We start from the raw sequence: 46,288 nt of genomic DNA, 5'->3' as shown, positions 1-46,288 counted from the left end.
AAACGCCCGGTTACATTCCGAACCCGGAAGCTAAGCTCTACAGCGCCGATGGTACTGCAGGGGGGACCCTGTGGGAGAGTAGGACGCCGCCGAACGATTATTCAGCTCCGGCTCCCAGGCTTACAGCCCGGGAGCCGGAGCTTTTTCGCGTTGAGGTAAGGTCGGGGAGCATCGTTGGCTCGTTTCCCACAGGAGGCTCCCGGGTGGAGGTCCAGGAGACCCGTGTTCAGACCGACCGGGTCCTCACCATCCCCAACATCCTCAGCATGGCACGTCTCGTCGGCGTCCCCCTGTTCCTCTGGCTGATCCTCAGGCCAGAGTTCGGAGGGCCGAAAAGTGATGGCTGGGCGCTGTTGGTACTGGCCCTGAGCGGAATCAGCGACTACCTGGACGGCAAGCTCGCCCGGCGGTGGAACCAGATCAGCAGCCTCGGCCGACTGCTCGACCCGGCGGCCGACCGGCTCTACATCTTGTCCACCCTGATCGGCCTCACCTGGCGCGAGATTCTGCCTCTCTGGCTGACGGCCGTACTCCTCGCCAGGGAGCTGGTGCTGCTCGTGATGGTGGGCATCCTCCGCCGGCACGGCTACCCGCCGCCGCAGGTGAACTTCCTGGGGAAGGCCGCGACGTTCAACTTGATGTACGCCTTCCCCTTGCTCCTGCTCAGTGACGGAACTGGATGGATCTCGTCACTCGCTGCTATTTTCGGATGGGCGTTCGCCGGATGGGGTACAACGCTGTATTGGTGGGCAGGAGTCCTCTATATGGTCCAAGTCCGCCGCCTGGTTCGTGCGGACGCCCCGGCCGATTGAACTCACTGATTGGCGCGGCCACAGCCGCGCGATGGCCCCTGACCGAAAAGTGCGGGACAATCATGGTGGGTGAAGTCGGCTAGACCGTCGTCTGTTAGAGGAGGACGCTTCCGACATGAAGGCCGTCGTGATGGCCGGAGGCGAAGGCACCCGCCTTCGTCCCATGACCTCGAGTATGCCCAAGCCGCTCCTGCCCGTGGCGAACCGCCCGATCATGGAGCACGTGCTGCGGCTGCTCAAAAGGCATGGGCTCAATGAAACCGTCGTAACAGTCCAGTTCCTGGCCTCCATGGTCAAGAACTACTTCGGTGACGGCGAAGAGCTCGGAATGGAGCTCACCTATGCCAACGAGGAGAAGCCACTCGGTACCGCCGGAAGCGTCAAGAACGCCGAAGAGGCGTTGAAGGACGATGCCTTCCTCGTCATCTCCGGTGATGCCCTGACCGACTTCGACCTCACCGAGCTGATCAATTTCCACAAGGAGAAGGGCGCCCTGGTCACCGTGTGTCTGACACGGGTGCCCAACCCCCTGGAATTCGGCATCACCATCGTCGACGAGGAGGGCAAGGTCGAGCGCTTCCTGGAGAAGCCGACCTGGGGCCAGGTCTTCTCGGACACCGTGAACACCGGCATCTACGTCATGGAGCCCGAGGTCTTCGACTACGTCGAGCCCGATGTGCCCGTCGACTGGTCCGGCGACGTCTTCCCTCAGCTGATGAAGGAAGGCAAGCCGGTCTACGGCTATGTGGCCGAGGGCTACTGGGAGGACGTCGGCACCCACGAGAGCTACGTCAAGGCCCAGGCCGACGTCCTCGAGGGCAAGGTCGACGTCGACATCGACGGCTTCGAGATCTCTCCCGGAGTGTGGGTCGCCGAGGGCGCCGAGGTCCACCCCGACGCCGTGCTGCGCGGACCGCTGTACATCGGGGACTACGCCAAGGTGGAAGCCGGCGCAGAGATCCGTGAGGACACCGTCGTCGGCTCCAACGTAGTCGTCAAGAGCGGCGCCTTCCTGCACAAGGCCGTCGTCCACGACAACGTGTACGTCGGGCCGCACAGCAACCTGCGGGGCTGCGTCGTCGGCAAGAACACCGACATCATGCGCGCCGCGCGGATCGAGGACGGCGCCGTCATCGGCGACGAGTGCCTGATCGGCGAAGAATCGATCGTGCAGGGCAATGTGCGGGTCTACCCGTTCAAGACGATCGAGGCCGGCGCCTTCGTCAACACCTCGGTCATCTGGGAGTCGAGAGGCCAGGCACACCTCTTCGGTGCCCGCGGCGTCTCCGGCATCCTCAACGTGGAGATCACCCCGGAGCTCGCCGTGCGTATCGCCGGCGCCTACGCCACGACCCTCAAGAAGGGCTCCACGGTGACCACGGCCCGCGACCACTCCCGCGGCGCGCGGGCGCTGAAGCGGGCGGTCATCTCGGCGCTCCAGGCCAGCGCCATCGACGTACGCGACCTGGAGAACGTACCGCTGCCCGTGGCGCGGCAGCAGACCGCCCGGGGCAGCGCCGGCGGCATCATGATCCGTACCACGCCCGGTGTGCCGGACTCCGTGGACATCATGTTCTTCGACGGGCAGGGCGCCGACCTGTCGCAGGGCAGTCAGCGCAAGCTGGACCGGGTCTTCGCGCGGCAGGAGTACCGGCGTGCCTTCCCCGGCGAGATCGGCGACCTGCACTTCCCGGCCAGTGTGTTCGACTCGTACACCGGTTCGCTGCTGCGGAACGTCGACACGACCGGGATCGCCGAGTCGGGGCTCAAGGTCGTGGTGGACGCGTCCAACGGCAGTGCGGGTCTCGTGCTGCCCAGCCTGCTCGGCAAGCTCGGTGTCGACTCGCTGACCATCAATCCCGGTCTCGACGAGTCCAGGCCGACGGAGACCGCCGACATGCGGCGGTCCGGACTGGTCCGCCTCGGTGAGATCGTGGCCTCCTCGGGCGCCGCGTTCGGCGTGCGGTTCGACCCGGTCGGCGAGCGGATCTCGCTCGTCGACGAGAAGGGCCGCATCATCGAGGACGACCGGGCGCTGCTGGTCATGCTGGACCTGGTGGCCGCCGAGCGGCGCAGCGGCCGGGTGGCGTTGCCCGTGACCACGACCAGGATCGCCGAGCAGGTCGCGGCCTACCACGGGACCCAGGTCGAGTGGACGACCACCTCTCCGGACGACCTGACGCGGGTCGGCGGCGAGGAGGGGACCATCTTCGGCGGCGACGGCAAGGGCGGATTCATCGTCCCCGAGTTCAGCAGCGTCTACGACGGCACGGCGGCCTTCGTACGCCTGATCGGGCTGGTGGCCCGGACCCAGCTCACGCTCAGCCAGATCGACGCGCGCATCCCGCGTGCGCACGTCCTCAAGCGGGACCTGGCGACCCCGTGGGCCGTCAAGGGGCTCGTGATGCGGCGGGTCGTCGAGGCGGCGGGAGACCGCTTCGTGGACACCACCGACGGCGTGCGCGTGGTGGAGTCGGACGGGCGCTGGGTGATGGTGCTGCCCGACCCCGCCGAGGCCGTCACCCACCTGTGGGCCGAGGGTCCCGACGACGCCTCCGCGCAGGCCCTGCTCGACGAGTGGTCCGCGGTCGTGGACAGCGCGGGCCGGTAAAAAACCCTGCACGCGTGCGTGCCGGACAAGTGTCCCCAAGGGGGCCTGTCCGGCACGCCGGTGGGGCCGTTCACGGGCAGCGGCCCCGACGTGCGACGATGTGCGGCATGCCGCAGCAACCCCCCGTTCGGAGCAGTCCCACGCGGCCCGCGCGCCCGGACGCGTCCATGTCGTTGCTCACCAATGTCATGGACCACAGCCTCGACGACGGATACGCCGAGGCCGCCGCGCGACGGCAGGCCGACGGCACCGGCGGCATGCCCAAGACGCTCCGGGCCAGGCTCGGCCTGGCCGCCGGGCTGGTGCTCGCCGCTCTCGTCGTGACCGTGGGAGCGGCGCAGGCGCGGGTCGCGGCGCCCGTCGTCGCCAAGGAGCGCGAAGAGCTCATCGACCGGATCGACCGGGAGACCGAGGCGGCGGACAAGCTGGAGGACAGCGTCGACGAACTGCGCGACGACGTGAGCGCGCGGCAGCGGCAGGCGCTGGAGCAGAGCGGTGGGGGCGGCGAGCCGCATCTGGTGGGGGTTCTCGCGGGCGCGGTGGAGGTGCACGGTCCCGGGGTGAAGCTCGTCGTGAACGACGCCGAGGACGCCGGTACCGGCGGTGACGGCGAGGCCCGTGGGACGTCCGGGTTCTCCGATACCGGCCGGGTGCGCGACCGGGACATGCAGCGGGTGGTCAACGGGCTGTGGGCGTCGGGCGCCGAGGCGATCGCCGTCAACGGACAGCGGCTGACCGCCCTGTCCGCGATCAGGGCCGCGGGGGACGCGATACTGGTCGACAACAAGCCGCTGGTGCCGCCGTACACGGTGCTGGCGGTGGGGGACGGCAAGCGGCTGAGCACGCGGTTCCAGGACAGTCTCGACGGGCTGTATCTCCATGCCCTCCAGGAGAACTACGGGATCCGGACCGCGATCTCGGTGGAGGACGGACTCCGGATCCCCGCCGCACCGAGTGTGATCGTGCGTACGGCACAGCCGCACCTGGAGAAAACCGAAGAAACAGAGCAATCCGAGAAGGGCACATCGTGATCGCCGTACTGGGCCTCGTCCTGGGAGTCGTGGCGGGCCTGCTGGTCCGGCCCGAGGTTCCGGCGGCCGTCGAGCCTTATCTGCCGATCGCCGTCGTGGCGGCGCTCGACGCCGTGTTCGGCGGACTGCGGGCCATGCTCGACGGCATCTTCGACGACAAGGTCTTCGTGGTGTCGTTCCTGTCGAACGTGGTCGTGGCCGCGCTGATCGTGTTCCTGGGCGACAAGCTGGGCGTGGGGGCGCAGTTGTCCACCGGTGTCGTGGTGGTCCTCGGCATCCGCATCTTCTCCAACGCCGCGGCGATCCGCCGGCACGTGTTCCGGGCGTGAGGGCGATGAGCGAACACCAGGAGCGCGAGGGCGCCGGGAAACCCGGGCCCGGGCTGCGCAGGGAACTGCCCGAGGAGGTGCCCGCGGCGGTTCCTTCGCCCAGGGAGGGCCGCGAGGAGGAGCAGCCCCGGCTGACCGGCCGGCAGCGGCTGGTCAAGGGGCTGTGGCCGCCGCGCCTCACGCGGGCTCAACTCATCGTCGCCCTGCTGCTGTTCGGGCTTGGTTTCGGGCTGGCGGTCCAGGTGGCGTCCAACAGCGACGGCGACAGCGCTCTGCGGGGCGCGCGTCAGGAGGATCTCGTTCGCATCCTCGATGAACTGGACGACCGTACGCAGCGTCTTGAGGACGAGAAGCAAGGGCTCGAGAAGCAGCGGGACGAGCTGGAGAACAGTTCCGACCAGGCCGAGGAGGCCCGCAGGCAGACGATCGAGAAGGAACGGCAACTCGGCATTCTGGCGGGCACGGTGGCCGCGCAGGGCCCCGGCATCACGATGACCATCGAGGACACGAAGGGAACGGTCGAGGCGGACATGCTGCTCGACGCGATCCAGGAGCTGCGGGCCGCGGGGGCGGAGGCGATCCAGGTGAACGGCGTACGGGTCGTCGCCGGAACGTACCTGACGGATTCGGGAAACGGCGTGAGCGTCGACGGGAACAAGATCAACGCGCCGTATCGTTTCAAGGTCATCGGCAAGCCGCAGGATCTGGAGCCGGCCCTCAACATCCCAGGAGGTGTGGTGCAGACTCTGGAGAAGGAACAGGCCACCGTTACCGTTGAGCGGTCGAGCAAGATCGTCGTGGACGCCTTGCGAGCGGCGAAGCGGCCTGACTACGCTCGGTCGTCCTCCCAGTGAACCGGGGGTGCATGGGGGTCATCCGGCAAGGGCATGAGGTTGCGGGGGGTCGGCGCACCGAATGGGTGGTGCGTGGTGGAAACTGTCTGGTGGAGACGGACGTTGTGAGGATGTCCGGTTCGGCCAGTACGTTCAGTCAGGGTTCGTCCTGCCCCACGGGCGGGTCTGTTTCGGTCAAGGGGAATCGCCCGTGAAGTTGTTTGCGAAGTTGTTCGGCAAGAGTGCGCGAGAGGGCCGCGACAGCAACGCGACCGCGCGTCATCGCGCACAGCCCGGTGCGGAGGGCCAGCGTCCGCTGTTCCGGGACCAGGTGGCTGGTCCGGGCGGTGACATTTCCGGTGGTCAGGGCGCGCCGTCTGTTGACCCTGCGCAGTCCGGCGGCATAGGTTTCGGGCAACCGTCAACCTCAGGTACGGGTGCAGGGTTTGCCCCCGGTCCGTACGCGTCCAACGCCCCGGGGCAGCCGCGGCAGGAGGATCCTTCCATGTCGGCCCTGGTGTGTACGAGGTGCGGTAACCGCAACGCGGAGAGCAGCCGCTTCTGCTCGCACTGCGGCGCGCCGCTGCGGCCGGGGGTGGCGGCGGAGCGTTCGTCGGAGACGACGTCCACGATCTCGATCTCCGGTCTGGAGGCCTACGACGCCGAGGCCACGGGGCAGACGCAGATGCCGGCGCTGTCTCCCGAGGCCCAGGCGGCCGTCGACGCGCTGCCGCTGGGCTCCGCGCTCCTCGTGGTGCGCCGCGGGCCGAACTCGGGCAGCCGCTTCCTCCTGGACGGTGAGCTGACCACGGCCGGGCGTCACCCGCAGAGCGACATCTTCCTGGACGACGTGACGGTCTCCCGCCGCCACGTGGAGTTCCGCCGCGGTCAGGACGGCACGTTCACGGTGGCCGATGTGGGCAGCCTGAACGGCACGTACGTGAACCGGGAGCGGATCGACCAGGTCGCTCTGTCGAACGGGGACGAGGTCCAGATCGGCAAGTACCGGCTGGTCTTCTACACGAGCCAGCGGGGCTATTGACCCCCCGGAGTCCGTCCGGGGATCCCCAGGGAAGGTCCATGCTTCAAACACCGAGCGGCGGTGCCGGTCACGGCACCGCCGCCACGGACGGCGAGCTGATGAGCATCGGCACGGTGCTGAACCTGCTGCGTGACGAGTTTCCCGACATCACGATCTCCAAGATCCGTTTCCTGGAGTCGGAGGGGCTCGTCGAACCGCAGCGGACCCCCGCGGGCTACCGCAAGTTCAGCGCGAGCGACGTCGAGCGTCTCGGCCATGTCCTGAGGATGCAGCGGGACCACTATCTGCCGCTCAAGGTGATCCGGGAGCACCTGGACGCCATGGAGCGCGGTGAGGCCCTGCCCCTGCCCAAACTGGGCCGGCAGCGTGAGGGGGAGGCGCCGCCGGAGCGGCCCGAGGGGCCCGCGACGGCCCGGATCGGACGGGCCGAGCTGCTCGCCGCGGCGGGGATCGAGGAACAGGAGCTCGCGGAGTGGGAGTCGTACGGGCTCCTCGCTCCGCTGCCCGACGGCGCGTATGACGCCGAGGCGGCCACGGTGGCCTCCCTCGTCGTCGAATTGGGGAGGTTCGGGATCGAGCCACGGCATCTGCGGGTGATGAAGGCGGCCGCGGACCGGGAGGCCGGGCTGGTGGACCAGGTGGTGGCGCCGCTCAGACGGCACCGGAACCCGCAGACCAGGGCCCATGCCGAGGCGCGCACCAAGGAGCTCGCGGGGCTCACGGTGCGCTTGCACGCCGCGCTCGTGCAGACCGCGCTCGGGGTGCGCCTCCCCTGAAGGGGGTGTATGGGCGGGCCCGGATCGGCCACGCGTTCCCTGCCCGACTACCCAAACGTCCCGGGCACGGCCTAGGGTTGCTGTGTGAACGAGCTCGATGTCGTAGGTGTCCGGGTCGAAATGCCCTCCAACCAACCGATCGTGCTGCTGCGTGAAGTGGGAGGCGACCGCTACCTCCCGATCTGGATCGGACCGGGAGAGGCGACGGCGATCGCCTTCGCCCAGCAGGGCATGGCTCCGGCGCGGCCGCTGACCCATGACCTGTTCAAGGACGTGCTGGAAGCCGTCGGCCAGGAGCTCACCGAGGTACGCATCACGGACCTGCGTGAGGGGGTCTTCTACGCGGAGCTGGTCTTCGCCAGCGGAGTCGAGGTGAGTGCCCGGCCGTCCGATGCCATAGCACTGGCACTGCGCACCGGAACGCCGATCTACGGCAGTGACACGGTGCTGGACGACGCAGGCATCGCGATCCCGGATGAGCAGGAGGACGAGGTGGAGAAGTTCCGCGAGTTCCTCGACCAGATCTCGCCGGAGGACTTCGGCTCCAGCAGCCAGTGAGGCACGCGGCGGTCCACGGCCGCCCGGTGGGCGGGTGGCGGGCCCGCGCGCGGGCGACGGCCGGCGGCCGGGCGTGTGACGGCGGGAAGCCGGGCAGATGCCGGCGGCCGGTGCGGGCGTCGCGCGGCCCCTCGGGGCACATTCGGCTAGCCTTTCCCCGTGGTGGGGCACGGGAAACCACTCGTAGGGTGATTATCACTCGGCGTGCCGAGTGTGGCGATCGTTGACGCACCCTTGGTGACTGCCTACCGTCGGGAAGGCAGGTCAAGGACGGAGGTCGGCGTGAGAATCAGCGGCGACGGTACGGCTGGGGGTGCCCCCGGACGCACTCTCGGGGCGAGCGGTCCGTACCCGCTTCAGAGTGCGGCCGATCGCGCTCCGCAGCGACCGGCGGCCGTGCCGAGCAGCGGAGGGGCGACGTCCATGGCGTCCGAGCAGATCGGCTATCGCGGCCCCACGGCCTGTGCGGCCGCCGGGATCACCTATCGCCAGCTGGACTACTGGGCCCGCACCGGGCTCGTCGAGCCGAGCGTGCGGCCCGCCCACGGGTCCGGGACACAGCGTCTGTACAGCTTCCGCGACGTCGTCGTGCTGAAGATCGTCAAGCGGTTCCTCGACACCGGGGTGTCGCTCCAGAACATCCGCACGGCCGTGCAGCACCTCAGGGAGCGCGGTTTTCGCGATCTGGAGCGCATGACGCTGATGAGCGACGGTGCCACCGTCTACGAGTGCACCTCGCCCGATGAGGTCCACGCGCTGCTCCAGGGCGGCCAGGGCATCTTCGGCATCGCCGTGGGGGTGGTGTGGCGGGACGTGGAGAGCGCGCTGTCGCAGCTGCACGGGGAGCGGGTCGACACCGGTGAGACGCTGATCGGTCACAATCCCGCGGACGAGCTGGCGCGGCGGCGCAACCGCGCCGTCTGAGCGAGGCGCGGGCGGGCCGCAACCGCGCCGTCTGAGCGAGGCGCGGCGGACCCGGACGGGGCCGCTGGGAGCGCTACCACTTTCCCGGCGGGCGCAGGGGGCCGTTGTCAGTGGCGTAGGGCAGCATCGGAGATGTGAGAAGCGCGCCCACCATCCTGCATCTCGACATGGATGCCTTCTACGCGTCCGTGGAGCAGGCGTCCAAACCGAGCCTGCGCGGGAAGGCCGTCGTCGTGGGCGGGCTCGGGCCCAGGGGCGTGGTCGCCACCGCGTCGTACGAGGCGCGGGTCTTCGGGGTCCGTTCGGCGATGCCCATGGCGCAGGCGCGGCGGCTCGCGCCCCATGCCGCGTACCTCGTCCCGCGCTTCGCGCTCTACCGCTCGGTCAGCGAGCAGGTGATGGGGCTGCTGCGGGCGTTGTCGCCGCTCGTGGAGCCGCTGAGCCTGGACGAGGCGTTCGTGGACCTGGAGGCCGGGGGCACGGCGCGGGACGCGGAGTCGGCGCGCCGGGTGGGGGCCGGACTGCGCGCGGACATCCGGGCCGTCACCGGACTCACCGGCTCGGTCGGGCTCGCCGCCTCGAAGATGCTCGCCAAGATCGCCTCCGAGCAGGCCAAACCCGACGGGCTGGTGCTGATCGAGCCGGGCACCGAGCGGGCCCTGCTGGGGCCGCTGTCGGTGCGGACGCTGCCCGGGGTGGGCCCGGCGACCGGTGACCACCTGCGGCGGGCCGGGATCACCACGGTCGAGGAGCTCGCCGAGGCGGGCGAGGACGAACTCGTCCGGCTCCTCGGCAAGGCCCACGGGCACGCCCTGTACGCGATGGCGCTGGCGCGGGACGACCGGCCGGTGGTGGCCGAGCGGGAGGCCAAGTCGGTGTCGGTGGAGGACACCTACGACGTGGACATCCACGACCGGGTGCGGGTGGGCCTGGAGGTGCAGCGGCTGGCCGACCGGTGTGTGCGGCGGTTGCGCGCGGCCGGGCTGTCGGGGCGGACCATCGTGCTGAAGGTGCGGCGGTACGACTTCTCCACGCTGACCCGCTCCGAGACACTGCGCGGGCCCACCGACGATTTGGCGGTGGTGCGGGAGGCGGCGGCGCGGCTGCTGGACTCGGTGGACACCACGGGCGGCGTCCGGCTGCTCGGGGTGGGTGTCAGCGGCCTCGCCGACTACACGCAGGAGGACCTGTTCGCGCAGGCGGCAGGGGAGCGGGCGGAGCCGCCGGCCGAGGAGCCCGAGCGGGAGGAGCCGGCCGAGGAGCGGCAGGGGCCCGCCGAGCGCCGCTGGCCCGCCGGGCACGACGTGCGGCACGCGGCGTACGGGCACGGATGGGTGCAGGGCAGCGGGCTCGGGCGGGTCACCGTGCGGTTCGAGACGCCCGGTTCCGGGCCCGGGCGGGTGCGGACCTTCCGGGTCGACGACCCGGACCTGGAGCCGGCGGATCCGCTGCCGCTGGTGCCGCTGCCGCCGTCGGCACCGCGAAGACCCCGGGCCGCCGACCGGGGTGCCGCGGGCTGAGACGGGCCGGCCGTCAGGTCTCAGGTCTCCTCCGAGCCGGCCAGCCTGCCGGTGCCGTGGCCGGGGAGCGCGGGCGGTGCGGCGACGTCGAGACCGTAGTGGTGGTAGAGCTGGAGTTCCTGGTCCGGTGAGAGGTGGCGGCCGACACCGAAGTCGGGGGCCTCCCTGATCAGGGCCCGGTCGAAGGGCACGCGGAGGGTGCCGTCGACCAGTTCGCTCGGCTCCAGGGGCACGAAGGCGTCCCTGCTGAACAGGCCGGTGCGTACGGCCGCCCATTCGGGCAGCCCGGTGGCGTCGTCGAGGTAGACCTCGTCGATGGTGCCGATCTTGTTGCCGTCCCGGTCGAACGCCTTGCGGCCGATCAGGTTGCGCGGATCGATGTCGGTACGCACGGGCCCTCCACTGGGTCGCAAACATCCGGCGAGTCATCCGTAAGCACCACGAAAGAGCACAATCGTGAAGGCGGCCACTCGAACGTCCGGGCGTTGACCTCGCTGGTAGGCTGACGAACGGCTGCTGACCCCGTGCGGGAGAGTCCTCCAGGCTTCATCGGAGGCGCCGAAGGAGCAAATCCTCCCCGGAATCTCTCAGGCCCCTGTACCGCACGGACGAGGTCACTCTGGAAAGCAGGGCGGGCGCCGACGGTGTCCGCTCTCACCGACGGTGAAAGCCGGGAGCCCTCGGGTGGCCCGGTGAAGCTCTCAGGTTGAGATGACAGAGGGGGAGGCCGTCCGGGTACCCGCGCCGTGGTGCCCCTCGCAGGTCGCGTCAGACCAGGAGGCCTCCGCAATGACCGCCCCTCGCATTCCGCTCTCCGCGCTGGAACAGGGAACGCCCTTCGAGCAGCGCCACATCGGCCCCGACCACGAGGCCCGCGCCAAGATGCTCGCGCAGGTCGGCTACGGCTCGCTCGACGAGCTGACGGCCGCCGCGGTGCCGGATGTGATCAAGAACGCCGACGCGCTGGACCTGCCGGGAGCGCGCACCGAGGCCGAGGTGCTGGCCGAGCTGCGGTCCCTCGCCGACCGCAACCAGGTCCTGGACTCGATGATCGGTCTGGGCTACTACGGCACGTTCACGCCGCCGGTCATCCTGCGCAACGTCATGGAGAACCCGGCCTGGTACACCGCCTACACGCCGTACCAGCCGGAGATCTCCCAGGGCCGGCTGGAGGCCCTGCTGAACTTCCAGACCATGGTCGCCGACCTGACCGGCCTGCCCACCTCCGGCGCCTCGCTGCTGGACGAGGGCACCGCCGCCGCCGAGGCCATGGCGCTGTCCCGGCGCATGGGCAAGAACAAGAAGGGCCTGTTCCTGGTCGACGCGGACGCGCTGCCGCAGACCATCGCCGTGATCCAGACCCGCGCGGAGCCGACCGGCGTCGAGGTCGTCGTCGCCGACCTCAGCGACGGCATCCCGGCCGAGGTCGCCGAGCGGGAGATCAACGGCGTCCTGATCCAGTACCCCGGCGCCTCCGGTGCCGTACGCGACATCAAGCCGGTCATCGACCAGGCGCACGACCTGGGTGCGCTGGTCACCGTCGCCGCCGACCTGCTCGCGCTGACCCTGCTGAAGTCCCCCGGGGAGCTGGGCGCGGACATCGCGGTCGGCACGACCCAGCGCTTCGGTGTGCCGATGGGCTTCGGCGGCCCGCACGCCGGCTACATGGCCGTCCAGGAGAAGATGGCGCGCAGCCTGCCCGGGCGGCTGGTGGGCGTCTCCCTGGACGCGGACGGCAACAAGGCGTACCGGCTCGCCTTGCAGACGCGTGAGCAGCACATCCGCCGGGAGAAGGCGACCAGCAACATCTGCACCGCGCAGGTGCTGCTGGCCGTCATGGCCGGCATGTACGCCGTCTACCACGGACCCGACGGCCTGAAGGGCATCGCGCGGCGCACGCACCGCTACGCCGCGATCCTCGCCGCCGGGCTTGAGGCCGGCGGCGTCGAGGTCGTCCACGGCGGCTACTTCGACACGGTCACCGCGCGGGTGCCGGGCCGGGCCGCCGAGGTCGTGGCCGCGGCCCGCGAGAACGGCGTCAACCTGCGGCTCGTCGACGCCGACCATGTGTCGGCCGCCTGCGACGAGACCACCACGCGCGGTCGGCTGGGCGTCGTCTGGTCGGCGTTCGGGGTCGACGCCGACATCGACGCGCTGGACGCGGTGACCGGGGACGCGCTGCCCGAGGCGCTGCTGCGCACCGACGACTACCTGACCCACCCGGTCTTCCGCCGGCACCGCTCCGAGACCGCGATGCTGCGCTACCTGCGCAAGCTGGCCGACCGCGACTACGCGCTGGACCGCGGCATGATCCCGCTCGGCTCCTGCACCATGAAGCTCAACGCCACCACCGAGATGGAGCCGGTGACCTGGCCGGAGTTCGGGCAGCTGCACCCCTTCGCCCCCGCCGAGCAGGCGCAGGGCTACCTCACGCTCATCCGCGAGCTGGAGGAGCGTCTGGCCGAGGTCACCGGCTACGACAAGGTCTCGCTCCAGCCGAACGCCGGCTCCCAGGGAGAGCTGGCCGGCCTGCTGGCCGTGCGCGGCTACCACCGCGCCAACGGCGACGAGCAGCGGACCGTGTGCCTCATCCCCTCCTCCGCGCACGGCACCAACGCCGCCAGCGCCGTCATGGCCGGCATGAAGGTCGTCGTCGTCAAGACCGCCGAGGACGGCGAGATCGACGTCGAGGACCTGCGGGCCAAGATCGAGCAGTACCGTGACGAGCTCGCGGTACTGATGATCACCTACCCGTCGACGCACGGCGTGTTCGAGGAGCACGTCGCCGACATCTGCGCGCGGGTGCACGAGGCGGGCGGCCAGGTGTACGTCGACGGCGCCAACCTCAACGCGCTGGTGGGCCTCGCCAAGCCGGGCCACTTCGGCGGCGACGTCTCGCACCTGAACCTGCACAAGACCTTCTGCATCCCGCACGGCGGCGGCGGCCCCGGCGTCGGCCCGGTCGCCGTACGGTCGCACCTGGCGCCGTACCTGCCCAACCACCCGTTGCAGCCCGCGGCCGGCCCGGCGACCGGCGTGGGCCCGATCTCGGCCGCCCCGTGGGGTTCGGCGGGCATCCTGCCGATCTCGTGGGCGTATGTGCGGCTCATGGGCGGGGAGGGCCTCAAGCGGGCCACACAGGTGGCCGTGCTGTCCGCCAACTACATCGCCAAGCGGCTGGAGCCGCACTACCCGGTGCTCTACACCGGCCCGGGCGGGCTGGTGGCACACGAGTGCATCATCGACCTGCGGCCGCTGACCAAGGCGACCGGCGTGAGCGTCGACGACGTCGCCAAGCGGCTGATCGACTACGGCTTCCACGCGCCGACGATGTCGTTCCCCGTGGCCGGCACGTTGATGATCGAGCCGACCGAGTCGGAGGACCTGACCGAGCTGGACCGCTTCTGCGAGGCGATGATCGCCATCCGCGCGGAGATCGAGAGGGTCGGTTCCGGCGAGTGGCCCGCGGACGACAACCCGCTGCGGGGCGCCCCGCACACGGCCGCCGCGCTCGGCGGGGCGTGGGAGCACGCCTACAGCCGCGAGGAGGCCGTCTTCCCGGGCGGTGTGGCCGCCGCCGACAAGTACTGGCCGCCGGTGCGCCGGATCGACCAGGCCTTCGGCGACCGGAACCTCGTCTGCTCCTGCCCGCCGCTGGACGCGTACGAGGACTGACGGCTACCGGCCGGCGCCGCTCCGCGCCGGTCCTCGCCGGGGGCTCCGCCCGGCCGCGGTGTGCGGCCGGGCAAAGCCCCCGGGCGTCTTCCGCGCGAAGGCGGTGGGTCAGGCCGGGTACGCGTGCGTCTGGGCCGCCTTGACCGTCGCCCAGACCGGGGCGCCCGGGTGGAGGCCGAGCTCGGCCGCGGCGACCGTGGTCAGGTCGGCGGCCAGGGACAGGTCGCCGGTCAGGTCGGCGCGGATCTGGTCGCCGTGGGTCTCCAGGCCGGCGACCTCGCAGCGCCACAGGTTTCGGGCGCTCGCGCCGGTGGGGCGTTCCCGGTGCAGGGTGACCGCACTGGGCGGGAAGGCGACGAAGACCGGGCCGGTGAGGTCTTCCGTGGTGGTCACGGCGGGGCCCGCGTCGAGCCGGACGGTGTGGCCCTCGGCGTGGCCGCGGTAGAGGTTCAGGCCGACGAGCCGGGCGATGTAGTCCGTGCGGGGATGACGGGCGATGCCGGAGGGGGTGCCCTGCTGGACGACCCGGCCGTGCTCGACGACGACCAGCCGGTCGGCCAGCACCATGGCGTCCAGCGGGTCGTGTGTGACCAGCACGGCGACGGCCTCGAACCGCGCCAGGTGGCGGCGGAGCTGGGCGCGCACCTCCAGCCGGGTGCGGGCGTCCAGCGCGGCGAGCGGCTCGTCCAGGAGCAGCAGCCGGGGCCGGGTGGCAAGGGCCCGGGCGAGGGCCACCCGCTGGGCCTGGCCGCCGGACAGGCGGCGCGGTTTGACGGCGGCGTGCTCGGCCAGGCCCATGCGGTCCAGCCACTCGGCGGCCCGGGCGCGGGCCTCCGCCTTGCCGGCGCCCCGGCAGCGCGGCCCGAAGGCGACGTTGTCCAGGGCGGTCAGGTGGGGGAAGAGCAGGTAGTCCTGGAACACCACGCCGATGGGGCGGGACTCGGGCGGCGTGCGGTCCAGGAGGGCGCCGTCCAGACGCAGATGGCCGTCCGTGAGGGGGACGAGGCCGGCGAGCGCCCGCAGGGCGGTGGTCTTGCCGGCGCCGTTGGGGCCCAGCAGGGCGACGACGTCCCCCGGGGCCGCGGTCAGTGCGACGTCGAGGCGGAAGGCGCCGCGGTCCACCACGAGGCGGGCGTCGAGGCCCTCGCCGCGTGCGGGAGCGGGGGCGGGGGCGGTGTCGCCGGGAGGGGTCATGCGGGAGCGTCCGCTCGCGCCGTCGGGGTGATCGTCGCCGGCGCCGTGGCCGTCGTGGTGGGAGCCGTCGCGGTCATCGTTGCGGGGGTCGTGGTGGTCATCTTCCTCGCCGTCTCGCGTCGCCGTCTTCTTCACCGGCATCTTCGTCTTCCGTCTCGCCTCGGAGGGGTCGTCGTGCGGCGGGGCGCCGCCGGTTCAGGACGCCGTCATCCAGCGGTCCCGCAGTCCGGCCAGTACCGTGATGGAGACGGCCAGCAGGACCAGGCTCAGGGCGATCGCCGCCGCCGGGTCGTTCTGGAGGGCCAGGTAGACCGCGAGCGGCATGGTCTGGGTCCGGCCGGGGAAGTTGCCGGCGAAGGTGATCGTCGCCCCGAACTCGCCCAGCGCCCTGGCCCAGGCCAGGACCGAGCCCGCCGCGATGCCCGGGGCGATCAGCGGCAGGGTGACCCGGCGGAACGCGGTGAAACGGGAGGCGCCCAGCGTCGTGGCGGCCTCCTCGTAGCGCGGGTCGGCGGCCCGCAGCGTGCCTTCGACGCTGATGACGAGGAACGGCATCGCCACGAACGTCTCCGCGAGCACGACGCCCGTGGTGGTGAACGGCAGCGTGATCCCGAACCAGGAGTCCAGCCACTGGCCGATGACACCGTTGCGGCCGAAGGCGAGCAGCAGCGCCACGCCGCCCACCACCGGGGGCAGCACCAGCGGCAGCGTCACGAGGGCGCGGACCACGCCCCGGCCGGGGAAGTCGGTACGGGCCAGCAGCCAGGCCAGGGGAACGCCGATGACCAGGCTCAGCGCGGTCGCCGCGGTGGCGCAGACCAGGGACAGTCGCAGCGCCTGCCACACCTCCGCGCTGGTCAGCTGCTCCGGGAGACTGCGCCAGGGAGCTCGTACGAGCAGGGCGATCAGAGGCAGCAGGAGGAACGCCAGCCCGGCCGTCGCGGGGATCAGCAGGGGCAGGGGCACCCGCCGGCCGCCGGCCCGTGGCCGGTGCGGGCCCGGTCCCCGCTCGGCGGTGCCGGGCTCCGGCCGGCCGGCCCCGGTCACGGGGTGAGGAACCCGGCGGCGGTCAGCGCCTTCTGCCCCTCGGCCGACTTCACCAGGTCGATGAAGGCCCCGGCCGTGTCGGGGTTGGGCGCGTCCCTGAGCAGGGCGATCGGATAGTCGTTGACGGCTTCGGCCGCTTCGGGGAAGTCCACGCCCTCCACCTTGTCGCCGGCCGCCCTCACATCCGTGCGGTAGACGACGGCGGCGTCGGCCTCCTTCAGCACGACCTTGGTCAGGGCGCTCTTGACGTCCTCCTCGTACGACACCGGGGTGAGCCGGAGGCCGCCGGTCTTCAGGGCGGTCTGCGCGGCGGCGCCGCACGGCACCGTCCTGTCGCACAGCACCACCTTCAGGCCCGGCCGGGTGAGGTCCCCGAGAGAGCCGATCTTGTCGGGGTTGCCGGCGAGGGTGGCGATCTCCAGGCGGTTGCGGACGAAGGTACGGGGCCGGCCCGCCGTGGCGTCCTGGTCGGTGACGGTCCGCATGGTCCCGGTGCTGGCCGCGGCGAACACGTCCGCGGGGGCGCCGCTGGCGATGCTCGCGGCGAGCGTGTCGCTGCCGCCGAAGTTGAAGGTCACCTTGGTGCCCGGGTGCTCCTTCTCGAACGTCTTCCCGAGCTTGGTGAAGCTCTCCTGGAGGGAGGCGGCGGCGAAGACGGTGATCGTGCCGGACGGTTTCGAGGAGGAGCCCGGATCGCCGGAGCCGGCGGAGGAGCAGCCGCTCAGCGCCAGCAGCGCGGCGACACCTGCGCCGGCCGCGGGCAGGGTGCGGCGGACACGGCGCGCGGAACGGGTCGTCACGGGGCCACTCTCCCTCTCTCCTCCTGGGCGGGGCACGACGGGCCGGGTCCGGGGCACGCGCCTTCGGTGCTCCGCCGATGCGTCGATCATAATTCCGCATCTGCGAGGCGCGCGTCTGCTGTCGTATCGCATGAGCCAGAGCAGGGTGGGGGAGTGGCTGGCATGTGCGTTCGTACGGAAGGGGCTCGGGGCGGTTGGCCGGGGGTCAGGCGCGGTCGATGTGGACGTTCGTCGACTTCACACGGGCGGTGGCCTCCATGCCCACCTCCAGGCCGAGTTCCTCGACCGCCTCCCGGGTCAGCAGGGAGACGAGCCGGTGGGGGCCCGCCTGGATCTCCACCTGCGCGGCGATGTCGCCGAGTTTGATCGCGGTGACGATCCCCGGGAAGGCGTTGCGGACCGAGGTGTGGGAGACGACGTCCTCCTTCCCGTCGCCGGACCGCGCGAGTTCCACCGAGAAGGCGGCCAGGTCGCGGCCGTCGACGAGCCGGCGCCCGCTCTCGTCGCGGTGGGTGGTGATCCGGCCCGCGTCGGCCCAGCGCCGGGCGGTGTCGGGGCTGACGCCGAGCAGCCGTGCCGCCTGGCCGATCGTGTAGGACTGCATGCCGGTCACGATAGGCGGCCGACGGCCGGCGGTGGTTGCGGGGTCGGGCGGCCGGCACACACGGTCGCGCCGCCCGGCGGGGCTCAGGCCGCCGTCATCACCTGGCCCGGCCCCACCGGGCGGTGGGGGGCGATGACACGGCCGTCCGGCAGGAGCTCGCCGGTGTCCTCGAAGAGGAGGACGCCGTTGCACAGCAGGCTCCATCCCTGCTCCGGGTGGTGCACCACGAGACGGGCGGACTCCCGGTCGGCGGAGGCGGCTGAGGGGCACGGTGGCTGGTGCTGGCACATGGCAGGGATCTTTCGCTCTGTCGTGGTGTCCGGGATCGCTGTCGTGTCTGTCCCGCGGCGTGAAGCGTCGTTCATGGCCGCCTCCCCCGTTGTGTAGGTCGGTCCGAACCCAGTGTTGCCCTACGGGCGTCCGTCCGCAGGGATTTCGCAGCAGCGTTACTCACAGGTTCAGGACGCGTCACCCGCCCGGACGGTTCGGCCCGGGGGGACACCCGTCCGGGTGGTTTTGGGCTAGCCGGATGGGGCTATGGGCCGGTCGTCGAACTCCCGTCTGCCTCGCGGCGCCGCGCACGCCCTCTCGCCGCACCGGGCCCTGGCCCACGTACGTCCGAGTACGAGGGTCAGGGCCCGGCACGGCGAGAGCACGCACCTGACGCCGCGAGACCCGTCCTTCGGGCGGACGACGGGAGTTCGACGACCGGCCCCTGGTCCAGCCGGGCGGGGCTGGAAGCCGCCGAGCACGAAGACGCGCGGGCCCGCTCGCCCCGGCGCCGGGACGGGGCGCCGGGACGCGCGGGCGGGAGCGGGTCGGGCCGGAGTCAGGCGGGCGAGCCGAGCAGCGGCGTCGGCGGCTCCCGGTGGGTCAGCACGGGGAGCAGGTCGGCGACCCGTACCGGCAGATGGGCCGCGATGCCGGGCGGCGCCGGCGCCAGCGGGACCAGCACGTCGGTGGCGGCCGGGTGGCCGCTGGCGGCGTCCGCGGCGCAGTCGCCGTGCAGCCACAGGGTCAGCATGTACCGGCCCGGAACGGACAGCAGCCGCGGCTGGTAGGGCTGCGGCACCGTCTCGGCCTGCCGCAGGGCGCGCTCGGTGGAGGCCACGTAGGGGCCCTCGAAGAAGTGGGAGAAGGCCCAGCCGTCGGGAGTGAGCATCGTCTCGGCCGCGGCCACCGCGTGATCGCCGCAGCGGATCAGGAAGCGCCAGCCGGTCAGCCGGGTCACCAGGGTGCCGTCGGCGGAGATCCGGTCCAGTACGTGCACCGGCAGCGGCAGCTCGGGTGTCGCGGGCCCCTGGGCGGCCAGCAGGGAGGGCGTTCGGGCTTCGCGGACCGCGGTGGGAGAGGAGAGCGCGGTGAGCACGGAGCGAAGTGCGGGCGCGGGAGCCGGGGGGACATGCAGCGGCATGATGGGTCGCCTCTCATTTCGAAGGCACGATGGCGCGAGGGCGTGCGTGGGCGGGGCGGACGACGCTGTCAGCTCACGAGGGCAGAGAGGCAGGGGCCGGGTCTGGGTTCTGAGAACTCTGAGAATGCGAGGGAGGCGAGGCCTGCCGCTCGTCACGCCGAGGGGCCGGATCCTTCGACCGTGGGCGCCAACCTGCTGCCGTGTCGCGGAGTTTATACGACATGTGTTCAGCCTGTGTTTCATCTAGCCGTTCCCGGCAAGCAGAACAAGGGTACATTCGGTCGGCGGTATGCGGGAATCATCCGGATTCCAGGCCAGCTGCGCGGCCGTGACCTCGGGAAATGCGCAGCGGGCGGTCGGCCAATTGTCGTCGGCGTTTTTCACGAGTTGCCGAGACCCGGAAACTGCGGCATGCGGCATGCCCGGTGAATGTGCCACCGGTCACATCGGCCCAGCGTAGCGGGTGCCGGGGCGCCGCGGGGACGTTATCGATCGCTTCGGCGGGGCATCATCCCACGTGACCGCGACAACGGCGCACGGCCGTCGGCGCGCCGACTCCGAGGAAGGGATGCTTCGATGGGAGAGAAGGTCGTGGCGGGTCAGTTCGACCTGTCCGATCGCCAGCGCTACCGGGGCAAGCTCCGTCGGTGCCTGACGGGCCTGGAGCGACTCCTGGCGGAGCAGCGGTTCGATCGTCCGAAGAACTTGATGGGGCTGGAGATCGAATTGAATCTCGTCGGCTCCGACGGCATGCCCAAGATGTTGAATGCGCAAGTCCTCGAACGTATCGCGAGCCGCGACTTCCAAACCGAACTCGCGATGTTCAACCTGGAGGTCAACATAGCTCCCCATCGGCTGGGGGGACGGGTATTCGACCGGTTGTCCGAGGAAATCCGCACCTCTTTGGCATATGCCGACCGGAAGGCCGGCGAGCTCGCCGCGGGGATCGTGATGATCGGCATTCTGCCGACGCTCGACCGCGACGACCTCGTCTCGTCCAACCTCTCCGAGGTCGACCGCTACACCCTGCTCAACGACCAGATCGTGGCCGCCCGCGGCGAGGACTTCCGGCTCGACATCGACGGTGTCGAGCACCTGACGTGCACCTCGAGGTCGATCGCCCCGGAGGCCGCGTGCACCTCCGTGCAGCTGCACCTCCAGGTGACGCCGGACCGTTTCGCCGGTGTGTGGAACGCCGCCCAGGCGGTCGCGGCCGCGCAGATCGCCGTCGGCGCCAACGCGCCCTTCCTGTTCGGCCGCGAGCTGTGGCGCGAGTCGCGGCCCCCGCTGTTCCAGCAGGCCACCGACACGCGCCCGCCCGAGCTCCAGGCGCAGGGCGTGCGGCCCCGCACCTGGTTCGGGGAGCGGTGGATCTCCTCGGCGTACGACCTCTTCGAGGAGAACCTGCGCTATTTCCCGGCGCTGCTGCCGATCTGCGACGACGAGGACCCGCTGGAGGTCCTGGACGCGGGAGGCGTCCCCAAGCTCGCCGAACTGGTCCTGCACAACGGCACCGTCTACCGCTGGAACCGGCCCGTCTACGACATCGCCGACGGCGTGCCGCACCTGCGCGTGGAGAACCGGGTGCTGCCCGCCGGCCCCACCGTCACCGACGTCATCGCCAACGCGGCCTTCTACTACGGCGTCGTCCGCGCCCTCGCCGAGGAGTCGCGGCCGGTGTGGACCCGGCTGCCGTTCGAGGCCGCCGCCGCCAACTTCGAGGCGGCCTGCCGCCACGGCATCGACGCCCGCTTCACCTGGCCCCGTCGCGGCCGCTACGGGGGCACGACGGAGGTCGACGCCGTCAGCCTCGTACGCGACGAACTGCTCCCGCTGGCGGAGGCCGGGCTGGACGCCTGGGGGATCGAGCCGGCCGACCGGGACCTGTACCTGGGCGTGATCGACGAGCGGTGCCGGCGCCGGGTGAACGGGGCGTCCTGGCAGTCCGCCACCTTCCACCGGGCGCTGGAGACGGGTCTGTCCCGCCAGGCCGCGCTGGCCGCCACGACCCGGCGGTACCACGAGCTCATGCGCCAGGGGGAGCCGGTCCACCTGTGGCCGGTGGGCCTGCCGGAGCCGGTGCCGCTGGGCTGACCGAGGGCCGCCGGGGGCCGCCTGATACGGATGGGGCAAGCTGTGACACCCATGACGGTGTGCCCTGAAGGCAGTGTGCGGGCGGAGGCGGGCGGCGGTGGCCGGAACTATTGCTCACGAACGGCTCACACGGCGGGCCCTGCGCGACGAGACCCTGCTCGTGCTCGGCCTGTCGCTCGGCGCGAGCGGCGTCTCCGCCCTGATCAGCTTCATCGGCTCGGTCACCAGGCCGGGCGGGCTCAAGGACCAGGCGGCGACCCTCAACGCCTCGGCCGCGCCGGGGCGTCCCTGGCTGGACCTCGCCTGGCAGCTGTTCGGGATCGCCACGGCGCTGGTGCCGGTCGCCCTCGCCGCCCACTTCCTGCTCCGTGAGGGGGCGAGCCTGCGCACCCTGGGTTTCGACCGCGCCCGGCCGTGGCCGGACCTGGGCCGCGGGGCGGTGATCGCGGCCGTCATCGGCAGCACCGGCATCGCCTTCTACCTGGCCGCCCGGGGACTGGGCTTCAACCTCACCGTGGTGCCCGAGGCGCTGCCCGACGTGTGGTGGAAGTATCCGGTGCTGGTGCTGTCGGCGGTGCAGAACGCCGTCCTGGAGGAGGTGCTCGTCGTCGGTTACCTGCTGCGGCGGCTGGACCAGCTGGGCTGGTCGCCGGGCGCGGCACTGGCGGGCAGTTCGGTGCTGCGCGGGTCGTACCACCTCTACCAGGGCATCGGCGGCTTCGTCGGCAATCTCGCCATGGGTGTGGTCTTCGTGTACCTGTACCGCCGCTGGGGCCGGGTGGGGCCCCTGGTCGTGGCGCACTCCCTGCTCGACATCGGGGCGTTCGTCGGTTACGCGCTGCTGGCGGGGAAGGTGGGCTGGCTGCCGACGGCGTGAGCCTGGGGCGAAGGGAATGCGGGGGTTCCGACGGGAGCGGAGGGCTGCGGGAGAGCACCGGGGGATGTACGGGGCCGGGAACCGGGGCTCGGGCCCCGGGGGGCGTACGGGCTTCGCGTACGCCCCCCTTCTGTGTGCCGGGGTTCCGTTGCCCAGGCCCTTCCGGCTGTTCAGGCCCTTCCGGGTGTTCAGGCGAGCAGCTCGCCCTCGATCACCGTCACCGCGTGCCCGCTCAGCAGTGTGCGGTCGCCGTGCAGTTCGGTGCGGACGAGGCCGGAGCGGGGAGAGGCCTGGAGGCCGGTGAGGCCGGGGCGGCCCAGGCGCTCGGACCAGAACGGGGCGAGGGCGGTGTGGGCGCTGCCGGTGACCGGGTCCTCGTCGATGCCCACGTTGGGGAAGAAGCACCGGGAGACGAAGTCGTATCCGAGGGCGGGGTCCTCGGCCCGGGCGGTGGCGATGATGCCCCGCTCCGAGTAGGCCGCGAGGGCCTTGAGGTCGGGTGCGAGGCCGTGCACGGTCTTCTCGTCGGCGACCTCGACGAGCAGGTCGCCGAGGTTGGGGCCGGTGTCGAGGACGGCGCGCGGCTCGGTGCCCAGGGCTTCGGCGACGCCCTGCGGGATCCGGACCGGTGTCAGGGGCGCGGTGGGGAAGTCGAGCGTGATCGAGCCGTCCTCGCGCGGTGTGGCGACGAGGACGCCGCTGCGGGTGGCGAACCGCACCGGGCCTTCATGGGCGCCGGTGGTGTGCAGGACGTGGGCCGTGGCGAGCGTCGCGTGGCCGCACATCGCCACCTCGGTGGCGGGCGTGAACCAGCGCAGCGCCCAGTCGGCCTCGCCGCCCTCGGGCAGGCGGTGGGCGAACGCGGTCTCGGCGTGGTTGACCTCCAGGGCGACCTGCTGGAGCCAGTCGTCGTCCGGGAAGACGTCGAGAAGCAGGACTCCGGCGGGGTTGCCGGCGAAGGGCCGGTCGGTGAAGGCGTCGACGATTCGAATGCGCATGGCAGGACGCTAAAGGCTGCGCGAAGGCCCGCGCCAAGGCCAATCGGCGTCGACTGGACCGGTCGGCGGACGGCGGCCGGCGGACGCCTGGCGTGGTGACGGCGGGGGGCGCGGGCGGCAGGCCGGCGCGATGATCGCATCGAATGCCAAGGGCGACCTCCGTTCCTGTCTCCAGTCCGCCCGCGACGCCCTGCTGTGGAAGCTGGACGGGCTCGGCGAGTACGACGTCCGCCGCCCGCTGACACCGACCGGCACCGACCTCCTGGGCCTGGTCGAGCATGTGGCCGCCATCGAACTGGGGTACTTGGGCGACGTCTTCGGACGGCCGTCCGGTGAACCGCTGCCCTGGCTGGAGGACGGCACCGAACCCCACGCGGACATGTGGGCCACCGCCGGGGAGACACGCGCGTCCGCCGTGGCGCTGTACCGGCGGGCATGGGCGCGTGCGGACGCGACGATCGACGCGCCGGCGCTGGACACGGTCGGCACGGTGCCGTGGTGGCCGGACGGCCGGAAGGAGGTGACGCTGCAACAAGCCGTCGTGCGCGTACTCGCCGACGCGCACCGGCACGCCGGGCACGCCGGGCACGCCGGGCACGCCGGCATCGTCCGGGAACTGATCGACGGCGCCGTCGGGGTGCACCAGGGCGACGACGGGCCGGCCGCGGGCGACTCCGCGTGGCGGGAGAGCCACCGCGGCCGGCTGGAGCGTGCGGCCCGGGACGCGGACCGGGGGGCGCGTGACACCGGACCGGATGGGGTGAGACGGCGGACCGGCCCGCATGCGGGCCGGGGCCGGAGCCGGTGCGCCGCACCGTTCGCGTCCCTCAGCCGAGACGGAACTCGTTCAGTCGAGACAGAACTCGTTGCCCTCGACGTCCTGCATCACGATGCACGACTCGTTCACGCCATCGGCGCGCAGCAGCCGCACGCGTACCGCCCCGAGCGCGACCAGTCGCGCGCATTCGGCCTCGAGCGCGGCGAGCCGCTCCTCACCCACGAGCCCGGTGCCGACCCGCACGTCAAGGTGCACCCGGTTCTTGACGACCTTGCCTTCGGGAACGCGCTGGAAGAACAGTCGCGGGCCCACGCCTGAGGGATCGACGCAGGCGAACGCCGAACCCTGTCGCTCGGGCGGCAGCGAGCGATCGAAATCGGCCCAGCTGGCGAACCCCTCCGGCGGCGGCGGTACGACGTACCCCAGCACCTCGCACCAGAAACGAGCGACGCGCTCAGGGTCCGCGCAGTCGAAAGTGACTTGGAACTGCTTGATCGACGCCATCGCTCCACCATAGTGGCGCGCGCTGTCCACCGAGACCTGGGGTGCCATCGGGAAACGGGTCATCTGCCTTGCTGCCGGGGAAAGTTCGCGGGAGACCGGTTGGACGGGCGGGCAGGGGCGCGTCATCGGCCGGGGGTTGTCGCAAGGAGAGTAACGATATATCGTTGAAGCATCGCGACAGATCAATGATGGAATGGAGTGAGAGCGATGCGTACCCACGGATACGAGCGCGGACACGGTGGACACGGCGGCCCGTTCGGGCACGGCCGAGGCGGTTTCGAGGGGCTGCGGGCGGCCTTCGGCCCGTTCGGGCCCGGCGGGCCCGGCGGCCCCGGTGGCTTCGGGCCGGGCTTCGGCCCCGGGCCCTGGGGCGGGCGCGGGCGTGGCGGTCCCAGGGGCCGCGCCCGTCGCGGTGACGTACGGGCGTCGATCCTGGCCCTGCTGAAGGACCGGCCGATGCACGGCTACGAGATGATCCAGGAGATCGCCGAGCGCAGCGGCGGGGCCTGGAAGCCCAGCCCCGGCTCGGTCTACCCCACTCTCCAGCTGCTGGAGGACGAGGGGCTGATCGTCAGCGCGAGCGAGGGCGGCAAGAAGCTGTTCTCCCTCACCGAGGCGGGCCGCGCCGCCGCCGGCGAAGGTCGCGAGGCGCCTTGGGAGGAGGCCACGCGCGGGGTCGACTGGGAGGCCCTCAACGACATCCGGCAGGCCGGTTTCGGGCTGATGGAAGCCTTCGGGCAGGTGTGGAAGACGGGCAGCAAGGAGCAGCGCGAAAAGGCGCTCGCCGTCATCGGCGAAGCCCGCAAGAAGCTGTACCTGATCCTGGCCGACGAGGACTGAACGGCCCGGTGCCGGGCGGAGATCCGGCGCGGCGCCCCGTGGAGCGATCCGCGGGGAGCCAGGTGCGAGTCGCCGGGCCCGCTCCTGCTCGGCTCGCGGCCGGGGCTTGATCTCATCCCTGAGGAGGAGATACCGGCCCGTGATGTCCACTCCGCGTGGGACGTGGAAATGCTTCCCCTTGGGGATGACCTGGCCGTTAGCGGCTGATGAGCTGGGAGATGTGCACTCCCGTATCCCCCGGCAGTCGGCCGGTGAGCAAGACGGCCGGCGCCCGGACGGCGGCGGTCACGGTGTCCGGGCCGGCGCCGAGCTGGCATCGGTGGTCTCCGCCGCGCGCCGCCGTGCGGTGCGGGACGGGGACCGGCACGTCGACACGGCGCATCTGCTGCACTCGCTCCTCGAATACGACCCCGAGGCGCGGGCCGTGCTCGGCGAGGGACCGCACCTCGCCCGCCTGCTCGGCTACCTCGTGCAGCGCAGCATCGGCTATGGCCTGCGCTGGCAGAGCGGCGTCGAGGACTCGGGCGCCGTCCCCGTCGTGACCGAGGCCGCGGGCTTCTCGCCGCTGGCCGCCGCGGCCATGGAGTACGCGGGCGAACGCGCGGCCCGCCGGGGCGGTGCCGGGGCCCGCGGCGTCGACCTGCTCGCGGCGATCGTCGTCGATCCCCAGGCCCGCGCCGTCGAGGTGCTGGACCGCGCCGGGATCGATCCCCGGGCGGTGTTCGCACGCGCCGGGGAGCATGCCGGGCCCCACCCGTGACGGAGTGCCGGGCGCGGCCCGGCACGTCCAGCGCGTGAGACAGGTGTCATGAGGGGTGACGCTCATGTCATTGCCTGTCATCATGTGCCGGTGCATACGTCTGACAGCAGTCGCGGCAGCCACGGCAAGGGCGTCGGGCTCGGTCTCGCGCTCGTGTCCGCGGTCGCCTTCGGGGGCTCCGGTGTAGCGGCCAAGCCGTTGATCGAGGCGGGTCTGGACCCCCTCCATGTGGTGTGGCTGCGCGTGGCGGGCGCGGCCCTGGTGATGCTGCCGCTCGCCGTGCGGCACCGCGCGCTGCTGCGGCGCCGCCCGGGGCTGCTGGCCGGTTTCGGGCTGCTCGCCGTCGCCGGCGTCCAGGCCTGCTACTTCGCCGCGATCTCCCGCGTCCCCGTCGGCGTCGCCCTGCTCGTGGAGTACCTGGCGCCCGCCCTGGTGCTGGGCTGGGTCCGGTTCGTGCAGCGGCGGCCGGTAACCCGCGCCGCCGCGCTCGGCGTGGTCCTGGCGGTCGGCGGGCTCGCCTGCGTCGTCCAGGTCTGGTCGGGGCTGAGCTTCGACGCCCTCGGCCTGCTGCTGGCCCTCGGCGCCGCCTGCTGCCAGGTCGGTTACTTCGTCCTGTCCGACCAGGGCAGCGACGCCGGCGACGAGGCGCCCGACCCGCTCGGCGTCATCGCGTACGGCCTGCTGGTCGGCGCCGTGGTGCTCACCGTCGTCGCCCGTCCCTGGGGCATGGACTGGTCCGTGCTCGCGGGCACCGCCTCCATGAACGGCACCCCCGTCGCCGCCGTCGTGCTGCTGGCCTGGATCGTGCTCGTCGCCACGGTCGCCGCGTACGTCACCGGCGTGCTCTCCGTGCGCCGGCTCTCGCCGCAGGTCGCCGGTGTCGTGGCGTGCCTGGAAGCGGTCATCGCCACCGTCCTGGCCTGGGTGCTGCTCGGCGAGCACCTCTCGGCGCCGCAGCTCTTCGGCGGCGCGGTGGTCCTGCTGGGCGCCTTCATCGCGCAGGCGTCGGCACCCGCGAAGGGCGGCGCGGACCCGGTGGCGAGCGGCGGCCCGGAACGGGAACTGTCCACCCGGGGTACGGCCGCCTGAGGCGGAGCGGCCGGCGCGGCCCTGGCCGGTGGCGGCGCCCTTCGGCCGGACCGTGCCTGCCGCCCTGCCCGGGGGCGGGTCGGTGAACCGGCGGTGGACCCGGTGGGTGGCCGGTGGGTGGCCGGGTGCCGGTCCGTGACTGGTTCGGCGGCCGGACCGTGGCTTCGGTGGGTGGCCGGTTCGGTGGCCGGTCCCTGACTGGTGCCCGTGTCCGGTCCGTGGCCAGACCACGGCCGGTGGGGTGGCCGGGCTCTGGCCGGTCCGGTGGCCGCTGTGGAAATCCGGTGCCCCGCGGCCTAAGGTGCCGATCATGCATTCGGACGCACGCGTTCTTCCGCCCCCGGCCGCCTGAGGCGGGCGGCCCCTGGAAGCAGCCCGGCAGGCCGCCGGGCCGGACCGTGCTGCCCGCAGACGTGGTCCGTGGACCCCGCGCGGCCCGATGTGCGCCCGGGGTCCTTTCCGAACGTCCGCGCCCTGTGCGCGTCTGCGGAGAGAACTCGTGTCGAATGCCGTCTCCGGCCTGCCCGTCGGGCGTGGCCTCCTCTACCTGATCATCGCCGGTGCCGCCTGGGGCACCGCGGGCGCCGCCGCCTCGCTGGTCTACCGGGCCAGTGACATGGGGCCCGTCGCCCTCTCCTTCTGGCGCTGCGCCTGCGGGCTGGTGCTGCTGCTCGCCGCCCGCCCGCTGCTGCGCCCGCGCGCCCGGGCCGGGGGGTCCGCCGGGTCCGCCGGATCCGCGCCGCTCGGCGGGCGTCTGCTGCGGGCCACGGCCACCGGGCTGGGCCTCGCGGTGTTCCAGACCGCGTACTTCGCCGCGGTGCGGTCCACCGGGCTCGCCGTGGCGACCGTCGTCACCCTGGGCGCCGGCCCGGTGTTCATCGCGATCGGCGCGCGGCTGACCCTCGCGGAGCGTCTCGGCCGGGGCGGGACCGCCGCCGTCGCCGGGGCGCTGACGGGGCTCGCCGTGCTCGTCCTCGGGGGCAGTGACGCCTCCGTGCGCCCCTGGGGCGTGATCTGGGCGCTGCTGTCCGCGGCCGGTTACTCGGTGATGACGCTGCTGACCCGGCGGTGGGGCCGGGACGGCGGGACGGACGGCGCGAGCGCGTCCGCCGGGGCGTTCGCCGTCACCAGCCTGTGCCTGCTGCCCTTCGCGCTGGCCGAGGGGCTGGTGCCGCACACCGTTCAGCCCGTCCGGCTGCTGTGGCTGCTGGCCTATGTCGCGGCTATCCCCACGGCCCTCGCCTACGGCCTGTACTTCGCGGGCGCCGCCGTCGTACGGTCGGCCACCGTGTCCGTGATCATGTTGCTGGAGCCGGTCGCCGCGGCGGCCCTCGCGGTGCTCCTGCTCGGCGAGCGCCTCACGGCGGCGACCCTGGCCGGCACCCTGCTGCTGCTCGGCTCGGTCGCGGGGCTCGCGGTGGGGGAGGCACGGGCGGCGCGGGCGGCCGCCGGGTGACCCTGCGGCCGCGCCGGCGGTGAAGGGCCCCTCCGGTGGAAGGGCCCTTCGGTCAGGCTTCGCGGCGGTGCGGCAGGTGGGCGCGCGCCGCCGCGTCGCCCGGGCCGCCCCGCCGCGCGGGTTCGGCCGCGATCCGGTCCTGGACCTCCTCGGTCCGCTGGCCCGCGTACGTGAACGCGGCCCGGACGCCGGTCACTTCCAGCCGCGGGAGTCGTGGACCGACAGCCGCCGCCGCCACGCCGTGTCCTCGCGGGGCGCGTCCCAGGGGCGGATCAGCCTCACAGGTCCGCCAGATAGCCGGGCAGCTCGGTGCCGGGCGCCAGCCGCGGGTCCGGGACCGGGGACTCGTAGCCCTTGCGCAGCGGGACGACACCGGCCCAGTGCGGCAGGGCGTAGTCCTCCGGGTCGTCGTTGACGCCGCCGGTGCGGGCCTTGGCGGAGACCTCGTTCAAATCCAGGCTGAGGACGGCGGTGGCGGCCAGTTCCTTCCTGTTGGCCGGCCGGGAGTCGCGCGAGCGGCCCGGTACGACGTGGTCGACGAGGGCGTCCAGGGCCCGCAGCTTCTCCTCGGGGTCCGTCACGTCGTGAGCGGTGCCGTGCACCACGACCGAGCGGTAGTTGATCGAGTGGTGGAAGCCGGAGCGGGCCAGCACCAGCGCGTCGACGTGGGTGACCGTCAGGCACACCGGCAGTCCCGGGTCGTTCTGCCCGGCCATGCGCAGCGGGCGCGACCCCGTCGAGCCGTGCACGTAGAGCCGCTCGCCGACCCGGCCGTACAGCGTCGGCAGCACCACCGGGGCGCCGTCGCGGACGAAGCCGAGGTGGCAGACGTAGCCCTCGTCGAGGATCGCGTGCACCAGGTCCTTGTCGTACGAGGCGCGGTCCGCGGAGCGGGTGGGGACGGTGCGGTCGGTGCGGGCGTAGGCGGTGGCGGCGCCGGACGGCGTCTGCTGCGTCCCCTGCATGGCGGTCTCCATTGCACTAGTGCATAATTGGTTTTGTGCTAGGAGAATATCGGATCACCGGGCGGCGCGCTGCCGAGATTTCCGCGAGCGTCGAGCGGGCGGTCGCGTGCGGGGAGCTGGAGCCGGGCCAACCGCTGCCGCCCATGCGGGAACTGGCCGAGCGGCTCGGTGTGAACCCCAACACCGTCGCCGCCGCCTACCGCACCCTGCGCGAGCGCGGGGTGATCGAGACCGCCGGGCGGCGCGGCAGCCGGGTGCGGTCCACCCCGGCCACCACCGGGCGCGAGTTCATCCGCGTGGAGGTGCCGGAGGGGACGCGGGACGTGTCCGCCGGCAACCCCGATCCGGCGCTGCTGCCCCCGCTGGCGCCGGCCTTCGCCGCGGCGGCCGAGCGGGGCGACCGGGAACCGGTCCTGTACGGGGACGCGCCGGTCGAGCCGGAGCTGGAGCGCCTCGCACGGGCCGAGCTGGACGCCGACGGGGTGCCCGGCGGGCCCGTGGCCGTCACGTCCAGTTCGCTGGACGCGATGGAGCGGGTGCTGGCGGCCCACCTGAAACCGGGGGACCCGGTCGCGGTCGAGGACCCGGGGTGGGGCAGCCTGCTCGACCTCGTCCCGGCGCTCGGGCTGCGCACGGTCCCGGTCGGTGTCGACGACGACGGGCCGCTCGCCGGCGACGTGCGCCGGGCCCTGGCCGGCGGGGCGCGCGCCCTCATCGTCACCGACCGGGCGCAGAACCCGACGGGCGCGGCGGTGAGCGCCTCACGCGCGCGCGTGCTGCGCTCCCTGCTCCGCGAGCATCCGGAGACGCTGCTCATCGAGGACGACCATGGTCACCGGATCGTCGACCTGCCCCTGCATCCCCTCGCCGGCGCGACCCGCAGCTGGGCCTTCGTCCGCTCGGCCGCCAAGGCGTACGGCCCCGATCTGCGGCTCGCCGTGCTCACCGGGGACGCCGTTACGCTCGACCGGGTCCGCGGACGGCAGCGGCTGGGCCCCGGCTGGGTCAGCCGGGTCACCCAGCGCGCCGTCGCGCGGCTGTGGGCCGAGGGCGCCGTGGACGCGCGGGCGGTGGCGGCGGCGTACGGACGGCGTCGCGACGCGCTGATCGGCGCGCTCGCGGAACGCGGGGTCACGGCGCACGGCCGCAGCGGCATGAACGTCTGGATCCCCGTGCCGGACGAGACCGGTGCCGTCGCCCGGCTGCTGCACGCCGGCTGGGCCGTCGCCCCCGGCGCCCGCTTCCGGATGCACGCCCCGCCCGGCATCCGGATCACCGTCTCGACGCTGGGCGCCCGGGAGGCGGGGCCGCTGGCGGACGCCGTGGCCTCCGCGCTGGGGGCCGGGGCGGGACGGGGCCACGTCTGAGCGGGTGAGGGCGGGCAGGCCTCCTTTTTTTTTGAGCCGGGCGGCCCCGCCGTCGCTAGGCGCCCGTGGCACGCGCCTCCTCCTCCCGCTGTCCGGCGCGCGCCTCGCCGGTACCGGCCGGCCCGCTCCCGCGCATCAGGATCCGCGAGCCCGGTGCCCGGCCCGTGCCGCCGCGGGGCCGGGCCCGCGTCAGCGCCGCGCCCGCCAGGACGATCAGCGCGCCCACCGGTGTCGACCACGTCAGGGACTCGCCGAGCAGGGCGACGCCCGCGGCCGTGGCGATGACCGGGATGAAATAGGTGACCATCTGGGCGGTCGTCGGACCGACCTCGGCGACCAGTCCGTACTGGATCAGCACGGCGAGCCCGGTACCGAGCGCGCCCAGCGCCGCCACCGCCAGCAGCGGGACGGCCGGGAACCGGGCCGGCACCGTGGTGAACAGCGGCGTCACCACGGCGAGCTGGACGGTGGCGAGCAGCAGTTGCGCGCCCGTCAGGGACAGGTTCGAGTGGCCGGAGCCGGCCAGGGTGCGGCGGACGTAGATCCAGCCGATGGGATAGCTGAGGGAGGCCAGCAGGGCCAGGGCCGTGCCGGTGGCGTCCAGGCCGTCGAAGCCGTGCCAGACGCCGAGCACGGTCAGCACCCCCAGAAAGCCGATGCCGAGCCCCGCCACCCGCAGCCGGGTGGGCCGGTCCTCGGACAGCGCGACGCAGGACAGCACCATGCCCCACAGGGGAGAGGTCGCGTTGCAGATGCCCGCCAGCGTCGACGGGATCGTCAGTTCCGCGTAGGCGAACAGGGAGAACGGCAGCGCGTTGAGCAGGAACCCGGCGACCGCGAGATGGGCCCACGTCCGGGCGCCGCGCGGCAGCCGCTCCCGCCGCACCGCCATCGCCGCCGCGAGCACCGCCGTACCGAACACCAGCCGGCCGAGCGTGACCTGGAACGGGGCGTACGCCCGCGTGCCCACCTTGATCAGCAGGAAGCTGAAGCCCCAGACCAGACAGAGGGCCGCGAAACGCAGCCGCCAGTCGAGAGCGGGGCGGGCGCAGGGGCGGGGGCGGGCGCGCGGGACGGTGATCTCACTGCTCATGCGGGCCACGATGGGGCACGGATTCTCGTAGCACAATCGAGAATTCGCGAGCGATATCTCGTAGCATCGCTTACATGTTGAACCTGGAGCGCCTGCGCACCCTCGACGCCCTCGCCCGCCATGGATCGGTCAGCGGCGCCGCCGAGGCGCTGCACATCACGACGTCGGCCGTCTCCCAGCAGATGTCCAAGCTCGAACGCGAGGTCGGCCAGCAGCTCCTGGCCAAGAACGGCCGCGGCGTACGGCTGACGGACGCGGGACGGCTGCTCGCCGAGCACGCGGCGCGCATCCTGTCGCAGGTCGCCCTCGCCCAGTCCGACCTGGAGGCGCACCGCGGCCAGGTCGTGGGCGAGCTGCGGCTTTCGGCGTTCCCGACCGCCGCGCGCGGACTGCTGCCCGCCGCCCTGTCCGCGCTGCGGGCCGCGCACCCCGCGCTGCGCCTCCGCTCCTGCGAACTGGAACCGGAGCGCGGCATCGCCGGCGTGGTCCGCGGCGACCTCGACCTGGCCGTGGTCCTGGACTGGTACAACAAGCCGCTGCCGGTCCCCGACGGCCTGGTCAAGGCGCCGGTCCTGGACGACCCCGCCGACGTCGCCCTGCCGGCCGGCCACCGGCTCGCCGGCCGCGGCGAGGCGGACCTCGCGGAGTTCGCCGAGGACGAGTGGATCACCTGGGGCGAGGGCGAGTTCTGCCACGAGTGGCTGGTCTTCACCCTGCGCTCCAAGGGCATCGAGCCGATCATCGGCCACCGCGCCGCCGAGACCCACACCCAGCTGGCGCTGGTCGCCGCGGGACTCGGGGTGTGCGTCGCGCCGCTGCTCGGCCGTCATCCGCTGCCGGAGGGCGTCGTCACCGTCCCGCTGAGGCAGCGGGTGCGCCGGCATGTGTACGTCGTGTGGCGCGCGGACGCCGACCGCCGGCCCTCGATCCGGGCGGCGGTGCGGGCGCTGCGGGCGGCGGGGGAGGGGGTGGGGGCCGGGTGAGGCCCGGCGGCGGACGGGACCGCTGCGCGGTGCGGGCCGGTGCCCCGCGGACGGCGCGCACCGCAGTCCAGGTACCAGTTGCGTGAAGCGCTCCCCGAGGGCGAGGAGGCGCTGGACCGGGTCGCCGGCCGCCAGGGTCTCCGGACAGGGTGGTGACGCGGCCGGCGGGTGTCTGGCCGCCGACGCCGGTGCGAGGGCCCGGCCCGGCACCGTCTCCACCGGCGCCGGCGGTCGCGGCTCCACCCTCCAGGGCGTCGTCGGCGCGGGAAGGGAGCGGATGCGACGGGCTCGCCGCCCGCGCTGTCAGAGGCAGCGGTCAAGATGATGGTCATGACAGACGGAACGACCTGGCTCGCCGACCGGCAGTCCATCGCTTTCGGGGGCTACCACGTGGTACTCGCCCGCGGGCTTTCCCCACGGGGACTCGCCGAGCGCCTCGCGGCGACCCTGCTGTACGACGCGGAGCACATCGTCGTGCCGGTGGGGGACCACACGGGAACCACGCTCCTGGAGCTCATGGACGACGATTACGACATCGGGCTGCGCCTCGGCTCCGAGGGAGCGTGGGCATACGCGGTCGCGTACGGCGGCTGGCAGGGCGCATTCGGACCGTTGACGCCGGTCTCGCGCGACGGCGCGCAGGTCTGCCTCCTGGAGTACGAGGAGGAGAACGGCAAGCCGGTGCCGCCCCGGTTCGCCTGTTTCCACGACGGCCGGCTGCTGGCCGCCTTCAACCTGCACTTGGACCGGTCATGGGGCCACGAAAAGGTCGAAGGCGACCCCGCCACAGCCACTCGGCTGCGGGAACGGCTCACGGCCGCCGGCCTCCCCGACCCGGAGCGGAACCAAAGGGAGGTCCACCGCGCCGCGCTGGGTGTGGTCGGGGAGTTCTTCGGGCTCTCGTTGCCGAGGGATGCCATCGTGAGCGGGACACTGCCGGCCGTGTCGCTGGAACCGGCGTGACCCCCGACCGGACCGACACGACCACGGGGGCGTGCTCACGTCTCGCGATGCCGCACCAGGCCACGTCGGCCCTGTCCGGGATACGGTGAAGTCCATGAGCGGTGACCGCCGGCCAGACCTGGACGACATGGAAGCGTGCTTGGCCGCCGTGGTCGAGGGGCGCGTGAGCCGGGATGCCGCTGACCGGTGGGCCGAACGCTGGGTTGTCGACTCCACCCTCGCCTGGGACGAACTGTCCTGGTGGGCGCTGGGGCTCCTGTACGGAATCGATCTGCGACCAGGGCCCGGGGAGCCGTACCTGCACGACGACGAACAGGTACGGCAATGGCTGGAGGAGCTGCGGCGGCGCCGGGTGACCCGCCGCGAAGGCCCCTCGTCCGGCGAAACCGCCACGCCGTCCACGCCGAGACCCGGCGCTCCGTGACGTCGGCCGCACCAGCACTTCCCTCGCGGTAGGCCGGGACGACGGCCGTCTCACTCGTCACTCCTCCACGCCGGCACACCGGGCGGATGTTCCCGGACGGAAGGGAACGGCCGGCGCTCAAGAGCGTGAGCAGTGCCGCTCGGCGGTGGTGGATCGGTTGCCCCGCGCAGGCCGTGTCTCGCGGCCTACCGCGAGCTGCTGAGTGACGGGCGGCTGGGGCGCTCTTCGCCGGTGATCACCCTCGGTTACTATGCTCCCTTCGTGCCGGAGGCCGGAAGCGAGGGCGAAAAGGCCGTGGACGGGCCGCCGGGGAGGCAGGGAGGTCCGCATGCCGGTCGTCACTCCCCGGGTTCGTCCCGGGGCCGTCGACGGGCGGTTCCTGTGATGACTGAGCCCCCTGAGGTTGGTCGTGGATTGCAAGGCTGAAGATATGGATTGCCTGGGAAAATGCTCAAAGAGCTGACGGTTACCCGCTACATCACGCCCCTGCGTGAGGGCGGCTCGCTGCCGGGACTCGTCGAGGCCGACGACCTCGGGACGTACGTCATGAAGTTCACCGGCGCGGGGCAGGGGCGCAAGACGCTGGTCGCGGAGGTCGTGTGCGGCGAACTCGCGCGCCGGCTGGGGTTCCGGGTGCCGCGGCTGGTGGCGCTCGGCCTCGATCCGGTGCTGGGCCTCGGCGAACCCGACGAGCAGGTCCAGGAACTGCTCAAGTCCAGCGGCGGTACCAACCTCGGCATGGACTTCCTCTCCGGCGCCCTCGGCTTCGACCCGCTCGCCTTCGGGGTGAGCCCCCGGGAGGCCGGGCGGATCGTCTGGTTCGACGCGCTGGTGAACAACGTCGACCGTTCCTGGCGCAACCCCAACCTGCTGCGCTGGCAGGGCGAGCTGTGGCTCATCGACCACGGCGCCACCATGATCTGGCAGCACAACTGGCCGTCCGCCGACACCTCCGCCGCCCGCCCCTACGACGCCGCCGACCACGCCCTGCGGCCCTTCGCGCCGGATGTCGCCGAGGCCGCCGCCGAACTCGCCCCCAAGGTCACCGAGGAACTCCTCGCCGAGGTCACCGCCGAGATCCCGGACGCCTGGCTGGCGGACGAACCCGGCTTCGCCACACCGGACGACCTGCGGCGGGCGTACGCGCGCCCGCTGCTGGCCCGCGCCGCCGTCATCCACGAACGCGTCCAGGGGGTCCGGTGACCGGCCGGCACGTCTTCGAGTACGCGCTGCTGCGCGTCGTGCCGCGCGTCGAGCGCGGCGAGTGCATCAACGCCGGGGTGCTGGTGTACTGCCGGGCCACGGCGTTCGTCGCCGCCCGCACCCACCTCGACGAGGCCAGGCTGCTGGCGCTCGACCCGGGCGCGGACGTGCCCGGCGTCCGCGCCGCGCTGCGCGCCGCCGAGAACGTGTGCGCGGGCGGCGAGGCGGCGGGACAGGCCGCCCGCGACGACGCCGGCCGCCGCTTCCGCTGGCTCATCGCCCCCCGCTCCACGATCGTCCAGCCCGGCCCGGTGCACACCGGCCTCACGGCCGATCCGGCGGCGGAGGCGGACCGGCTGCTCGACCTGCTCGTGCGGTAGGCGCCGCCCGGCGGCTCGGCGCCCGGCCCCCGGTCCGGTCCCGGGTTTGCTCCCGGCCCCGGTCCCGGGGTTCGGAGCCGACCGCGCACGCCGGGTGTCAGGTCCGGCGTTGCCGCCTCAGGATCCAGCCGGTCGCGAGCGCGGCGCCCGTGACGAACGTCAGGCCGATCCCGACGTCCCAGCCGGTGGGCCCGGCGGTCGACGCGCCGCCGAGCCCGCCCTGGACGCCGCGCGTGGCGGGCGGGGTGGCGGACACCGCCGGACGCGGCGGCGCGGTCGTGGGCGCCGGCGTGGGTGTCACGGAGGGCGCCGTGGGGCTCGGTGCCTTGGTCGTGGGGGCCATGGTGGGCGCCGTCGGGCGCGGGGGACGGCTCGTGGCGGAGACGGTGGCACCGGTGCCGCGGTGCGGCAGCACCTCGCAGGCTATGCCGTCGTACGGGCCCTGGTCCTCGTCGAGCCGGTGGGGGTCGCTCCGGTCGCTGTCGAACACCGCCTGCGCCTCTTCCTGGTAGGTGAAGTGCCCGCAGTCCAGGTCCTGGGCGTACGCGGTGCCGGCCGGCAGGCCCGCCGCCGTCACCGCGATCAGCAGGCCCGCGAGGGTGGTACTCGGACGCATGGACGCCTCCTTCTCCGGTCCTTCTCCGGACCATTCGGCCATTCCGGCCATGGGTGGCTCGCGGCTTCGACGCTAGGGGCCGGATGGCGCGACGGCGCGGAGCGCTGGGCCGTTCGGGTGGCGCGGCGCGGTGGACGCGGCAGCGGACGCACAGGTAATGGATCACACCCGTCCGGTGTCCCGTTGACACCGCGTGCCGGGGCTTCTAGCGTCACGTCTGCTGAAGGTACTAAGCGGTCGCTCACCAGAGGGCGGGCCGCAGGAGCCGCATCCCAAGGGCGAGGAGAAGCAGCAATGTCCACCACTGAGCAGCGGGTCGCCGTCGTCACCGGTGCCGCGCGCGGCATCGGCGCCGCCACGGCCGTACGACTGGCCGCCGAGGGCCGTGCCGTCGCCGTACTCGACCTCGACGAGGCCGCCTGCAAGGACACGGTCGAGAAGATCACCGCGGCGGGCGGCAAGGCGATCGCGGTCGGCTGCGACGTCTCCGACGAGGCGCGGGTCGAGGCGGCCGTCGCCCGGATCGCCGAGGAGCTGGGCGCGCCGACGATCCTCGTCAACAACGCGGGCGTGCTGCGCGACAACCTGCTGTTCAAGATGAGCGTCTCCGACTGGGACACCGTCATGAACGTGCATCTGCGCGGCGCCTTCCTGATGTCCCGGGCCTGCCAGAAGCACATGGTCGACGCGCACTTCGGCCGGATCGTCAACCTCTCCTCGTCCTCGGCGCTCGGCAACCGCGGCCAGGTCAACTACTCGGCCGCCAAGGCCGGCCTGCAAGGCTTCACCAAGACCCTCGCCAAGGAGCTCGGCAAGTTCGGCATCACCGCCAACGCCGTCGCCCCCGGCTTCATCGCCACCGAGATGACCAAGGCCACCGCCGACCGCGTCGGCATGGGCTTCGAGGACTTCAAGGCCGCCGCCGCCACCCAGATCCCGGTGCAGCGCGTCGGCGAGCCCGACGACATCGCCAACGCCATCGCCTTCTTCACGGGCGAGGCGGCCGGTTTCGTCTCCGGCCAGGTGCTGTACGTCGCCGGCGGACCGCTCGACTAGGAACGGCCAGGGACAGGGACATGAACTCCGCAGAACTGCCCGAGCTCTCGGGCAACGTCGCGCTCGTCACGGGCGCCAGCCGCGGCATCGGTTACGGCGTCGCCGAGGCGCTCGTCGCGCGCGGCGACCGCGTGTGCATCACCGGCCGCAACGAGGACGCCCTGAAGGAGGCCGTCGACAAGCTCGGCGCCGACCGGGTCATCGGCGTCGCGGGCAAGGCGCACGACGAGGCCCACCAGGCCGCCGCCGTCGAGCGCACGATGGAGGCGTTCGGCCGGGTCGACTACCTGGTCAACAACGCCGGCACCAACCCGGTGTTCGGGCCGATCGCCGACCTCGACCTGAACGTGGCCCGCAAGGTCTTCGAGACCAACGTGGTCTCGGCGCTCGGCTTCGCCCAGCGCACCTGGCACGCCTGGCAGAAGGACAACGGCGGCGCGATCGTCAACATCGCCTCCGTCGCGGGCCTGTCGGCCTCGCCCTTCATCGGCGCCTACGGCATCAGCAAGGCCGCGATGATCAACCTGACCACGCAGCTGGCACACGAGTTCGCGCCCGGGGTGCGGGTCAACGCCATCGCCCCGGCCGTGGTGAAGACCAAGTTCGCGGCCGCGCTGTACGAGGGCCGCGAGGCGGAGGCCGCCGCGGCCTACCCGCTGGGCCGGCTCGGGGTGCCCTCCGACATCGGCGGGGCCGCCGCCTTCCTCACCTCGGCGCAGTCGGACTGGATCACCGGCCAGACGCTCGTCGTCGACGGCGGCATCTTCCTCAACGCCGGCGTGGCCTGACGGGACGCACGGCGCGGGACGCACGGCGGGGCCGCCTCCGCTCGGCGTGAGGCCCCGCGCCGGTGCCCCGCGCCGAGCGACGGCGCCCGGCCGGCCCGTGTCCCCGGTCCGCTCCCCGGCCCGCACCCTGCTCGCGCCCCCGGACCGGGCTGCCGCTCCGCCGCCCCGTGGTCCCCGGGGCGGGCCCCGGCAAGGCCCCGGCCCCGCCCCGGACGACGTCGCCGCCGCCCTCTTGATCCAGATGCCGTTCACAGGGGGTTCAGCCGCCGGGACGCTGCGGTATGGTCTGCCGACCCTTGGTACGGCGGATCGAGGAGCGTGCGCGTGTTCAAGCGGAACCGATGCCTGCGGCGAGTGGCGGCCATCGCGTCCCTGTCGTCCCTGCTCGCCGGGTGCGGCCTGCTGCCGTCCGGCTCTCCGGACGAGGAGGGCCCCGTTCTCGTGGGCACGACCAGTGCCCCCAGCACGCTGGACCCCGCCGCCTCCTGGGACAGCTCGTGGGAACTGTTCCGCAACGTCTACCAGACGCTGCTGAGCTACCCGAACGGGGCGACCACCCCCCAGCCGGACGCCGCCGAGGAGTGCGCGTTCACCGACGGGTCCCACCGGGTCTACCGCTGCCGGCTGCGGTCGGACCTGACCTTCTCCGACGGGGGAGCGCTGGACGCCCGGGCCGTGAAGCACTCGATCGACCGGATCCGCGCCATCGACGTCGACGGCGGCCCCGCCGGTCTGCTGGGCAGCCTGGACCGCGTCCAGGCGCCGAGCGAGCGCGAGGTCGTCTTCCACCTGAACAAGCCCGACGCCACGTTCCCGTTCGTGCTGGCCACGCCCGCGATGTCGATCGTGGACCCCGACAGCTATCCGGCCGACGCGGTGCGCGAGGGCGGCGAGATTCTCGGCTCCGGCCCCTACACGCTCGCGTCGTACGAGGAGGGCCGGCAGGCCGAACTCGTGCGCAACGACCGCTACAAGGGCTTCGCCGAGCGCCGCAACGACGCCGTGACGATCCGCTACTTCCGGGACTCCGGCTCGATGGTGAAGGCGCTGCGGGAGCGCCGGATCGAGGTGACCTACCGGGGTCTGGCCCCGGACGACATCGTCACCCTCCAGGGCAGGGCAGGAAAGGAGGAGAACCTCCAGCTGGTCGAGGGCGTCGGCACCGACATCAGCTACCTGGTCTTCGACCCCGGCGACCCCTGGGCGGGCCGCAAGGCCGTGCGCCGGGCCGTCGCCCAGGTCGTCGACCGGGCCGCGATCGCGCACACGGTCTACCAGGACACGGTCGAACCGCTGTACTCGATGGTCCCCGCGGGCCTGACCGGCCACACCACCGACTTCTTCGACGACTACGGCGACCCCAGCGCCGCCAAGGCCCGCGCGATCCTCACCGGCGCGGGCATCACCAAGCCCGTCCCGCTCACCCTCTGGTACACTACCGACCGCTACGGCTCCCAGACCGCCGCGCAGTTCAAGGAGCTGGAGCGGCAGCTCGAGGCGTCCGGCCTGTTCACGGTCACCCTCCAGAGCCGCCCGTGGAAGACGTACGTCAAGGGGTACCGCAAGGGCGAGTACCCGGTCTTCGGGCGCGGCTGGTCCCCCGACTTCCCGGACGCGGAGAACTTCATCGCCCCGTTCGTCGGCGAGCAGAACGCGCTCGGCACGCCCTACCCGGCCCCGAAGATCACCGGTGAGCTGCTGCCCCGCTCCCGCCGCGAGAGCGACCGTGCCGCCGTGGTGGAGGAGTTCGAGGAGGCCCAGCGGATCCTCGTGGACGACGTGCGGCTGCTGCCGCTGTGGCAGGGCAAGCAGTACGTCGCCGCCAGCGAGGACATATCCGGCGCCGAGCGGGCACTGGACCCGTCGACGGTGATGATGATGTGGGAGCTGCACCGCAAGACGAGCTGGTAGGGCCCCGGGGCCCCGGCCCGGGTGTCCGGCCCGGGGGACCGGTTGTCAGTGGTCGCCTGTAGGTTCTGTGGCCTGGAAGCGACCGCACACGGTAAGGAAGCCGACGTGACCGACATCGCCATGCTGCCCGAGTCCTGGCGCGAGGTGCTGGGAAGCGAACTGCAACAGCCCTACTTCAAGGAGCTGGTGGAGTTCGTCGAGGAGGAGCGCGCGCGGGGTCCCGTCTATCCTCCGCGCGAGGAGGTCTTCGCCGCCCTGGAGGCCACGCCGTACGACCGGGTGAAGGTCCTCGTCCTCGGACAGGACCCGTACCACGGCGAGGGCCAGGGCCACGGCCTGTGCTTCTCGGTCCGGCCCGGCGTGAAGGTCCCGCCGTCCCTGCGCAACATCTACAAGGAGATGCACGAGGAACTGGGCACGCCCATCCCGGACAACGGCTACCTGATGCCGTGGGCCGAGCAGGGCGTGCTCCTGCTGAACGCGGTCCTCACGGTCCGGGCCGGTGAGGCCAACTCGCACAAGGGGCGGGGCTGGGAGCTGTTCACCGACGCGGTGATCCGGGCGGTGGTGAACCGGCCCGACCCGGCGGTGTTCGTGCTGTGGGGCAACTACGCGCAGAAGAAGCTGCCGCTGATCGACGAGTCGCGGCACGCGGTCGTCAAGGGCGCGCACCCCTCGCCGCTGTCGGCGAGGAAGTTCTTCGGCTCCCGTCCGTTCACGCAGATCAACGAGGCCGTCGCCCGGCAGGGGCACGAGCCGATCGACTGGCGCGTTCCGAACCTGGGCTGAGCGCCCCGCACGGGGCCGGTCCGCCGGCCGGCCCGCCCCGCGGCCGTACGGAGCCGCCTGAGCGGGATCGCCGGCGTCTGCCGCTAGCGTCGTTCGCAGACAGCCGACGAGCGGTGCGGAGGACACGGTGGCCGAGGGACAGGAGCAGGCGGCGCCGGACCCCCTGCTGACGCGGATCGGGCAGGTCGTCATGCTGCACCACGCGGGCGACCGCGAGGAGGCCCGGCAGCGCCTCCTCGGCCTCTGGGCCGAGATCGGCGAGCACGGCGACCCGCTCCACCGCTGCACCCTGGCCCACTACCTGGCCGACACCCAGGACGACCCCGCCGACGAACTGGCCTGGGACCTGCGCGCGTTGTCGGCCGCGGAGGAACTCGCGCAGGACCGTCCCGCCGGGCACGAGAGCGCGCTCGCCGCCCGCGCCCTGTACCCCGCCCTCCATCTGAACCTGGCCGCGGACTACGCCCGGCTCGGCCACCGCGAGGCCGCCCGCGCGCATCTGCGGCGGGCGCGGGGCGCGGCCGGGGCACTGGGCGACGACGGCTACGGCGAGGGCGTACGGACGGCCATCGGGCGGCTGGCACGGCGGCTGGAGGAGGACGGGTGGCGCGGAGCGTCCCCGGAGGGCGGCCCGTGGGGGCCGCCGCGGCAACGGCCCCAGGAAGGGTGGTGAGGCGGGGCACCCGCGTCCCGCGTGGCGCCGGGAGGAACGGGACAGCCGTCGGCACGACGGCGGCGGGCACCCGCTCCGGCGTGTCCGCGGCCGAGCGCCGAGACGGCCGCCAACGGGCGCCGCACAGCGATGACCACAGACCCCGCGGGCCGCTCACCGGACCGCCGGACGGCGGGGCAGGCGGAACGGGCCGGCCTCCGCAGGGGAACGCCGGGCAGGCGGAACGGGCCCGGTGCTCCGGCGGCGGATGCCCCGCCGGGCGGTCCCGGACTCAACGGCCGTACGTCCGCCGGCAGATCACCGCTTCCGGACTGTCGGCCCGCCAGCCGCCGTACGTCCTGCCCAAGGAGCACACGCCCCCGCTCCCGGGCCCGACGCGGCCGGCCGGCTTGCCGGCGCCGGGCAGACCGGTGCGCGGGAGCTGCGGGGCGGGCGACGGCGGCTTCGGGGGTTCCGGGCGCGCCGGGCGCGGACGCGGTTCCGGCCGGGCGGCCGGCGGTTCGCGTGGCGGCGCGGCGGCCGGCCCGGGGGCGCGGCGCGGCGCGGACGGGGACGGTGCCACCGGCCGGGAAGGGCCGATCATGACCAGGGCCTCCCGGGCGGGGGCCTGCACCACCCGTGGTTCGGGCGCGCCGTCCGGACGCGGCGCGGGCGGTACGGTCGGCGTCGAGTCCGGCGCGGGAGGGCGCTGGAGCGTCACACAGCCGGTCAGGGCCGAGACTGCCACGGCCCACAGGAGCGTCGCGGTGGTCGTCGTTCGATGCACCCGCGCCACTTTGCCGGTTCCGGCACGTCGGCGACGGCGGACGGACCCAGGATGCCCCGCACGAGTGATCCCCGGTCCCGGGAGAACGGACCGGCGTCCCGCGCGGTCCCCGGCGTCGCCCGGAACAGCACACCTGGCTAGTACCCGGTGGCGCCGTCGACGCGCTCGCGGACCAGGTCGGCGTGGCCGTTGTGGCGGGCGTACTCCTCGATCATGTGCGTGTAGATCCACCGCAGGCTGTAGGGCTGCTCGGTGAACCGGCTCCTCCCCCGGGACAGGCCGTCCAGGCCGAACCCGGCCGCGATCCGCCGGGCGACGCCGATCTCGCACTGCCAGGTGGCGTACGCCTCCTGCCAGGTGTCCGCCTCGGTCGGATGGAACTCGCCGTCCCGGTCCTCGTCGCTGTAGTAGAGGGGGCCCGCGTCCTCGCCCGCCAGCACCCTGCGGAACCAGTTCCGCTCCACCTCGGCCATGTGCCGCACCAGCCCCATCAGCGACAGCTCGGACGGTGCCACCGAGGCGGTCCTGAGCTGGGCGTCGGACAGGCCCTCGCACTTCTGGGCGAGCGTGTGCCGGTGGTAGTCCAGCCAGCCTTCCAGCATGGTGCGTTCGTCGGCGTCGGGGGCGGGCATGCGGCGCTCGGTCGTCGTCATGCCCGCATCCTCGCCCGCCGCCGCTCGCGCGGCCATGGGTTTTCAGCGGGGGCCGCCATCCCCGGGCCGGCGGCTCCCGCGGGCCCGCCCGCACGCCGTCCCGGTCCGGCGCCCGGCGCCGAACGACCCGGCCGCGTGGCCGGCCAGGAGCCCGTCCGCCCACGTCACCGGCGACAGCGCATGCCGCGCCGGGTCCGTGGCGCCCGTCGCGGTGACCATCCGGCCCCGAGGTCCTGGCCGCCGCGGGCCGCCGCGGCCGCCGTATGCTGCGCAGCACACCCAGGTCGGTAACCAGAGGAGAACTTCGTGAAGGTCGGCTGCATCGGACTCGGCGACATCGCGCAGAAGGCCTACCTCCCGGTGCTCGCCTTCCAGCCCGGCGTCGAACTGCACTTGCAGACCCGCACCCCGGCGACCCTCACCCGGGTCGCCGACGGCCTGCGCCTCCCGCCGGAGCGGCGCCACGCCGACCTCGACGCCCTGCTCGCCCAGGACCTCGACGCGGCCTTCGTGCACGCCCCCACCGACGTCCACCCCCAGATCGTGACCCGGCTGCTGGAGGCGGGCGTGGCGACGTACGTCGACAAGCCGCTCGCCTACGAACTCGCCGACTCCCGGCGGCTGGTCGCGCTCGCCGAGGAGCGGGGCGTCAGCCTCGCCGTCGGCTTCAACCGCCGCCACGCACCCGGCTACGCCCAGTGCGCCGAGCACCCGCGTGAGCTGATCCTCCTGCAGAAGAACCGCACCGGGCTGCCGGAGCGGCCGCGCACGATGATCCTCGACGACTTCATCCACGTCGTCGACACGCTGCGCTTCCTCGTGCCCGGCCCGATCGACGACGTCACCGTCCGGGCCCGCGCCGTCGACGGGCTGCTCCACCACGTCGTGCTCCAGCTCGCCGGCGACGGCTTCACCGCGCTCGGCGTGATGAACCGGCTCAGCGGCTCGGCGGAGGAGATCCTGGAAGTCTCCGGGCGGGACGCCAAACGGCAGGTGGTCAACCTCGCCGAGGTGATCGACCACAAGGGCCAGCCGACCGTGCGGCGGCGCGGGGACTGGGTGCCGGTGGCCCGGCAGCGCGGCATCGAGCAGGCGGTGCTCGCCTTCCTCGACGCGGTGCGCGCGGGCAAGGTGCTCAGCGCCCGGGACGCGCTGGAGACCCATGAACTGTGCGAGCGGGTGGTACGCGAGGTCCAGGAGCGGGCCGCCTGAGCCGCAGCGCCCGCGCCCCCTCGGCGGCGCCCCACGCCGCGAGGATCAGCAGCGCCGCGTGGACCGGCCAGTCGCCGAGGCGGACGTAGGGCGTGCCGCCGTGCGCCAGCGGAACGTCGTGGACCTGCGCGGCGGACGCGCCGGTGCCGAGCCACGGCCCGACGCGCGCCCCGCTCGCGTCGTACACGGCCGAGACCCCGGTCAGCGTCGCGTGGACCATGGGCCGGCCGGTCTCGGCGGCGCGCAGCGCGGCCAGCGAGGCGTGCTGCCGCGGCGCCCAGCTCTGCTGGAACGTCGACGTCGACGACTGGGCGAGCAGCACCTCGGCACCGCCCTCGGCGAGATGGCGGCTCATGTCGGGGAACGCGCTCTCGAAGCACACCATGGGGCCGATCATCAGCCCGTCCCCGGCGTCCATCACCACCTGCGCCGAGCCCCGCCTGCGGTCCTCGCCCGCCGCCTCGCCGACGGAGGTGGCCCACCCGAACAGCGAACGGGCCGGGACGTACTCCCCGAAGGGGACCAGCCGCATCTTGTCGTAGCGGTCCCCGGTCGGGCCGCCGGGGCCGACCAGCACCGAGCTCTTGTAGATGCCGGGCTTGTCCGAACGCCGCGCGTCCACGTTGACCAGCAGGCGGGCGCCGGTCTCGCGCGACAGCGCCGCGAGCCGCCGCGCCAGATCGGGCCGCTCGTCCAGGTCGAAGCCGACGCTGCTCTCGCCCCACACGATCAGATCCACGCCCCGGCCCGCCAGGCGGCGGGTGAGCTCCTCCTCGCGGTCGAACCGGCGGTCGGGGCTGTGCGCGCCCGCGACGACACCCGGCTGCACCACCGCGATCCGCACCCGTTCGTCGGCGCCGGGGCGCGGGGACCACGCCCAGGCCGCCGAGACGGCGACCGCACAGGCGGCCAGACCGGCCACCGCGGGCACCCGGGCCCGGCGCAGCGCGAGCAGGGCGGCGACGGCGGTGTTGACCGCCACCAGCAGGAAACTGAGCAGCCACACCCCGCCCACCGCGGCCAGCCGCAGCGCCGGCGCCACCTGCCACTGGCTGGCGCCGAGCATGCCCCACGGACCGCCGAGCCCCTGCCAGGAGCGGACGAGCTCGATGGCCAGCCAGCCCGACGGCACGACGAGCAGCGCCACCGCCACCCGGCCCGCCGAGGGTCTCCCGCCCAGCGTGCGGCGGACCAGCCAGCCCCAGGGCGCCCACAGCGCGCCGAGCAGCGCGGCGATGACGAACGTGAACACATGCAGGTTCGGCAGCAGCCAGTGGTGCATCGCCAGCATGAACCCGAACCCGCCGCACCAGCCGTCGTACGCCGCCCGCCGCCCGGTCGGCGCGCCGCGGACCAGCAGCAGCCAGGGGACCAGGGCGGCACCGGCCCACCACCACAGGCCCGGGGCCGGGAAGGCGAGCACGGGCAGCGCACCCGCGAGCGCGGCGGCGGCCGAGCGCCACCACGGGGAGACGAGCCGGTGACCGAGGGTCTTCATGGGCGCCTCCCTACGCCGTGGGTGCCTCCAGTGTGCGCCCTGCCGGTGAGCGAAGGCCCGGGGCGCCTGTTCAGTTGATCACACCGGCCCGCCGCCCGCCGGGAAGGCGGGCGCGGCGCCCCGGGCGGCGATATTCGGTGGCGGACCGGAACCGCACCGCTCCACGCTGTGCCGCATGAACGATCAGCCGCCCAGGTACCGGATACGGGCGCGGTACACCGACACCACGGTCACCGTCTACCAGGCGTACGGCCCGCACATCGGCCGTGCCGCCGCCCGCGACGGCCGCTTCCCGTCCTCCTGGAAACGCGACCGCATGACGTGGGTCAAGCCGTCCTTCCTGTGGATGATGTACCGCTGTGGCTGGGGCACCAAGGACAAC

Annotated in this window: 45 protein-coding genes, 1 rRNA gene, 1 pseudogene and 1 riboswitch (1 of these 48 cut by a window edge); of the genes and pseudogenes, 32 read left to right on the top strand and 15 right to left on the bottom strand. The window is 72.9% G+C overall.

The genetic code is table 11. The annotated features are described in order from the left end of the window. The 11 genes from rrf to AB0L74_RS25255 all read left to right on the top strand — a co-directional run. Positions 1–95: ribosomal RNA gene (rrf, locus tag AB0L74_RS25305) — 5S ribosomal RNA — on the top strand; the annotation flags it as partial. A gap of 108 nt (positions 96–203) precedes the next feature. Continuing rightward, positions 204–812, top strand: coding sequence for a CDP-alcohol phosphatidyltransferase family protein (locus AB0L74_RS25300; protein ID WP_365656628.1), 609 nt, complete (start codon positions 204–206; stop codon positions 810–812). 115 nt (positions 813–927) lie between these two features. Then, entirely contained in the window at positions 928–3,423 is a 2,496-nt protein-coding gene (locus AB0L74_RS25295; protein WP_365656626.1) for a mannose-1-phosphate guanyltransferase, read from the top strand. Positions 3,424–3,590: 167 nt separating this feature from the next. Further along, positions 3,591–4,454, top strand: coding sequence for a DUF881 domain-containing protein (locus AB0L74_RS25290; protein ID WP_365656623.1), 864 nt, complete (start codon positions 3,591–3,593; stop codon positions 4,452–4,454). Continuing rightward, positions 4,451–4,783 carry a small basic family protein gene (locus AB0L74_RS25285; RefSeq protein ID WP_029384100.1) on the top strand — a complete coding sequence of 111 codons (333 nt, stop codon included), beginning with the start codon at positions 4,451–4,453 and terminating at the stop codon, positions 4,781–4,783. The genes AB0L74_RS25290 and AB0L74_RS25285 overlap by 4 nt, the downstream gene beginning before the upstream one ends. A gap of 5 nt (positions 4,784–4,788) precedes the next feature. Beyond that, the gene (locus tag AB0L74_RS25280; protein WP_365656619.1) at positions 4,789–5,637 is read left to right on the top strand and encodes a DUF881 domain-containing protein; all 849 of its coding nucleotides are present in this window, start codon (positions 4,789–4,791) and stop codon (positions 5,635–5,637) included. 61 nt (positions 5,638–5,698) lie between these two features. After that, complete coding sequence (locus tag AB0L74_RS25275; protein ID WP_365656616.1) at positions 5,699–6,658, top strand: FHA domain-containing protein; 960 nt, start codon at positions 5,699–5,701, stop codon at positions 6,656–6,658. Between the two features lie 38 nt (positions 6,659–6,696). After that, positions 6,697–7,434, top strand: coding sequence for a MerR family transcriptional regulator (locus AB0L74_RS25270; RefSeq protein ID WP_365656613.1), 738 nt, complete (start codon positions 6,697–6,699; stop codon positions 7,432–7,434). 84 nt (positions 7,435–7,518) lie between these two features. Next, positions 7,519–7,992, top strand: a complete 474-nt coding sequence (locus AB0L74_RS25265) for a bifunctional nuclease family protein (RefSeq protein ID WP_003988851.1) — start codon at positions 7,519–7,521, stop codon at positions 7,990–7,992. 282 nt (positions 7,993–8,274) lie between these two features. Further along, on the top strand, positions 8,275–8,916 hold the full coding sequence (locus tag AB0L74_RS25260) for a MerR family transcriptional regulator (protein ID WP_365656609.1): 642 nt from the start codon (positions 8,275–8,277) through the stop codon (positions 8,914–8,916). A gap of 134 nt (positions 8,917–9,050) precedes the next feature. After that, positions 9,051–10,436 (top strand): DNA polymerase IV, encoded by a 1,386-nt coding sequence (locus AB0L74_RS25255; RefSeq protein ID WP_365656606.1) that lies wholly within the window; start codon positions 9,051–9,053, stop codon positions 10,434–10,436. Positions 10,437–10,456: 20 nt separating this feature from the next. Here the strand turns inward: AB0L74_RS25255 and AB0L74_RS25250 are convergent, their stop codons facing one another. After that, on the bottom strand, positions 10,457–10,828 hold the full coding sequence (locus AB0L74_RS25250) for a PRC-barrel domain-containing protein (RefSeq protein WP_365656603.1): 372 nt from the start codon (positions 10,826–10,828) through the stop codon (positions 10,457–10,459). Positions 10,829–10,953: 125 nt separating this feature from the next. Further along, positions 10,954–11,049, top strand: a riboswitch (glycine riboswitch). Between the two features lie 176 nt (positions 11,050–11,225). Between AB0L74_RS25250 and gcvP the strand changes: the two genes are divergently transcribed. Then, positions 11,226–14,111 carry an aminomethyl-transferring glycine dehydrogenase gene (gene gcvP, locus AB0L74_RS25245; protein ID WP_365656600.1) on the top strand — a complete coding sequence of 962 codons (2,886 nt, stop codon included), beginning with the start codon at positions 11,226–11,228 and terminating at the stop codon, positions 14,109–14,111. 108 nt (positions 14,112–14,219) lie between these two features. Here the strand turns inward: gcvP and AB0L74_RS25240 are convergent, their stop codons facing one another. From AB0L74_RS25240 to AB0L74_RS25215, 6 genes are all read right to left on the bottom strand, one after another. Next, on the bottom strand, positions 14,220–15,305 hold the full coding sequence (locus tag AB0L74_RS25240) for an ABC transporter ATP-binding protein (RefSeq protein ID WP_365656640.1): 1,086 nt from the start codon (positions 15,303–15,305) through the stop codon (positions 14,220–14,222). A gap of 195 nt (positions 15,306–15,500) precedes the next feature. Continuing rightward, positions 15,501–16,271, bottom strand: coding sequence for an ABC transporter permease (locus AB0L74_RS25235; protein ID WP_365656637.1), 771 nt, complete (start codon positions 16,269–16,271; stop codon positions 15,501–15,503). A gap of 77 nt (positions 16,272–16,348) precedes the next feature. Beyond that, the gene (modA, locus tag AB0L74_RS25230; protein WP_365656597.1) at positions 16,349–17,152 is read right to left on the bottom strand and encodes a molybdate ABC transporter substrate-binding protein; all 804 of its coding nucleotides are present in this window, start codon (positions 17,150–17,152) and stop codon (positions 16,349–16,351) included. Positions 17,153–17,357: 205 nt separating this feature from the next. Beyond that, complete coding sequence (locus AB0L74_RS25225; protein ID WP_365656594.1) at positions 17,358–17,756, bottom strand: helix-turn-helix transcriptional regulator; 399 nt, start codon at positions 17,754–17,756, stop codon at positions 17,358–17,360. A gap of 83 nt (positions 17,757–17,839) precedes the next feature. Beyond that, positions 17,840–18,046: a DUF5999 family protein gene (locus AB0L74_RS25220; protein ID WP_365656591.1), complete on the bottom strand. Its 207-nt coding sequence runs from the start codon at positions 18,044–18,046 to the stop codon at positions 17,840–17,842. A 539-nt stretch (positions 18,047–18,585) separates the two neighbouring features. After that, on the bottom strand, positions 18,586–19,170 hold the full coding sequence (locus AB0L74_RS25215) for a hypothetical protein (RefSeq protein WP_365656588.1): 585 nt from the start codon (positions 19,168–19,170) through the stop codon (positions 18,586–18,588). A 576-nt stretch (positions 19,171–19,746) separates the two neighbouring features. On the opposite strand from AB0L74_RS25215, the gene AB0L74_RS25210 reads away from it, so the two are divergent. Together AB0L74_RS25210 and AB0L74_RS25205 are read left to right on the top strand one after the other, a co-directional pair. Continuing rightward, on the top strand, positions 19,747–21,264 hold the full coding sequence (locus tag AB0L74_RS25210) for a glutamate--cysteine ligase (protein ID WP_365656585.1): 1,518 nt from the start codon (positions 19,747–19,749) through the stop codon (positions 21,262–21,264). 97 nt (positions 21,265–21,361) lie between these two features. Next, positions 21,362–22,141 (top strand): type II CAAX endopeptidase family protein, encoded by a 780-nt coding sequence (locus AB0L74_RS25205; protein WP_365656582.1) that lies wholly within the window; start codon positions 21,362–21,364, stop codon positions 22,139–22,141. 188 nt (positions 22,142–22,329) lie between these two features. On the opposite strand, the gene AB0L74_RS25200 is transcribed toward AB0L74_RS25205, so the two are convergent. Next, positions 22,330–23,139, bottom strand: a complete 810-nt coding sequence (locus AB0L74_RS25200; protein ID WP_365656579.1) for a PhzF family phenazine biosynthesis protein — start codon at positions 23,137–23,139, stop codon at positions 22,330–22,332. Between the two features lie 130 nt (positions 23,140–23,269). On the opposite strand from AB0L74_RS25200, the pseudogene AB0L74_RS25195 reads away from it, so the two are divergent. Next, a pseudogene (locus tag AB0L74_RS25195) lies at positions 23,270–23,878 on the top strand (DinB family protein); the annotation flags it as partial. 108 nt (positions 23,879–23,986) lie between these two features. On the opposite strand, the gene AB0L74_RS25190 reads toward AB0L74_RS25195, so the two are convergent. Beyond that, positions 23,987–24,421, bottom strand: coding sequence for a VOC family protein (locus tag AB0L74_RS25190; RefSeq protein WP_365656576.1), 435 nt, complete (start codon positions 24,419–24,421; stop codon positions 23,987–23,989). Positions 24,422–24,628: 207 nt separating this feature from the next. On the opposite strand from AB0L74_RS25190, the gene AB0L74_RS25185 reads away from it, so the two are divergent. The 4 genes from AB0L74_RS25185 to AB0L74_RS25170 all read left to right on the top strand — a co-directional run bounded on the left by AB0L74_RS25185 (position 24,629) and on the right by AB0L74_RS25170 (position 28,566). Beyond that, positions 24,629–25,261, top strand: a complete 633-nt coding sequence (locus tag AB0L74_RS25185; protein ID WP_365656573.1) for a PadR family transcriptional regulator — start codon at positions 24,629–24,631, stop codon at positions 25,259–25,261. A 220-nt stretch (positions 25,262–25,481) separates the two neighbouring features. After that, positions 25,482–26,021, top strand: a complete 540-nt coding sequence (locus AB0L74_RS25180; protein WP_365656569.1) for a Clp protease N-terminal domain-containing protein — start codon at positions 25,482–25,484, stop codon at positions 26,019–26,021. 84 nt (positions 26,022–26,105) lie between these two features. After that, complete coding sequence (locus AB0L74_RS25175) at positions 26,106–27,110, top strand: EamA family transporter (protein WP_365656567.1); 1,005 nt, start codon at positions 26,106–26,108, stop codon at positions 27,108–27,110. 499 nt (positions 27,111–27,609) lie between these two features. Beyond that, positions 27,610–28,566 carry an EamA family transporter gene (locus AB0L74_RS25170; RefSeq protein WP_365656564.1) on the top strand — a complete coding sequence of 319 codons (957 nt, stop codon included), beginning with the start codon at positions 27,610–27,612 and terminating at the stop codon, positions 28,564–28,566. Between the two features lie 52 nt (positions 28,567–28,618). On the opposite strand, the gene AB0L74_RS25165 is transcribed toward AB0L74_RS25170, so the two are convergent. After that, the gene (locus AB0L74_RS25165; protein ID WP_365656562.1) at positions 28,619–28,804 is read right to left on the bottom strand and encodes a hypothetical protein; all 186 of its coding nucleotides are present in this window, start codon (positions 28,802–28,804) and stop codon (positions 28,619–28,621) included. A 40-nt stretch (positions 28,805–28,844) separates the two neighbouring features. Beyond that, entirely contained in the window at positions 28,845–29,531 is a 687-nt protein-coding gene (locus AB0L74_RS25160; RefSeq protein ID WP_365656560.1) for a pyridoxamine 5'-phosphate oxidase family protein, read from the bottom strand. A gap of 35 nt (positions 29,532–29,566) precedes the next feature. Between AB0L74_RS25160 and AB0L74_RS25155 the strand changes: the two genes are divergently transcribed. Then, complete coding sequence (locus tag AB0L74_RS25155; RefSeq protein WP_365656558.1) at positions 29,567–30,898, top strand: aminotransferase class I/II-fold pyridoxal phosphate-dependent enzyme; 1,332 nt, start codon at positions 29,567–29,569, stop codon at positions 30,896–30,898. 55 nt (positions 30,899–30,953) lie between these two features. On the opposite strand, the gene AB0L74_RS25150 is transcribed toward AB0L74_RS25155, so the two are convergent. Then, complete coding sequence (locus AB0L74_RS25150) at positions 30,954–31,991, bottom strand: DMT family transporter (protein WP_365656556.1); 1,038 nt, start codon at positions 31,989–31,991, stop codon at positions 30,954–30,956. 74 nt (positions 31,992–32,065) lie between these two features. Between AB0L74_RS25150 and AB0L74_RS25145 the strand changes: the two genes are divergently transcribed. The 5 genes from AB0L74_RS25145 to AB0L74_RS25125 all read left to right on the top strand — a co-directional run bounded on the left by AB0L74_RS25145 (position 32,066) and on the right by AB0L74_RS25125 (position 35,944). After that, positions 32,066–32,974, top strand: a complete 909-nt coding sequence (locus AB0L74_RS25145) for a LysR family transcriptional regulator (RefSeq protein ID WP_365656554.1) — start codon at positions 32,066–32,068, stop codon at positions 32,972–32,974. A gap of 330 nt (positions 32,975–33,304) precedes the next feature. Beyond that, on the top strand, positions 33,305–33,937 hold the full coding sequence (locus AB0L74_RS25140) for a hypothetical protein (RefSeq protein ID WP_365656552.1): 633 nt from the start codon (positions 33,305–33,307) through the stop codon (positions 33,935–33,937). Between the two features lie 94 nt (positions 33,938–34,031). After that, the gene (locus AB0L74_RS25135; RefSeq protein WP_365656550.1) at positions 34,032–34,361 is read left to right on the top strand and encodes a hypothetical protein; all 330 of its coding nucleotides are present in this window, start codon (positions 34,032–34,034) and stop codon (positions 34,359–34,361) included. A gap of 447 nt (positions 34,362–34,808) precedes the next feature. Further along, the gene (locus AB0L74_RS25130) at positions 34,809–35,564 is read left to right on the top strand and encodes a HipA family kinase (RefSeq protein WP_365656548.1); all 756 of its coding nucleotides are present in this window, start codon (positions 34,809–34,811) and stop codon (positions 35,562–35,564) included. Next, on the top strand, positions 35,561–35,944 hold the full coding sequence (locus AB0L74_RS25125; RefSeq protein WP_365656546.1) for a DUF3037 domain-containing protein: 384 nt from the start codon (positions 35,561–35,563) through the stop codon (positions 35,942–35,944). The genes AB0L74_RS25130 and AB0L74_RS25125 overlap by 4 nt, the downstream gene beginning before the upstream one ends. A gap of 97 nt (positions 35,945–36,041) precedes the next feature. Here the strand turns inward: AB0L74_RS25125 and AB0L74_RS25120 are convergent, their stop codons facing one another. Continuing rightward, complete coding sequence (locus AB0L74_RS25120; protein WP_365656544.1) at positions 36,042–36,560, bottom strand: excalibur calcium-binding protein; 519 nt, start codon at positions 36,558–36,560, stop codon at positions 36,042–36,044. A 294-nt stretch (positions 36,561–36,854) separates the two neighbouring features. Between AB0L74_RS25120 and fabG the strand changes: the two genes are divergently transcribed. From fabG to AB0L74_RS25095, 5 genes are all read left to right on the top strand, one after another. After that, complete coding sequence (gene fabG, locus AB0L74_RS25115; RefSeq protein WP_365656542.1) at positions 36,855–37,616, top strand: 3-oxoacyl-ACP reductase FabG; 762 nt, start codon at positions 36,855–36,857, stop codon at positions 37,614–37,616. A 20-nt stretch (positions 37,617–37,636) separates the two neighbouring features. Continuing rightward, a complete protein-coding gene (locus AB0L74_RS25110; RefSeq protein ID WP_365656540.1) occupies positions 37,637–38,404 on the top strand; it encodes an SDR family oxidoreductase in 768 nt (255 codons plus the stop codon). Positions 38,405–38,728: 324 nt separating this feature from the next. Next, a complete protein-coding gene (locus tag AB0L74_RS25105) occupies positions 38,729–40,315 on the top strand; it encodes an ABC transporter substrate-binding protein (protein WP_365656537.1) in 1,587 nt (528 codons plus the stop codon). Positions 40,316–40,420: 105 nt separating this feature from the next. Beyond that, the gene (gene ung, locus AB0L74_RS25100) at positions 40,421–41,104 is read left to right on the top strand and encodes a uracil-DNA glycosylase (RefSeq protein WP_365656534.1); all 684 of its coding nucleotides are present in this window, start codon (positions 40,421–40,423) and stop codon (positions 41,102–41,104) included. Between the two features lie 127 nt (positions 41,105–41,231). Further along, positions 41,232–41,777, top strand: a complete 546-nt coding sequence (locus AB0L74_RS25095) for a hypothetical protein (RefSeq protein ID WP_365656531.1) — start codon at positions 41,232–41,234, stop codon at positions 41,775–41,777. A 903-nt stretch (positions 41,778–42,680) separates the two neighbouring features. Here the strand turns inward: AB0L74_RS25095 and AB0L74_RS25090 are convergent. Beyond that, entirely contained in the window at positions 42,681–43,196 is a 516-nt protein-coding gene (locus tag AB0L74_RS25090) for a DinB family protein (protein ID WP_365656528.1), read from the bottom strand. A 306-nt stretch (positions 43,197–43,502) separates the two neighbouring features. Between AB0L74_RS25090 and AB0L74_RS25085 the strand changes: the two genes are divergently transcribed. Further along, positions 43,503–44,408 (top strand): Gfo/Idh/MocA family oxidoreductase, encoded by a 906-nt coding sequence (locus AB0L74_RS25085; RefSeq protein ID WP_365656525.1) that lies wholly within the window; start codon positions 43,503–43,505, stop codon positions 44,406–44,408. On the opposite strand, the gene lnt is transcribed toward AB0L74_RS25085, so the two are convergent. Next, on the bottom strand, positions 44,332–45,906 hold the full coding sequence (lnt, locus tag AB0L74_RS25080) for an apolipoprotein N-acyltransferase (protein WP_365656522.1): 1,575 nt from the start codon (positions 45,904–45,906) through the stop codon (positions 44,332–44,334). The two genes, AB0L74_RS25085 and lnt, sit on opposite strands and share 77 nt — an antisense overlap. A gap of 175 nt (positions 45,907–46,081) precedes the next feature. Here lnt and AB0L74_RS25075 point away from each other — a divergent pair, with 175 nt between their 5' ends. Then, positions 46,082–46,288: the 5' end (the start) of a DUF4291 domain-containing protein gene (locus AB0L74_RS25075; protein WP_365656519.1), read on the top strand. Its footprint extends 393 nt past the window's final position; only the first 207 of its 600 coding nucleotides appear in the window; its start codon is at positions 46,082–46,084; its stop codon lies beyond the right edge, outside the window.

Origin of the sequence: Streptomyces sp. NPDC052020 (genome assembly GCF_040680575.1) — a bacterium.
In the GTDB taxonomy this organism is placed as follows: domain Bacteria; phylum Actinomycetota; class Actinomycetes; order Streptomycetales; family Streptomycetaceae; genus Streptomyces.
Note: the sequence above shows the minus strand (reverse complement) of the source record. Positions and strands in the feature narration are given on the sequence as shown.

Coding starts and splice junctions, on each gene's coding strand:
- AB0L74_RS25295 (WP_365656626.1), top strand. CDS start 928: ATGAAGGCCGTCGTGATGGCCGGAGGCGAAGGCACCCGCCTTCGTCCC.
- AB0L74_RS25290 (WP_365656623.1), top strand. CDS start 3,591: ATGTCGTTGCTCACCAATGTCATGGACCACAGCCTCGACGACGGATAC.
- AB0L74_RS25280 (WP_365656619.1), top strand. CDS start 4,789: ATGAGCGAACACCAGGAGCGCGAGGGCGCCGGGAAACCCGGGCCCGGG.
- AB0L74_RS25275 (WP_365656616.1), top strand. CDS start 5,699: ATGGGTGGTGCGTGGTGGAAACTGTCTGGTGGAGACGGACGTTGTGAG.
- AB0L74_RS25270 (WP_365656613.1), top strand. CDS start 6,697: ATGCTTCAAACACCGAGCGGCGGTGCCGGTCACGGCACCGCCGCCACG.
- gcvP (WP_365656600.1), top strand. CDS start 11,226: ATGACCGCCCCTCGCATTCCGCTCTCCGCGCTGGAACAGGGAACGCCC.
- AB0L74_RS25240 (WP_365656640.1), bottom strand. CDS start 15,305: ATGACCCCTCCCGGCGACACCGCCCCCGCCCCCGCTCCCGCACGCGGC.
- AB0L74_RS25225 (WP_365656594.1), bottom strand. CDS start 17,756: ATGCAGTCCTACACGATCGGCCAGGCGGCACGGCTGCTCGGCGTCAGC.
- AB0L74_RS25220 (WP_365656591.1), bottom strand. CDS start 18,046: ATGTGCCAGCACCAGCCACCGTGCCCCTCAGCCGCCTCCGCCGACCGG.
- AB0L74_RS25215 (WP_365656588.1), bottom strand. CDS start 19,170: ATGCCGCTGCATGTCCCCCCGGCTCCCGCGCCCGCACTTCGCTCCGTG.
- AB0L74_RS25210 (WP_365656585.1), top strand. CDS start 19,747: ATGGGAGAGAAGGTCGTGGCGGGTCAGTTCGACCTGTCCGATCGCCAG.
- AB0L74_RS25200 (WP_365656579.1), bottom strand. CDS start 23,139: ATGCGCATTCGAATCGTCGACGCCTTCACCGACCGGCCCTTCGCCGGC.
- AB0L74_RS25190 (WP_365656576.1), bottom strand. CDS start 24,421: ATGGCGTCGATCAAGCAGTTCCAAGTCACTTTCGACTGCGCGGACCCT.
- AB0L74_RS25185 (WP_365656573.1), top strand. CDS start 24,629: ATGCGTACCCACGGATACGAGCGCGGACACGGTGGACACGGCGGCCCG.
- AB0L74_RS25160 (WP_365656560.1), bottom strand. CDS start 29,531: ATGCAGGGGACGCAGCAGACGCCGTCCGGCGCCGCCACCGCCTACGCC.
- AB0L74_RS25150 (WP_365656556.1), bottom strand. CDS start 31,991: ATGAGCAGTGAGATCACCGTCCCGCGCGCCCGCCCCCGCCCCTGCGCC.
- AB0L74_RS25145 (WP_365656554.1), top strand. CDS start 32,066: ATGTTGAACCTGGAGCGCCTGCGCACCCTCGACGCCCTCGCCCGCCAT.
- AB0L74_RS25140 (WP_365656552.1), top strand. CDS start 33,305: ATGACAGACGGAACGACCTGGCTCGCCGACCGGCAGTCCATCGCTTTC.
- AB0L74_RS25135 (WP_365656550.1), top strand. CDS start 34,032: ATGAGCGGTGACCGCCGGCCAGACCTGGACGACATGGAAGCGTGCTTG.
- AB0L74_RS25130 (WP_365656548.1), top strand. CDS start 34,809: ATGCTCAAAGAGCTGACGGTTACCCGCTACATCACGCCCCTGCGTGAG.
- AB0L74_RS25120 (WP_365656544.1), bottom strand. CDS start 36,560: ATGCGTCCGAGTACCACCCTCGCGGGCCTGCTGATCGCGGTGACGGCG.
- fabG (WP_365656542.1), top strand. CDS start 36,855: ATGTCCACCACTGAGCAGCGGGTCGCCGTCGTCACCGGTGCCGCGCGC.
- AB0L74_RS25110 (WP_365656540.1), top strand. CDS start 37,637: ATGAACTCCGCAGAACTGCCCGAGCTCTCGGGCAACGTCGCGCTCGTC.
- AB0L74_RS25090 (WP_365656528.1), bottom strand. CDS start 43,196: ATGACGACGACCGAGCGCCGCATGCCCGCCCCCGACGCCGACGAACGC.
- lnt (WP_365656522.1), bottom strand. CDS start 45,906: ATGAAGACCCTCGGTCACCGGCTCGTCTCCCCGTGGTGGCGCTCGGCC.